The sequence below is a fragment of the Sphingobacterium sp. KH_072 genome, from assembly GCF_057837975.1.
The window spans coordinates 3169532-3227202 of record NZ_CM174457.1 but is presented as its reverse complement, the minus strand read 5'-3'; the positions used below and the strand labels follow the sequence as shown (position 1 = coordinate 3227202).

The 57671-nt window shown below is 41.9% G+C and carries 55 protein-coding genes and 1 tRNA gene (2 of these 56 running past the window's edge); 29 read left to right on the top strand and 27 right to left on the bottom strand.

The features are described 5' to 3' along the window. On the bottom strand, positions 1–3241 hold the 5' portion of the coding sequence (locus tag AC3IRT_RS14415; RefSeq protein ID WP_489393909.1) for a translocation/assembly module TamB domain-containing protein. Its footprint begins 1205 nt before the window's first position; only the first 3241 of its 4446 coding nucleotides appear in the window; it begins with the start codon at positions 3239–3241; its stop codon lies off the left edge, out of view. 8 nt (positions 3242–3249) lie between these two features. Between AC3IRT_RS14415 and tsaD the strand changes: the two genes are divergently transcribed. Continuing rightward, a complete protein-coding gene (gene tsaD / locus AC3IRT_RS14410) occupies positions 3250–4254 on the top strand; it encodes a tRNA (adenosine(37)-N6)-threonylcarbamoyltransferase complex transferase subunit TsaD (RefSeq protein ID WP_489393908.1) in 1005 nt (334 codons plus the stop codon). A gap of 3 nt (positions 4255–4257) precedes the next feature. Here tsaD and AC3IRT_RS14405 read toward each other — a convergent pair whose 3' ends face one another. Both AC3IRT_RS14405 and AC3IRT_RS14400 read right to left on the bottom strand, forming a co-directional pair. Continuing rightward, complete coding sequence (locus AC3IRT_RS14405; RefSeq protein ID WP_489393907.1) at positions 4258–5517, bottom strand: hypothetical protein; 1260 nt, start codon at positions 5515–5517, stop codon at positions 4258–4260. Beyond that, positions 5510–6085 carry an RNA polymerase sigma factor gene (locus tag AC3IRT_RS14400; RefSeq protein ID WP_489393906.1) on the bottom strand — a complete coding sequence of 192 codons (576 nt, stop codon included), beginning with the start codon at positions 6083–6085 and terminating at the stop codon, positions 5510–5512. The genes AC3IRT_RS14405 and AC3IRT_RS14400 overlap by 8 nt, the downstream gene beginning before the upstream one ends. Before the next feature lie 158 nt (positions 6086–6243). Between AC3IRT_RS14400 and AC3IRT_RS14395 the strand changes: the two genes are divergently transcribed. Continuing rightward, entirely contained in the window at positions 6244–8121 is a 1878-nt protein-coding gene (locus AC3IRT_RS14395) for a YfbK domain-containing protein (RefSeq protein ID WP_489393905.1), read from the top strand. A gap of 27 nt (positions 8122–8148) precedes the next feature. On the opposite strand, the gene AC3IRT_RS14390 is transcribed toward AC3IRT_RS14395, so the two are convergent. Next, the gene (locus tag AC3IRT_RS14390) at positions 8149–8613 is read right to left on the bottom strand and encodes a YnfA family protein (RefSeq protein ID WP_489393904.1); all 465 of its coding nucleotides are present in this window, start codon (positions 8611–8613) and stop codon (positions 8149–8151) included. A gap of 31 nt (positions 8614–8644) precedes the next feature. Here AC3IRT_RS14390 and thrS point away from each other — a divergent pair, with 31 nt between their 5' ends. The 6 genes from thrS (at position 8645) to AC3IRT_RS14360 (ending at position 14521) form a co-directional block, all read left to right on the top strand. After that, the gene (thrS, locus tag AC3IRT_RS14385) at positions 8645–10570 is read left to right on the top strand and encodes a threonine--tRNA ligase (RefSeq protein ID WP_489393903.1); all 1926 of its coding nucleotides are present in this window, start codon (positions 8645–8647) and stop codon (positions 10568–10570) included. Positions 10571–10583: 13 nt separating this feature from the next. Further along, positions 10584–11153, top strand: coding sequence for a translation initiation factor IF-3 (infC, locus tag AC3IRT_RS14380; protein WP_489393902.1), 570 nt, complete (start codon positions 10584–10586; stop codon positions 11151–11153). A gap of 34 nt (positions 11154–11187) precedes the next feature. Further along, the gene (gene rpmI, locus AC3IRT_RS14375; protein WP_489393901.1) at positions 11188–11388 is read left to right on the top strand and encodes a 50S ribosomal protein L35; all 201 of its coding nucleotides are present in this window, start codon (positions 11188–11190) and stop codon (positions 11386–11388) included. A 94-nt stretch (positions 11389–11482) separates the two neighbouring features. Next, entirely contained in the window at positions 11483–11827 is a 345-nt protein-coding gene (gene rplT / locus AC3IRT_RS14370) for a 50S ribosomal protein L20 (protein ID WP_489393900.1), read from the top strand. Between the two features lie 274 nt (positions 11828–12101). Further along, entirely contained in the window at positions 12102–12842 is a 741-nt protein-coding gene (locus tag AC3IRT_RS14365) for a BT1926 family outer membrane beta-barrel protein (RefSeq protein ID WP_489393899.1), read from the top strand. An 11-nt stretch (positions 12843–12853) separates the two neighbouring features. After that, positions 12854–14521 (top strand): IPT/TIG domain-containing protein, encoded by a 1668-nt coding sequence (locus AC3IRT_RS14360; protein WP_489393898.1) that lies wholly within the window; start codon positions 12854–12856, stop codon positions 14519–14521. Between the two features lie 152 nt (positions 14522–14673). On the opposite strand, the gene AC3IRT_RS14355 is transcribed toward AC3IRT_RS14360, so the two are convergent. The 4 genes from AC3IRT_RS14355 to AC3IRT_RS14340 form a co-directional block, all read right to left on the bottom strand. Continuing rightward, entirely contained in the window at positions 14674–15213 is a 540-nt protein-coding gene (locus AC3IRT_RS14355; RefSeq protein WP_489393897.1) for a GNAT family N-acetyltransferase, read from the bottom strand. 64 nt (positions 15214–15277) lie between these two features. Continuing rightward, on the bottom strand, positions 15278–16459 hold the full coding sequence (locus AC3IRT_RS14350; protein WP_489393896.1) for a metallophosphoesterase: 1182 nt from the start codon (positions 16457–16459) through the stop codon (positions 15278–15280). An 82-nt stretch (positions 16460–16541) separates the two neighbouring features. Further along, positions 16542–17414, bottom strand: coding sequence for a succinate--CoA ligase subunit alpha (gene sucD, locus AC3IRT_RS14345; protein WP_489393895.1), 873 nt, complete (start codon positions 17412–17414; stop codon positions 16542–16544). A gap of 75 nt (positions 17415–17489) precedes the next feature. Continuing rightward, positions 17490–18029 (bottom strand): RNA methyltransferase, encoded by a 540-nt coding sequence (locus AC3IRT_RS14340; protein WP_489393894.1) that lies wholly within the window; start codon positions 18027–18029, stop codon positions 17490–17492. A 114-nt stretch (positions 18030–18143) separates the two neighbouring features. On the opposite strand from AC3IRT_RS14340, the gene rpsT reads away from it, so the two are divergent. After that, complete coding sequence (gene rpsT / locus AC3IRT_RS14335) at positions 18144–18398, top strand: 30S ribosomal protein S20 (RefSeq protein ID WP_489393893.1); 255 nt, start codon at positions 18144–18146, stop codon at positions 18396–18398. A 68-nt stretch (positions 18399–18466) separates the two neighbouring features. Here the strand turns inward: rpsT and AC3IRT_RS14330 are convergent, their stop codons facing one another. Next, positions 18467–19339: a 3-keto-disaccharide hydrolase gene (locus tag AC3IRT_RS14330; protein ID WP_489393892.1), complete on the bottom strand. Its 873-nt coding sequence runs from the start codon at positions 19337–19339 to the stop codon at positions 18467–18469. Positions 19340–19361: 22 nt separating this feature from the next. Then, the gene (locus AC3IRT_RS14325) at positions 19362–20174 is read right to left on the bottom strand and encodes a helix-turn-helix domain-containing protein (RefSeq protein WP_489393891.1); all 813 of its coding nucleotides are present in this window, start codon (positions 20172–20174) and stop codon (positions 19362–19364) included. Positions 20175–20422: 248 nt separating this feature from the next. Here AC3IRT_RS14325 and scpC point away from each other — a divergent pair, with 248 nt between their 5' ends. After that, positions 20423–21916, top strand: coding sequence for a succinyl-CoA:acetate CoA-transferase ScpC (scpC, locus tag AC3IRT_RS14320; RefSeq protein ID WP_489393890.1), 1494 nt, complete (start codon positions 20423–20425; stop codon positions 21914–21916). 63 nt (positions 21917–21979) lie between these two features. Here scpC and AC3IRT_RS14315 read toward each other — a convergent pair whose 3' ends face one another. The 4 genes from AC3IRT_RS14315 to AC3IRT_RS14300 form a co-directional block, all read right to left on the bottom strand. Then, the gene (locus AC3IRT_RS14315; protein ID WP_489393889.1) at positions 21980–22561 is read right to left on the bottom strand and encodes a hypothetical protein; all 582 of its coding nucleotides are present in this window, start codon (positions 22559–22561) and stop codon (positions 21980–21982) included. A gap of 129 nt (positions 22562–22690) precedes the next feature. After that, the gene (locus AC3IRT_RS14310) at positions 22691–23203 is read right to left on the bottom strand and encodes a shikimate kinase (protein ID WP_489393888.1); all 513 of its coding nucleotides are present in this window, start codon (positions 23201–23203) and stop codon (positions 22691–22693) included. A 2-nt stretch (positions 23204–23205) separates the two neighbouring features. Continuing rightward, on the bottom strand, positions 23206–24432 hold the full coding sequence (locus tag AC3IRT_RS14305) for a BT_3928 family protein (RefSeq protein ID WP_489393887.1): 1227 nt from the start codon (positions 24430–24432) through the stop codon (positions 23206–23208). A 2-nt stretch (positions 24433–24434) separates the two neighbouring features. Next, positions 24435–24983 (bottom strand): DUF1599 domain-containing protein, encoded by a 549-nt coding sequence (locus tag AC3IRT_RS14300; RefSeq protein ID WP_489393886.1) that lies wholly within the window; start codon positions 24981–24983, stop codon positions 24435–24437. 234 nt (positions 24984–25217) lie between these two features. Between AC3IRT_RS14300 and AC3IRT_RS14295 the strand changes: the two genes are divergently transcribed. Genes AC3IRT_RS14295 through cysM form a run of 4 tightly spaced genes read left to right on the top strand, consistent with a single transcriptional unit; the run spans position 25218 to position 28109 of the window. Continuing rightward, positions 25218–26015, top strand: coding sequence for a HipA family kinase (locus tag AC3IRT_RS14295; RefSeq protein ID WP_489393885.1), 798 nt, complete (start codon positions 25218–25220; stop codon positions 26013–26015). Then, complete coding sequence (locus AC3IRT_RS14290; RefSeq protein WP_489393884.1) at positions 25999–26376, top strand: DUF3037 domain-containing protein; 378 nt, start codon at positions 25999–26001, stop codon at positions 26374–26376. Before AC3IRT_RS14295 ends, AC3IRT_RS14290 begins: the two co-directional genes overlap by 17 nt. Before the next feature lie 45 nt (positions 26377–26421). Then, the gene (locus AC3IRT_RS14285) at positions 26422–27234 is read left to right on the top strand and encodes a serine O-acetyltransferase (RefSeq protein WP_489393883.1); all 813 of its coding nucleotides are present in this window, start codon (positions 26422–26424) and stop codon (positions 27232–27234) included. Beyond that, positions 27234–28109 carry a cysteine synthase CysM gene (gene cysM / locus AC3IRT_RS14280; RefSeq protein ID WP_489393882.1) on the top strand — a complete coding sequence of 292 codons (876 nt, stop codon included), beginning with the start codon at positions 27234–27236 and terminating at the stop codon, positions 28107–28109. Before AC3IRT_RS14285 ends, cysM begins: the two co-directional genes overlap by 1 nt. A 21-nt stretch (positions 28110–28130) precedes the next feature. Here cysM and AC3IRT_RS14275 read toward each other — a convergent pair whose 3' ends face one another. Next, positions 28131–28781 (bottom strand): hypothetical protein, encoded by a 651-nt coding sequence (locus AC3IRT_RS14275; protein ID WP_489393881.1) that lies wholly within the window; start codon positions 28779–28781, stop codon positions 28131–28133. A 235-nt stretch (positions 28782–29016) separates the two neighbouring features. Between AC3IRT_RS14275 and AC3IRT_RS14270 the strand changes: the two genes are divergently transcribed. Continuing rightward, a complete protein-coding gene (locus AC3IRT_RS14270) occupies positions 29017–31611 on the top strand; it encodes a PEP/pyruvate-binding domain-containing protein (protein WP_489393880.1) in 2595 nt (864 codons plus the stop codon). A 55-nt stretch (positions 31612–31666) separates the two neighbouring features. Here the strand turns inward: AC3IRT_RS14270 and AC3IRT_RS14265 are convergent, their stop codons facing one another. Then, a complete protein-coding gene (locus tag AC3IRT_RS14265; RefSeq protein ID WP_489393879.1) occupies positions 31667–32632 on the bottom strand; it encodes a YihY/virulence factor BrkB family protein in 966 nt (321 codons plus the stop codon). A gap of 64 nt (positions 32633–32696) precedes the next feature. Then, positions 32697–34463, bottom strand: a complete 1767-nt coding sequence (locus AC3IRT_RS14260) for an AMP-dependent synthetase/ligase (protein WP_489393878.1) — start codon at positions 34461–34463, stop codon at positions 32697–32699. A 182-nt stretch (positions 34464–34645) separates the two neighbouring features. Here AC3IRT_RS14260 and AC3IRT_RS14255 point away from each other — a divergent pair, with 182 nt between their 5' ends. After that, positions 34646–35161: a hypothetical protein gene (locus AC3IRT_RS14255; protein ID WP_489393877.1), complete on the top strand. Its 516-nt coding sequence runs from the start codon at positions 34646–34648 to the stop codon at positions 35159–35161. A gap of 65 nt (positions 35162–35226) precedes the next feature. Then, a complete protein-coding gene (locus tag AC3IRT_RS14250; protein WP_489393876.1) occupies positions 35227–36315 on the top strand; it encodes a lactonase family protein in 1089 nt (362 codons plus the stop codon). Here the strand turns inward: AC3IRT_RS14250 and AC3IRT_RS14245 are convergent. From AC3IRT_RS14245 to AC3IRT_RS14230, 4 genes are all read right to left on the bottom strand, one after another. Continuing rightward, positions 36312–36890 (bottom strand): GNAT family N-acetyltransferase, encoded by a 579-nt coding sequence (locus AC3IRT_RS14245; protein WP_489393875.1) that lies wholly within the window; start codon positions 36888–36890, stop codon positions 36312–36314. The genes AC3IRT_RS14250 and AC3IRT_RS14245 overlap by 4 nt on opposite strands. Before the next feature lie 91 nt (positions 36891–36981). Continuing rightward, positions 36982–38316 carry a trigger factor gene (locus AC3IRT_RS14240; protein ID WP_489393874.1) on the bottom strand — a complete coding sequence of 445 codons (1335 nt, stop codon included), beginning with the start codon at positions 38314–38316 and terminating at the stop codon, positions 36982–36984. Between the two features lie 79 nt (positions 38317–38395). Then, positions 38396–38477 (bottom strand) — tRNA-Leu (locus AC3IRT_RS14235). A 128-nt stretch (positions 38478–38605) separates the two neighbouring features. Continuing rightward, positions 38606–39193: a thymidine kinase gene (locus tag AC3IRT_RS14230; RefSeq protein ID WP_489396139.1), complete on the bottom strand. Its 588-nt coding sequence runs from the start codon at positions 39191–39193 to the stop codon at positions 38606–38608. A 214-nt stretch (positions 39194–39407) separates the two neighbouring features. Here AC3IRT_RS14230 and AC3IRT_RS14225 point away from each other — a divergent pair, with 214 nt between their 5' ends. Next, positions 39408–40346, top strand: coding sequence for a DUF8457 domain-containing protein (locus AC3IRT_RS14225; protein WP_489393873.1), 939 nt, complete (start codon positions 39408–39410; stop codon positions 40344–40346). Positions 40347–40371: 25 nt separating this feature from the next. Here AC3IRT_RS14225 and AC3IRT_RS14220 read toward each other — a convergent pair whose 3' ends face one another. Then, entirely contained in the window at positions 40372–40875 is a 504-nt protein-coding gene (locus AC3IRT_RS14220; RefSeq protein WP_489393872.1) for an ABC transporter substrate-binding protein, read from the bottom strand. Positions 40876–40994: 119 nt separating this feature from the next. Here AC3IRT_RS14220 and AC3IRT_RS14215 point away from each other — a divergent pair, with 119 nt between their 5' ends. Both AC3IRT_RS14215 and AC3IRT_RS14210 read left to right on the top strand, forming a co-directional pair. Further along, positions 40995–41312 (top strand): YbaB/EbfC family nucleoid-associated protein, encoded by a 318-nt coding sequence (locus tag AC3IRT_RS14215; RefSeq protein ID WP_489393871.1) that lies wholly within the window; start codon positions 40995–40997, stop codon positions 41310–41312. Positions 41313–41375: 63 nt separating this feature from the next. Then, complete coding sequence (locus AC3IRT_RS14210) at positions 41376–42059, top strand: metal-dependent hydrolase (protein ID WP_489393870.1); 684 nt, start codon at positions 41376–41378, stop codon at positions 42057–42059. A gap of 83 nt (positions 42060–42142) precedes the next feature. Here AC3IRT_RS14210 and AC3IRT_RS14205 read toward each other — a convergent pair whose 3' ends face one another. Together AC3IRT_RS14205 and AC3IRT_RS14200 are read right to left on the bottom strand one after the other, a co-directional pair. After that, positions 42143–42991: an N-acetylglucosamine kinase gene (locus tag AC3IRT_RS14205; RefSeq protein ID WP_489393869.1), complete on the bottom strand. Its 849-nt coding sequence runs from the start codon at positions 42989–42991 to the stop codon at positions 42143–42145. 264 nt (positions 42992–43255) lie between these two features. Further along, the gene (locus tag AC3IRT_RS14200; RefSeq protein ID WP_489393868.1) at positions 43256–44983 is read right to left on the bottom strand and encodes an MFS transporter; all 1728 of its coding nucleotides are present in this window, start codon (positions 44981–44983) and stop codon (positions 43256–43258) included. Positions 44984–45307: 324 nt separating this feature from the next. Here AC3IRT_RS14200 and rho point away from each other — a divergent pair, with 324 nt between their 5' ends. Together rho and AC3IRT_RS14190 are read left to right on the top strand one after the other, a co-directional pair. Then, entirely contained in the window at positions 45308–46834 is a 1527-nt protein-coding gene (rho, locus tag AC3IRT_RS14195; RefSeq protein ID WP_489393867.1) for a transcription termination factor Rho, read from the top strand. A 72-nt stretch (positions 46835–46906) separates the two neighbouring features. Beyond that, entirely contained in the window at positions 46907–47596 is a 690-nt protein-coding gene (locus tag AC3IRT_RS14190) for a CDP-alcohol phosphatidyltransferase family protein (protein WP_489393866.1), read from the top strand. Here AC3IRT_RS14190 and AC3IRT_RS14185 read toward each other — a convergent pair. Next, positions 47593–47949: an Hpt domain-containing protein gene (locus AC3IRT_RS14185; protein ID WP_489393865.1), complete on the bottom strand. Its 357-nt coding sequence runs from the start codon at positions 47947–47949 to the stop codon at positions 47593–47595. The genes AC3IRT_RS14190 and AC3IRT_RS14185 overlap by 4 nt on opposite strands. Further along, entirely contained in the window at positions 47942–48433 is a 492-nt protein-coding gene (gene folK / locus AC3IRT_RS14180) for a 2-amino-4-hydroxy-6-hydroxymethyldihydropteridine diphosphokinase (RefSeq protein WP_489393864.1), read from the bottom strand. Before folK ends, AC3IRT_RS14185 begins: the two co-directional genes overlap by 8 nt. Before the next feature lie 137 nt (positions 48434–48570). On the opposite strand from folK, the gene sppA reads away from it, so the two are divergent. From sppA to AC3IRT_RS14165, 3 genes are read left to right on the top strand one after another with little or no spacing between them, the layout of a single operon-like run. Then, entirely contained in the window at positions 48571–50340 is a 1770-nt protein-coding gene (gene sppA / locus AC3IRT_RS14175; RefSeq protein WP_489393863.1) for a signal peptide peptidase SppA, read from the top strand. A gap of 3 nt (positions 50341–50343) precedes the next feature. Beyond that, positions 50344–50817: a 23S rRNA (pseudouridine(1915)-N(3))-methyltransferase RlmH gene (rlmH, locus tag AC3IRT_RS14170; protein WP_489393862.1), complete on the top strand. Its 474-nt coding sequence runs from the start codon at positions 50344–50346 to the stop codon at positions 50815–50817. A gap of 50 nt (positions 50818–50867) precedes the next feature. Beyond that, a complete protein-coding gene (locus AC3IRT_RS14165) occupies positions 50868–50999 on the top strand; it encodes a hypothetical protein (RefSeq protein ID WP_489393861.1) in 132 nt (43 codons plus the stop codon). 207 nt (positions 51000–51206) lie between these two features. Here the strand turns inward: AC3IRT_RS14165 and AC3IRT_RS14160 are convergent, their stop codons facing one another. Beyond that, positions 51207–53822, bottom strand: coding sequence for a valine--tRNA ligase (locus AC3IRT_RS14160; RefSeq protein WP_489393860.1), 2616 nt, complete (start codon positions 53820–53822; stop codon positions 51207–51209). A 130-nt stretch (positions 53823–53952) separates the two neighbouring features. On the opposite strand from AC3IRT_RS14160, the gene pheT reads away from it, so the two are divergent. The 4 genes from pheT to rny all read left to right on the top strand — a co-directional run. Continuing rightward, positions 53953–56349, top strand: coding sequence for a phenylalanine--tRNA ligase subunit beta (gene pheT, locus AC3IRT_RS14155; RefSeq protein WP_489393859.1), 2397 nt, complete (start codon positions 53953–53955; stop codon positions 56347–56349). Positions 56350–56378: 29 nt separating this feature from the next. Beyond that, positions 56379–56684, top strand: a complete 306-nt coding sequence (locus tag AC3IRT_RS14150; protein ID WP_489393858.1) for a hypothetical protein — start codon at positions 56379–56381, stop codon at positions 56682–56684. A 47-nt stretch (positions 56685–56731) separates the two neighbouring features. Further along, on the top strand, positions 56732–57022 hold the full coding sequence (locus AC3IRT_RS14145) for a cell division protein ZapA (RefSeq protein ID WP_489393857.1): 291 nt from the start codon (positions 56732–56734) through the stop codon (positions 57020–57022). Between the two features lie 243 nt (positions 57023–57265). After that, a protein-coding gene (rny, locus tag AC3IRT_RS14140; protein WP_489393856.1) for a ribonuclease Y crosses the window boundary here: on the top strand, positions 57266–57671 show its 5' end (the start). The gene runs 1154 nt beyond the window's last position; only the first 406 of its 1560 coding nucleotides appear in the window; it begins with the start codon at positions 57266–57268; its stop codon lies beyond the right edge, outside the window.

Sequence of the window (57671 nt, the reverse complement as noted above, 5' to 3'; positions counted from 1 at the left end):
CAAATTTGAAAATACCGGTAGCGTAGGCCGTACCATAATACATGTTGTTTTCCTTGTAGGTGGTATTTAAAACGTGGAAATTGTTGGCACGCGCTTCCACCTGAATATCAGGGTCGCTCAGTTGGTTGAGATCCAAATAGCCCGACGCTGCGGCTTCATGTTGTTGTGTGTCAAATAAGCGTAGATTATCAAATCGCACGACATTATTCTCCACCATTAGAGATTGTTGCGACAGGTGGTGCGGCGTGTTGAGGTACATAACCGTAAAGCTCGCTTGCTGAATCTCTGCTGTTCCCGAAATTTTCGGCGCAGCAAAAGTTCCACCAATGCGGATGTCGGCACTGCTTTTTCCATCCAATCCACTCACTAGTTCTTTCAAGAAAGGTTGAAACAATACTAATTCTATCTCGCGGATCTCACCGCGCAACTGTAAGGCATTCTCGGTATCGGCCAAATTATACGTTCCTTCCAACTGGAAACCACGGCGTAGCGCATCTAGTAGATTGATCTTGACGTCGACCAGTTTGGTGCTGGGATTGAAATTGGCATCAAAATTCAATTGTCCGATCGGGATGGTATTGTACACGATCGGTGTCGTCGTGATGCTCGCTCTGAAACGCGGCGACTGCAACACCGAAGTAATAATTACTTCACCATTTACCTCGCCACGAAGATGAATGCCTAGTGGATTGGTAATGGCTTCCAAGGATTTCAGCCCAAAACGGTTGAAACTGATGCGTAAATCTTCTTCTTCATTAGACAAAATACCATTGAATTCTATATTTTCGTTGTTTTGCGCAAAACGGAATTTTTCGAAGTACAACTTACCTTTTGATACCCGAATTTCTGTGTCGGACTGAATCTCCCAAGGTTCGTTGTTGAGTACAATGGTCGATTCATTGAAATGTATATAAGCAGGTTGGTTGTGCTCAAAATGTATATGTCCGTGCAGTCTTAGTCGATCCGACGCCTGATCTTCTGCTGCATGAATCGCGAAGGTCAGGCTATCATTGGTCAGAATATTCTCAATAGCCACTTTGTTGACGAAAATGCTATCAGAAATAGAGAAACGATCTGCTAATAGGCGAAGTGAGAAATTCTTCGCATCGGTATGTTCTTCTACGCGCAGATTGCTCAGTTTAATATTATTATACGATACGTGTGGACTAGCAAATACAAAGTTGCCGATATAATTATCCGAGGAAAAATTGGCTTCTAAGGTAGCTCCTTCATCAAATTCCAATGGTACATCCAAGAAAGCAGATACGGGTTCAAATGATTTTACCGCTACCTTTAAGTCGAAATTCTGATCATTGAAAGGCTTTTTTTCCAAACCTATTGCGGGAGCATATTGCACAGCTAATGATTGAAAATAGGCTTCAATCGTATTAAGATCGATCGTGCCGGTCATATCCGCATCCAACACGTTGGATTGCAAGCGAAGCTGTCGATTGAGCTGATCGCCAGATGATTCAAATCGGAAATCCTTTATTTCAAATACACCGGCTAAAGTGTGCAAGTTGATATCTTGCGAAGCAAGATATCCCGACAGATTATTGATGTCATTACCCACGAAGTCGGCTTCTACATCGGTGTTTTCTACGATCACACTGTCTTTTTGCAATAGATTTAGCGCAGAAAGATTTAAGCGATCGATGTGCGAAGTGAGTTGATAATTCGGTGTTTTTTGGGAGAAATCAATGGCCGCATCATAATCTAATGTAGCTTCCTCATCGTCTACTTTTCCATTTAATTGCAAGAGTTCATTTTTCAAGCTAGCTTGAAAATGCATTTCGCGTAGCGCGTATTTTTGCATTTCAAATTGTTGGAGGCTTCCATCTACCGTGATATCCAACTTTGCCAAATCGGTGTTTCGCCCCTTAAACTCTAGCTGCATCCCTGTTTTTCCTAACAGATTGCTATCGGTGAGCGCGCCAATGTCAAAAGACGACGAAGTTACGCGTCCGCTATAAACTAATTCAGGGCCAATGGTAATGGATGTGCGTGTCTGTACCTCACCAATATCAGTCTTAAACTTTCCATCTACTGCAAAATCATCGTACAAACCTTTAAAACTGCCATCGAAAGCAAGCGTGCCTAACTTGCTCAATTGATCTGGAAGGGCAAATTTCAGATCGTTGGATAATTCGCGTACTAATTCGGTAACATCTTCTGCCTGCGATTGTAAAGAAATTTGTGAGAAGTCAAAGATGGTGCGTTCGATGTCTGGTAGGCCAGTCACCCGAAACTCTCCTTTTAAAGAGGTGTTTCGTTTTGTGCTTAGAGAAACATTACGAGCTTGCATGGCAGCGATGGTACCGTCAAGCGATGCCGATTTTACAGATGTGCGAAATTGGACAAAGCGCATGTCTGGTGCGAAAAATTCAATATCTTTCGAATCTACGGTAGCATTCTCGATGCGAGCGGTTACCTTCACCTTATCCAAAAAATCTTCAAAATCGTCCAACTTCTCATAATCAAATCGCAAGAAATTCGTCAGTAACGAACGGTTGGTTTGCAGTAATAGGTCATCGAAAATGATTGCTTGTGGTTCTAATGTGGCAGAAGCGCTCAATTCTTGGAGATGAAAGCCGGATTTTTCTCGAAAGCTCAGTTGTTTAATGTCCGCATGTCTAGCCGCCGTATCGAGGGAGATATTATCGAAAACACCCGAAAATTCTGTGAGCTCCATATTGGAGAAATCAATGCCTTTCTCATGATGCTTTTTGGTCGCATCAGTGAATTGAAAGTGGCAATCGGTCAATTCAATGCGCCCCAATGTTAGCTCCATGCTCTTTTTAGGCTTCTTGCCTGTTTTTTTCTTCGGTGAGAAATAATCGATCAAGAAGTCGAAATTCGAGCTATCCTTATATAAGGTATAGTTTACATAAGCTTCGGTAAGCCGAATGTCTTGGATGTCTAATTTACTTTGAGCAAGGCCAGAAAGAGATAGGCCGACAAACAGTCGCTTGCTGGAACCGATGCGGTTGCCTGCCGGATCATCCAATGTAAAATCGTGTAGAATGAGCGCCGAAAAAGGTTTGACATAGATAGCCGATAAAGTGACGTTGGCATTCAATTCCTTAGAAAGATAACGTGCGGCTTTCTTCGCTACATAGGTTTGTACAGATGGAAATTGTAGCGATAACGCAAATATCCCAACACTCACCACAACGGTGACCAAGACATAGGCGATTATTTTAATTATTTTTTTGATAATTTTGTAAAATAATAAGTGCAACTCCTGCTATGACTGTCATCCTTGGTATAGAATCTTCCTGCGACGAGACCTCTGCATCTATCTGTATAGATGGCAAAATTAAGTCAAATATTATTGCGAACCAACTCGTGCATGCGAAGTATGGTGGCGTAGTGCCTGAAGCTGCTTCTAGAGCGCATCAGCAGAATATTATCCCGACGGTACACGATGCTATCAAGCAGGCTAACATCACCAAGGAAGATATTGATGCTGTTGCTTTTACACGTGGTCCAGGATTGTTAGGCTCTTTACTCGTTGGTACATCTTTTGCTAAATCCTTCGCTTTAGCGCGCAATATTCCGCTATTGGATATCAACCACATGCAAGCGCATATCCTAGCACATTTTATTGAAGATCCGCGACCGCAATTTCCCTTCTTATGCCTTACCGTTTCTGGTGGGCATACGCAAATTGTGTTGGTCAAGGATTATTTTGAGATGGAGCTGATCGGCGAAACCTTAGATGATGCCGCAGGCGAAGCTTTTGACAAAACAGCGAAGATCTTGGGATTACCTTATCCTGGAGGGCCATTAGTTGATAAATATGCAGCTACTGGTGATCCACGAGCATTCGCATTGCCAGAACCACAAATTGCTGGCCTAAATTTCAGCTTTTCAGGTTTAAAAACGGCTATTTTGTACTTAGTACAGCGTGAAATGCGTCAAGATCCTGAATTTTTAAATTCTCGCATGGCCGATCTTTGTGCTAGTGTGCAGGATCGCATTGTTTCCATCTTATTGAATAAGCTCAAAAAAGCGGTCAAACAGACTGGCGTTCGCCAAATCGCTATTGCGGGTGGCGTATCTGCCAACTCTGGATTGCGCACACAATTGATGGCACTAGGCGAGCAGCTGCGTGCAGCTGTTTTTATCCCTAAATTTGAGTACTGTACCGACAATGCTGCCATGATTGCCATTGCTGGCTATCATAAATTTCAGAAAGGGGAATTTGTCGGCCAAGATATCACGCCGATGGCGCGAATGGCAGTTGGATAAAGTTTAGAACTGAACTGTCCACTCGGCCAGCTCATCGTCAGTTCCCTTTATCCAGTTTGGTCCATTCTTGAGGATCTTGATGGCTTCTTTATCACGCTTTTTGCCACCACTCTTTTTTATGGTAATATCTGTCGGCCTGCCCTGCGTATTAATGGCGAATAGCAACGTCACTTCACCAGCACCAAGCGCGCTGGCTTTGGCCAAATTATTTGCATACAATTGGTAAGCTTGCGATCCTATTGCTGGACGACTTTTTAGGCGCTTTACTAAGACGCTACTCGTATTTCTAGGTTCTGTAGTTGCCTTGTTTGGCGCGCGTTTCAGTGCGATACGCATGGCGCCTTCTGCCACATGATCGGCCGTTTCAAAACCATCTGACTGAATCGTCAGTATGGGTTTTTCGTTAGTCGATCCTACAATAAACCGTCCAGTAGAATCAGTCTTGGCCAACGTATTCATTTCCCGATCTCGTATCATTGCTCCCGCAATAGGTTTTTGCGTTTGATTGTCAATGATTATCCCTGTTGTGATCGATTTTACATCTTGTAAGGATACGGATTGCAGATCGTTGGATTGCCTCATTGGTCGTCCTGAACGCGCCGACAGCATACTTATTCTATCTTGCGTTGGTGGCGAAGCGCTGTTGCGCGATGCTATTGTTGGCCTATCGTTACGCAAGCTCATCGATACCAATTCCTCCGCGTTAGATGGGATGATCTGAATTGGAATGGTATCCAGTGCTGCTTGCCGCGCCGCGTCTGAATTCTTTAGGCGATTGGAGGCGGACGCTTCTACGTTACTGTAAGCCAGTTTTTTTTCGTGATCTTCTTTCGGTTGTACTGTTTCTTCACGCTCCACCATGGTATTATCGTCCGATGAAGGGGAAGCCGTTTCGGGCATCGTGCTCGAAGGCTCGCTTATAGGAATATGTTGCGCGATTTGTTGCTCTACGCTTTCTGGTTGCAACACAACATAGATACCAATGCCAAGCACGACCAACAAAGAAGCGGCTAGTCCGATCCATCGATATGAAATTATTTGCGTATGACGCGGCGGCATCTTACTTCGTTGCTGGATGCGCTGTCGAAGTTCGGGCATCACGTCACCGTGTGCGCCTTGCGTATATTCGGCTTCCATCCCGATTAGCACATCCATCAGCGATTCATCTGCCTCCGCAGCCTTTTCTACTTCATACATCTGCTGGGGCGATAATTCACCTCGAACGTAACGACGTAATAACGCTATATCTGGCCTATTATACATCCTGCTCCCTTTCTATACACTGCTTCAAATTCCTTTTACCGTTTTGTATGTAGCTCTTCACGCCGTCTATACTATATCCGGTCAAGATCGTGATGTCTTTATAACACTTTTCTTCCAAGAAGAAGAGTTGTACCGCGATTTTCTGTTTTTCCGGTAACTTCTCTATGCAGCGTTCCATAGCTTGTAGACGATCTTCTTTTGTTGCATAATCTTCTTCCGGATGCGGAGCAACGGAAAATTCCACAAAATTTTCCACAAAATCTATATTTCTGGTTTTATCCGCACGTAGTGCCATCAAGCAATGGTTCTTCGCTACGACATAGATCCACTTCTGAAAATTTTTGACCTCCTGCCGATCTATTTTGTGAATCAACTCTTCAAAAATCTGCATCACCGCGTCCTTACTGCGTTCACTATCCTTAAAATACCGGAAACATACATAGTAAATCATCTCTGTATGGCGTTGGTATACATCGCCCAATAAGTCCAAATCTTTGCTTTCTTGGTATTGTGAAAGCAATAATTCGTCGGATGTCTCGTCGCGCTTTGATGATTTGAATAGCTTCATTCTGTTTCACAAAATAATTTTTTTTATCCAGTTATGGAAATGCAAGATGCTTTGCATCCCTTGTACAAATGCAATAAAAGCAGCTAGCATTAGGTCGATATGCAAATGATTATCAACTGAGTTTTAAACGAAATAGAACAAATCAAAAAATGAAGACTATGAAAGTAAATACATTAAAAAGCGTGTGGATGTTTATCATCCTCCTAAGTGCTCACGTAAGTATGGCGAAAAGTATTGTCGGTTATGTTCGGGAGAGCAGTTCTGGAACGCCGATTGGCGGGGTATCCGTCGAGGTGAAAGGGAAGGCGATGCAAACCAAGACAGATGAGCAAGGTTATTACCAGATTAATGCAGAATCAGGACAAGTATTGGTCTTTTCATTGGTCGGTTTTACGTCTGTAGAGCGCGTCGTCGGGCAAGAAGTACAGATTAATGTGGTCTTGCAAATGGAAGCAGAACTTGACTTCAATTCTGTGGTGGTTCGTCAAGACCAGCGCGTATCAAACGAAATACCTGTTGGTGAGTTTGCTCCAAAACGCGTGGAATCTACGATGGCGTATGTGGGCGGAATGCATGTGCGGCCAATGTATCGCTCCGCCACCATGAATTCCTCGGAAAGTTATAAAAAAATACAGGAAAATAAATTTGTGCGAACCAACGTAGAGCCGTTATCGACTTTTGCAGCCGATGTAGATGCCGCATCTTACAGCAACGTGCGTCGTTTTCTACATCAAGGTCAACTGCCGACTCCAGATGCCGTTCGGGTAGAAGAGATGATTAACTATTTTACTTATGACTTGGCGAGCCCAACTAATGGTGATCCCGTTCGTGTAGTGACAGAACTGACCCAAGCGCCATGGAATACGCAGCATCAACTGCTACGCGTATCGCTTAAGGCGAAGGATATACCGAGTGCAAAGCTGCCTGCTGCCAACTTTGTCTTTCTGATTGATGTATCAGGATCGATGAGCAGTACGAACAAGTTGCCGCTAGTAAAAAGTTCTTATAAGATGTTAGTTGATCAATTGCGTGATGAAGACCGCGTGGCGATTGTAACGTATGCAGGTTCGGCAGGAGTTGCTTTGGAAAGTACATCTGGAAAAGAAAAAAGAAAAATTAAAGATGCATTGGATGCTTTGCAAGCGTCGGGAGCTACTGCTGGAGGTGCTGGCATGACCAAAGCTTATCAGATGGCGCGTGCTCACTTTGTAAAAGCGGGCAACAATCGGATCATCATGGCGACAGATGGTGATTTTAATGTGGATGCATCTAGCGATGAAGATATGGAAACCTTGATCGTGAAAGAGCGTAATGATGGCATTTACATCTCTATCTTGGGCTATGGAATGGGCAATTATAAAGATAGTAAGTTAGAGCTGCTGGCCAATAAAGGTCACGGAAATTATGCGTATATCGATAATATTTCGGAAGCGCGAAAAGCGATCGTGACCGAATTTGGTGCTAGCTTATTTACCGTGGCCAAAGATGTGAAGATCCAAGTGGAGTTCAATCCGCATTTTGTACAGTCATACCGTTTGGTGGGGTATGAGCACAATTTGCTCGAAGCGGAAGATTTCAATAACGATGAAAAGCTGGGCGGCGATATGGGAGTTGGGCATACGGTCACGGCTTTATACGAGATTATTCCACAAGGTGTAAAAAGTAATTTTGATGGAGCTGTGGATGATTTGAAATATCAGGAAGACATTAAGCCGAAATCTACGGTTAATAAAAAAGAGTTGGCGACGGTGAAGTTTCGGTACAAAGAGCCGGATAGCGATGTCAGTAAGCTAACTACTCACGTGGTGAATCCCAAAGTGACGCCACTAGCACAAATGTCCCAAGATCTACGTTTTGCTACCGCAGTAGCGGAATTGGGTATGTTGATTCGAAACTCGGATTACAAACAACAGGCTAATTTCGATCAATTGATTGCGCGAGCAAAAGAATCTCGCGGCAAGGATGAAGAAGGATACCGAGCGGAGTTTGTACGATTAGCGCAAGATGCACAAGCTTTGTATAAAGCGGATCGCTAACATCCGATGCGTATTCAGCATCATCTATTATGACCGTGGGGCATAATAGATGATACAAACGCCGATTAGGGCTATTATTGCGCCAAGGATATCGTATCTATCGGGTGTAAAGTCATCAAAAATTATGGCCCAAATGATGGATAAAACGATAAATATGCCGCCGTATGTGGCGTACACGCGTGCGAAATCTGCCGATTGCCAAGTCGCGACGACACCATAAAAAGCAAGAATAATGACTCCGAATACCGCAAACCACCAAGGTTTGTCGGCTCGGAGCCATAACCATATTAAGTAACCGCCACCGATCTCACACAAGCCGGCCAACAGAAATATTGGTATTGATTTTAGATCCATATCACTCAAAGATAGTCGGTTTTTTGATTTTTTTTCGGACATTTGTGGCACTTTGGAATGGGATTTTCCAAAGAATGAATCACGCTTTTGAAGTATGCCAACGTGGTATGTTGTGCCTTCAAGAGTATTATCAAACATTTTTTTATAATCTAAAATCATAAGTTGTACTATGATTAACATTACACTTCCTGACGGCTCTGTCCGTGCGTATGAATCGGGCGTAACTGCGATGCAGATCGCCTTGTCTATTTCCGAAGGTCTGGCCAGAAATGTATTGGCTGCCGAAGTAGATGGCGAAGTATGGGATGCATCTCGCGCCATTGAGCAAGATGCGAAAGTAAAACTCCTTACTTGGAACGATGAGCAAGGCAAATCTACATTCTGGCACTCTTCTGCCCACTTGTTGGCCGAAGCGTTAGAGGCGCTTTATCCGGGGATTAAGTTTGGTATTGGCCCTGCCATCCAAACGGGATTCTACTACGACGTTGATTTTGGTGATCAGGAATTCTCGTCCGACGACTTCAAGAAAGTCGAAGACAAAATGTTGGAATTAGCGAAGCAAAAAGAAGTTTTTGAGCGTCGCGCGGTTTCCAAAGCAGAAGCAACGGCTTACTTCGAAGAAAAAGGAGATGAGTATAAATTAGATCTGATCAAGGATCTGGAAGATGGCAAGATCACTTTTTATTCGCAAGGGCAATTCACCGATCTATGTCGTGGTCCACATATCCCACAAACGGGTGTGATCAAGGCGATTAAGCTGACGAATGTGGCAGGTGCTTACTGGCGTGGCGATGAGTCGCGCAAGCAATTGACACGTATTTACGGCGTTACTTTTCCGAAAGCCTCGGAGCTGACCGATTACCTGAAAATGATCGAAGAGGCGAAGAAACGGGATCACCGTAAGTTGGGTAAAGAATTGGAGCTATTTGCCTTTTCTGAGAAGGTCGGAATGGGCTTACCATTGTGGTTGCCAAAAGGTGCTGCTCTGCGTCAAAAACTGATGGATTTCCTGCAAAAAGCGCAACTGAAGGCAGGTTATGAGCCGGTAGTAACACCACATATTGGACACAAACAATTGTATGTGACTTCTGGTCACTATGAGAAATATGGCGAAGATGCTTTCCAACCGATCAAAACGCCGGTGGAAGGAGAGGAGTTCTTCCTAAAACCAATGAACTGCCCGCATCACTGCGAGATCTACAAAACAAAACCGCGGTCATACAAAGATTTGCCAGTACGTTTTGCAGAATTCGGAACAGTATATCGCTATGAGCAATCGGGCGAATTACACGGCTTAACTCGTGTACGTGGGTTTACACAAGATGATGCGCACTTATTCTGTCGCCCAGATCAGGTAAAAGAAGAGTTCAAAAAAGTAATCGATTTGGTTTTATATGTCTTTGGGGCTTTAGGTTTCGAGGATTATACCGCGCAAATATCGCTGCGTGATCCAAATAATAAAACCAAGTACATCGGTACAGAAGAAAACTGGACTTTGGCAGAACAGGCGATCATTGAGGCCACTGCTGAAAAAGGACTGCCTTCGGTAATAGAATATGGTGAAGCAGCATTCTACGGCCCGAAATTGGATTTCATGGTGAAGGATGCATTGGGACGTAAATGGCAGTTGGGTACGATCCAAGTGGATTACAATTTGCCAGAGCGTTTTGAGTTGGAATATACAGGAAGTGACAACCAGAAACATCGTCCAGTGATGATTCACCGCGCGCCTTTTGGTTCGTTAGAACGTTTCGTGGCTGTGCTTATAGAGCACTGTGCCGGTCAATTCCCGTTATGGCTTGCTCCTGAGCAATTTATCATCTTGCCAGTATCCGAAAAATACGAGGAATACGCGCAAAATGTTTTAAATTCACTAAATAATTCCGATATTCGCGGACTGATTGACTTGCGTGATGAGAAGGTAGGTCGTAAAATCCGTGATGCAGAGATGAAAAAACTACCTTATATGTTGATTATAGGGGATAAAGAGATCGAAAGTGGCACGGTATCTGTTCGTAAGCATGGGTCAGTCGATCTGGGTTCAATGACCTCAGAAGCATTCAAAGAATTATTAATTAAAGAAATAACGGTTTAAATAATATAAGCATTTGGCAAAAAGTAGCAATTTTGGTAGTAGAGGTAGAGGGCCAATCCGTAAGAAGGAACCTGAACACCGCATCAATGAAAACATCCGCGTACCAGAGGTACGTTTAGTCGGTGATAATATCGAGCCTGGGATTTACCCAACTCGCAAAGCAGTAGAATTTGCTGATGAGTTGGAGTTGGATTTGGTGGAGATCTCTCCAAATGCGACGCCTCCGGTTTGTAAGATCATTGACTATAGTAAATTCGTTTACGAGCAAAAGAAAAAACAAAAGGAAATAAAGTCCAATGCCAAACAAACTGTGATCAAAGAGATCCGTTTTGGACCCAACACCAGCGACCATGATTTTGATTTTAAATTGAAACATGCGATGAAGTTCCTAGAAAGTGGCGAGAAAGTACGCGCTTATGTACACTTCAAAGGTCGTGCGATTGTGTTTAAGGAACAAGGTGAGATCTTATTGCTCCGCTTCGCACAAGCATTAGAAGACTATGGTAAAGTAGAATTGCTGCCTAAATTGGAAGGTAAGCGTATGTTCTTGACCTTGGCGCCTAAGGTAGTGGCTAAAAAATAAACATCTAACAGATTGATATATAATTTATAATATTATGCCAAAAGTAAAAACCAATTCCAGCGCAAAGAAACGCTTCAAGCTAACTGGAACAGGTAAAATTGCAAGAAAAAGTGCTTACAAAAGCCACATCTTGACCAAGAAAACGACTAAACAAAAACGTAACTTGACACAAACTAGTTATGTTAGTGATGCTGATATGGGCAATGTGAAACGCATGCTTGCTATCGGTAAATAAGTCCAATTCATTTAATACATTTTTTTAACCAGGTAACAGGTTGTAAGATTGCTGAAAAACGCAACGCCTTATACCAAATTAAATTTTCAACATTATGCCACGTTCGGTTAACGCAGTAGCTTCCAGAAGAAGAAGAAAAAGAATCATGAAAATGGCCAAAGGCTATTTCGGTTCACGTAGCAAGGTTTATACTATTGCTAAAAATACAATTGAAAAAGGTTTACAGTACGCTTACCGTGACCGTAAAACCAAAAAACGCGAGTTCAGAGCTTTATGGATCCAGCGTATCAATGCGGGTGCCCGTCAACACGGTATCTCGTATTCTCAACTAATCGGTAAATTAAGTGTTAAGAACATTGCCTTGAACCGTAAGGTATTGGCTGACTTAGCATTGAACCATCCGGAAGCTTTCAAAGCCGTTGTAGACGCAGTAAAATAGAGTTTTAAACCCGATATCAATTTGTTAGAGATATGAAAAAGGAACCTTCGGGTTCCTTTTTTTGCTTCATACTGTGTAGTTAGATGTAATGCGCATGAGAATCCGTAAAATAGTAATAGAACATCTTATTATGCTCTAGTGATAACTAAAAATATCTCTTCTCCACATGAAAAGATGAATGTTAGCGGTCAAGCTACAAGGACAGATATATTTTCCGTAATTATAGAAAAATAGCGGAACAAAATCTATATTTGCGCACCAAATCAATTTAACTATGAAAACAAAAATCGCGATTTTATTCGCGGGATTATTTGTGCAATGGGGTTTTGCACAGAATCACGATGAAGGTGGTTTAAAGTCGAGAAAGGGAAATTTTTCTACGGAGCTCAACATTAATCCCTTCAAAGCTCACCTGAGTTTGAACAATGCGTTGAACCAAGTAAAAGTTCGATACTTTATCCAAGATGATCTAGCACTTCGATTAGGTGTTGGGATCAGTGTAATCGATTCTACTTGGAGCAGTGGAGCACCATATTCTGCTGAAAGTTATTTCATTTCTACTGCAAATAAGCAAAGTACGGCTGATTTTACGATCGGTATTGAGAAGCATTTCCGAGGTACGGAAAGGCTATCACCTTATATTGGCGCAGATTTGAGCTGGGGCATGCAGAGCTCTAACCAAAAAGTAACCACCAATGCGACAACGTTTGAAGTTGATAATGGCTTGCTTGATATGTCCTTTAATCCCAACTTTCCAATTGGAAGAGGACAATTGATTCCAAATGGTTATACCCGATTCGGCGCAGTAGCTATTGCTGGTTTCGACTTCTATATGGCCAAAAACTTTTTTGTCGGCTATGAATTTAACGTTGGATATAATCGACTTAAATACAAAACACCTACTGTGGAAAGTATAGGAGAGAATGGTGGTATTGTGGACTTGGTGAGCAATAGTTCGGTTACCACTTTTAAAACCTCCCTAATGAATGGAATTAGGATCGGTTATACCTTTTAAAAACTTCTATTATGAAAAACAGCATATTAATAATTTTATCGGCCTTCGCCTTTTTACTAAGTAGTTGTGAAAAAGACATTACCTCTGCGCCGGAAATTCAAACGATATCTATCACCGCTCCTTCAACAACCGGAGCTACTTTTAAAGGGAATATTAGCGGCTTTGGGTCAAACAAAATTGTAGATCATGGGTTTGTCTACGGTTATACACAAAATTTGGATGAGACAACTGGTACTAAAATTTCGTTAGGAGAAGCAGTCAACTTAGGTGAATTTTCAACTACAGTGGATGATCTAGTGCAAAAGAGTGCGAGCAATTATCAAAATACGCTTTTTGTACGTAGTTACATTGCAGATGAGCGCGGTACTGTATATGGTGCAACAATGAATGCAGCACTTCCTGTTCCAACTGCTGGAAAGATTTTCCCTTCTCAAGCTAGTGCTGGTGATACGATTCGTATTAATGGCAAATTCTTTTCTCCCAATATTTTGCGGACAGTAGTACTGATCGGCCAACGCCCGGCTGAGGTTTTAGGAGCATCAGACACGGTTATTACAGCGATTATCCCGTCGGGTATTACGGGTAGTCATGGTACTATTTTGCCAGTTACCGTAAATTTGGGAGCTACGACTGCAAATTATTTTCAAGGCCTAACGCTACAAGCGAAATACACAGGCTTCTCACCGGAAAGCGGTCCAGTCGGCACCATAGTCACGTTGACTGGTGATAACTTACCTGATTACTACAATAGTATGACGGTGCTAAATGTTTGGATGAGTGGCGTGAATATACCGCTCAATTATAATAGTTATAATCGATTTGCCGTTCCGTTTAATGTGGACGAAAAGTCGTCCATTACCGTGATGTTAAACGGAAAGAACTTTGATCTTCCAGGTCAATTTGTGGTGACTCCACCGCAAATCGTGTCATTTACTAACAATTCAGTCTTTGCTGGAAGACAGGTGACCATGCAGCTAAATAGTTCAGCTATTGTAAATAATAATGGTCAAGTTGGAAGACCACAAGTGAAAATTGGATCGGGATCTTATGCAGATGTATCTTGGTATAATCGCGAGGTGTCTTTTACCGTTCCTGCGAATACTGCATTGGGCGAGTATGACGTTTACTTTAAAGTTGGTCCACACGAAATTCAGTCTCCAACAAAATTGAAGGTAATTGGATATAATGTCAGTAGTTTTCAACCGGCTATCGCTGCTGTTGGCAACAATGTAGAGATCTCGGGCAATTTTATTGCAGGAGAATACTACACGGTCTATTTCGGTAGTAGAAGTACTTCTGGTATTGCCAATTCAGCTACCAAATTGATTGTTCCAGTACCTTCAGGTGTTGATTTGGGCAAGTTGAAAATATCAGTGGAAACACCTTCAGGTCGATTGAGTGTACCGGGAGAGATGGAAATTATTGGTCCATCGGTTACCTCTGTATCTCCTTTATCTGGCGTTCCGGGTACAAAGGTCACTATTCGCGGTAATGGTTTCGGTGCAAATGCTTGGAACAATAATGTCGCATTCGGATGGAACTATGTTAATCCTCAAATAGTTGACAGCAAAACGATGGAGGTATACGTGCCATCTAATATCGGGCGCGGTAAAATGAGTTTATCGATTATCGTTGAGGGACAAACGATAAATTTTTCGGAAGAATTTACCATTTTGTAATTCGGTAAAAAGTTTAAAATGAAATCCTTGCTTTGGTCCTGTTTTTCGGACGAGCAAGGATTTTTTTTGTGCATCGTATCAATATTAGTGGCGTGGTACTAGAGAATGAAATAGCTCAGCAGCCTCATCAATGCATCTGATCTGGATTTTAACTATTTTGTATCTTGCAGCTTTTTATAAAAATATGTAGTACCGCATAGCTCACCATTAGGAAACATGGCATAATCGGGAATGTTTCCTGCCTCAACCCAGCCGCATTTTTGATACAATCTTTGAGCAGCGCTGCCTGTTACCGTATCCAAGACTAGAATGTTTTTATGGCGCGCTAAAGCTATTTTTTCGATGTCTGCTAAGAGTTGCTCTGCGATTCCTTTTCGCCTATGTTTTGAATGCACCTGCATTTTCGCAACGTCCGCTCTGTGTGTTTGATTTTTGGGTAAATCGATCCGTAGTTGCACCGTTCCAACTACCTGATGACTGCTGGTTTCACGGGCGATCAACAACAACACCTTTTCTTGAGATACTATATCCAAGACTTGCATCCAGAATTGCATGGAATCTTCCGCTGTAATATCGTTCATAAAGCCAATGGATGCACCATGCCGCACGCTATCCAACGTTAGATCAGCTAAGCCTTGAATAATTGCCTTATCGGTCTGGAGAACTTGTTCAATGTGATAAGATTGATGCATAGTGCGAAGTTTTTTCTATTTGCTTAAATGTACAAAAAGTTTTCATTCAGTTTATAAATCTACACTACGAGCTTCGCTTCAACGTCAAAACCGTAATTTCTGGCCACACGCCAATGCGGCCTTTCATGCCATGATAACCAAAGCCGCGATTCACGTACAAGTATTTTCCTTCACTTTGATACAATCCAGCCCATCGTTTATAGAAATATTGGATCGGACTCCACTTGAACCCAAATAATTCAATGCCAAATTGCATGCCATGCGTGTGTCCAGCTAGCGTGAGGTGTATGTGCTGTTCTTGATCTACACTGACTACGTCCCAATGTGATGGATCGTGCGACATGAGCACCTTAAAGACCTTAGTTGGGAGTGAGGCTGTTGCTTTGCGCAAGTCACCATATTGTTGAAAGCCCTTCTTGCCCCAGTTTTCTACGCCTATCATAGCAATAGATTCCCCATCTTTTTCAACCAGATCCGATTGATTTAGCAGCAGCCGAAATCCCATCTCTTGGTGTACCACTTTTAGCCTTTCAAGATTTGCTATTTTTGCTGTTTGGCTTTCCCATTGTATATAATCCCCGTAATCGTGGTTGCCCAACACGGAGTACTTGCCATACGGAGCCTGCAACTGTGCAAATGCCGAAATCCAAGGATCCATCTCCGAAGCGGCATGATTTACCAGATCTCCTGTAAATAGTAAAAGATCACTTTGCTGTGCATTGGCTAGATCAATTCCTTTTTGTACCTCTTTTTTATTCGTAAAGCTGCCGACGTGGATGTCGGAGATCTGCGTAATCGTAAATCCGTCGAATGCAGCAGGCAAATCCGGAAAATAGAGGGTTTCTTTACGCACCCGATAAAAGTGCCTTCCGCGCGTTAAGCCGAAAATGACGATTAATAATACAACCAGGGCCACAAACAAGACCAATTCACTTACATAGATGCTACGAGCTGGAAATCCGCGAAATAGGCGGGTTATGTCTTCGATGATTAATAGTGGTGTAGTTAGTAGTTTTGGGATCGCCAATGACAAGAGTATCGTGAACATTCCGGTTAACAAACGCTGCGAATGGCGTAGTTGCCGTCCGGCCATAAATAAGGTAATTATGCCTGCGACAAGCAATACATCAACCACCCAATACGCTGTAAGGATATACTTATTTTCCGTAATTGTAAGAATAGCTTGGTAATAATAAATATCTACTACCAAGAAGAGAAGCAAAAATAGTATGAGTCGTTTGGCCATAACAATAAATAATTTTCTAGATCAAAAAAAGCCGAACATCAAATGCTCGGCTTCCTACTATATTTTAAAATCCGGTTGCGGATTACTTTGCTAATTCTTCCGCAATTGCGATGCCGATTTCAGCAGGAGATTCTACTACGCGAATTCCACACTCTGCCATGATTTTCATCTTAGCAGCAGCCGTATCATCAGCTCCACCTACGATCGCTCCAGCATGACCCATACGACGTCCCGGAGGCGCAGTTTGTCCGGCGATAAAGCCAACAACAGGTTTAGTACCGTGCTCTTTAATCCAAAGCGCAGCTTCTGCTTCCATGCCACCACCGATTTCACCAATCATGATGATACCTTCAGTTTCTGGATCGTTCATCAACAATTCTACCGCTTCTTTAGTAGTTGTACCAATGATTGGATCGCCACCGATACCGATAGCCGTTGAGATACCTAATCCCGCTTTCACGGTTTGATCTACCGCTTCGTAAGTTAATGTACCTGATTTAGAAACCACACCTACTTTCCCTTTTTTGAAGATAAAACCAGGCATGATGCCTATTTTTGCTTCTTCTGCCGTAATAATACCCGGACAGTTTGGTCCGATTAGACGAGAATTCTTATCACTTAGGTATGATTTTACTTCAATCATATCTTTCGTTGGGATACCTTCCGTAATACATACAATAACGCCAACACCAGCAGCTGCAGCTTCCATGATTGCATCTGCTGCGAACGCAGGAGGTACGAAGATGATAGATACATTTGCTCCAGTCTCATCTACGGCATCTTGCACAGTGTTGAATACGGGACGATCAAGGTGTTTTTGTCCGCCTTTTCCTGGAGTGACACCGCCTACCAAATTGGTTCCGTACTCGATCATTTGAGTAGCGTGGTACGTACCTTCGTTACCAGTGAACCCCTGTACAATAACTTTAGAATCTTTATTGACTAATACGCTCATTTTTCAGTTTTGATTTTGCCTAGCAAAGCTACTGTTTTGTCGTGACTTCTGAAAACATTGCTTTGGGCATTTTTATTATTTCTTTGTGAATTTTATCTTAGAGATAAAGTCCCACAATACGATTCCCATCGTCACCGAAACGTTGAACGAGTGTTTGGTGCCAAATTGTGGAATCTCTAGGCAGGCATCAGATGCGGTGATCACTTCTTCTTCCACGCCATGCACCTCATTGCCAAATACAAAAGCATATTTCTTCATGTCGGCGGGTGCAAAATCTTGCAGCTGTACACTGCCAGATGCCTGTTCGACAGAAAGAATGGTGTAGCCAGCATCCCGTAATTTGGTGACGGCGGCTAAGGTTGTTGATTCATGCGTCCAGGCAACAGATTTTGTGGCGCCAAGGGCAGTTTTCTCAATTTCGCGGTGCGGCGGAGTGCCTGTAATACCACATAATACGATCTGCTCAATATTTAAAGCATCTGCCGTGCGAAAGGCCGAACCTACATTATGCATACTGCGTACATTGTCTAGAACGAGCACTACCGGCAACTTATCTTGTTGTTTAAAGGTGTCAATATCTACACGGTTTAACTGGTCAAGCGATAATTTTTGCATGAGTCAAAAGTAAGGAGTATTATGAAAAGATAAAAAGATTTTGAATAATGGATTATCTATGCTATTTTTGCATTCCAAATTGAGTACAGAAATAATAAAAATACTATAGCTAAGATGGCAAATCATAAATCATCGATCAAAAGAATTAGATCAAACGCTGCGAAGCGCCTGAGAAACCGTTACCAAGCAAAAACTACGCGTAACGCAATCAAGAAACTACGTACTACAACTTCTCAGGAAGAAGCACAGGCTTTGTTGCCTCGTGTAATTTCTATGTTGGATCGTTTGGCAAAGAAAAACGTTATTCACAAGAAGAAAGCGTCTAACAACAAGTCTAAATTGACTAAGTTCGTTAACAAGTTAGCGTAACTTTTAGCTTTTTTAACATACAAAAAAGGGTGTATTTTCATACACCCTTTTCTTGTTTTTCGCAAGCTTTATGGCTTCTTTTGCTGGATCTGTTTTACGATTCTATCAATATCTGCTGGACGATCTTTGTATTCGCTAAGATCATACAAATCGACTTTTCGGAAATCTACAGGATGGCTCTCGCTCTGTAGATAGATATAGCCCCCAGTGAGTGCTTTTCCATCTTGTTTTTGTTTTGCATCATACGATAACACATTGTCTCCACCAATTTGAGGTTTCGAATACGATAAGACCACTTTGTCTTCTAAAATATGCTGAATCAGTGAATCGCCCAGCACTAAGAAGTCTGCCGTTACCCATTGGTCGCCATGGTAAGTTTTAGAAGTAGAATTAATGCAGTGCGGTGTGAAAAGTTTTTGATCGATAACCACATTGGTTCCTGGCGTACACAGGTTTGAGGTGGTACGTTCGGTCGTGCCATCTCCACCCAACAATTGGCCTTCGATAGAAATAGGGAAATCCTGATCTTTTAACATGGTTGCTGGATCTTGCCCGTGTAGCATTGCCCCCGAATTTCTCCAAGCCCAGCCTTCTCCACCTTTGGTTTGTTCTTCTACAAAGCGGTATTCGATGCGTAGATAATAATAACTATAGGGAGTATTATAAGCAAGATGGCCGTATTGCTGATTGAATTCCTCGTAACCGCCGTCATATCTTACTTTCAAAAGTCCGTCTTCCACGCGGAAGGTGTTAGCATAATTGTCACCCGGTTCGTAATGACGAATTTTGGGTGTCCAGTCGTTCATGTCTTTTCCATTAAAAAGACTAATCGCAGTTGGGATAGAATCTTGTTCGGTAGTGGTTGTGCTAGAGTTGCCCGGCGTATTGCACGATAGTAATACCGAAATTCCAGCGAGCATTGCGCCCATTTTAAGCTTCATAGAGGTAGTTTTATATAATAGATTAAATAATAGATTCTTTGCTTTTTACATACTCACTTGGTCGCACTCCCACAATCTTATAAAAGGTATTGCTAAATGTAGGTAAGCTGCTGTAGCCTACGCGCGCAGCGACTTGCTGTACACTCATCTTTTCATTTAATAAATATTTGAGCGCGGTCAGCATGCGCAGGATCGTATAGTACTGAATAAAGGACATGCCCAGATCTTTTTGAAACAAACGTGCCAAGGTGCGTTCGCTAAAGTGAAAGGCATTCGCCAGCTCCTTAAAGCTGACTAATTCGGCAATGTGCTCTTCCAAATAAGCCACCATTTCCCGTAGTTTTGTGTTTTTGGGATACGGTAATGATAACGATAAATTGGAATTGGAAAGCTCTGGTAATAGCAGTTTGAATGATTTGGCGATGGTGTAGTTTTTTGTATCTGTCGGCAGTATATTTCCATTCCAACGATTCGTATACATAATCAGCTCCATCAACAAATCGCTAACCGGATAGATACCTACTCGGTTAAAAAAATCATCATCTGTATCGAAGGTCGGAAAGTAAAGATTGCGCATAATCACTTCCGGGCTGCTTGGGTGAATACTATGTTTCACGCCTGCTGGAATCCAGATATAATGTCTAGCAGGAAGGAAATACGATTTTTCTGCCGTTTTCAGGAAGACCATACCGCCTTCTGTGTACAGAAACTGTCCCTTTCGGTGATCATGTTCACCAATAAATTCTTCTCCCATTACGGCGTGATGACAATAAATACTATCTGATGTGACATCTACTTCTGTCATATAGTACTTATTTACATAGCTGTTTGTCATACGGTGGGCTTTTTGTAGCCTTAAATATCCCGTTTTTAGTTGAATTTATCAAATGAAGCTGAAGTACGTAGCATGTCAGCAGATTCGTGTCCTTGTTGTGTATTCGATAAAGTCAAAGTGTTATCGCAAGATGTTAATCACACATTCACAAACGGTAATTAAATACTAATTGTGTAAATTTATAAGTCCAGCACTGATTTAGGGATCAGAAGTAAGAGGATATTATAAACGTAATAATACTATACACGATGATAGAGCGCATAAGACTAGAAAGTCTTCGAGACAAAGTAATGAGTGCTGAAGCGGCGGCTGAATTTATCCGAGATGGCATGATTGTAGGTGCCAGCGGATTTACCAAAGCAGGTGACAGCAAAGCCGTGCTGCCAGCCTTGGCAGAGAAAGCAAAACGAGAGCCTTTTAAAATCACCTTAATTACGGGCGCATCACTTGGGCATGATACCGATGGGAAATTGGCAGAAGCGGGTGTGTTGAGCAAAAGAATGCCGTTTCAAGTGGATCGTACTTTGCGCAACAAGATCAATTCGGGTGAAGTACTATTTATAGATCAGCATCTGAGCGAGAGTGCGGAGCTGTTGCATCAGCAGCTAAGACCAGATATAGCCGTGATCGAAGTAGCTTATATTGATCGGGATGGAAGCATTGTGCCGACCACATCGGTCGGTAATTCGGTCGCTTTTGCATCTCTGGCTTCCAAAGTTATTTTAGAAATCAATACGTCGGTGCCAGAAAGTGTGTATGGCATTCACGATATTTATCAAGCAGAAAACTATCCGCATCGGAATGTCATTCCGATTGTAGCACCATGGAATAAGATTGGTAGAAAAACCATCGCATTGGATCCTGCTAAGGTAGTAGGAATTGTATTCACCAACATACAAGATAGTCCGGCCGATATCTCCGATCCCGATGAGAAGACATCGGCTATTGCAAAGCATATTCTAGAGTTCTTTGAGAATGAAGTGCGTGTCGGTAATTTGACCGATCGCTTATTACCTATTCAAGCAGGTATTGGTAAGGTGGCTAATGCCGTGTTGATGGGGTTTAAGGATAGCAATTTCTATGATTTGACGATGTTCTCCGAAGTATTGCAAGATAGTACGTTTGATCTCATCGATAGCGGTACGTTGAGTTTTGCGTCCGCATCTTCGGTGACTGTGTCGAAAGCATGTTATGATCGCGTTTTTGGCAATTTGCAACGCTATCGAGATAAATTTGTATTGCGTCCACAAAATATTTCCAATACACCAGGTTTGATTCGTCGCTTAGGAATTATTGCTATTAATACGGCGATCGAATTTGATATTTATGGTAACGTGAATTCCACGCATTTGGGCGGTACAAAGATTATGAATGGAATCGGCGGATCGGGAGATTTTGCTCGCAATGCCTATCTCAGTATTTTCGTTACGCAAGCCGCTTCGAAGGGAAATTTGATCTCTCATGTGCTTCCGATGGTGTCACATACCGATCATACCGAGCATGATGTGGATATTCTAGTGACTGATGTCGGTTTGGCGGATTTACGCGGGTTGGCACCGAGAGAACGCGCGCAAAAAATTATTGATCATTGTGCACATCCAGATTATCGCCCAGAATTACAATCTTATTTTGATCGCGCTTGCGAGCGGGGAGGGCATACGCCACATCTGTTGGAAGAGGCTTTTAGCTGGCATTTACGCTTTCAGGAATCTGGAAGTATGAAGAAGAAGGAAGCTGAATAAATAAAAAATGGCTGCTGAATATCGAATTCAGCAGCCATTTTAATCTTGTCGTGTGTTCTCGCATTAGCGAGCACGTCCTGGAAGGTAAATTTGGAAACCAACAGAAACACCTAATCCACTAGCACCACCGCTAGAGTTTAAGTTTGCTTTACTGTAGTTGTAACCCAAAGTAGCTTCTAACGCCACATTTCTCGTGATAAAGTGCGCATAACCACCAGCAATACCTGCTTCAAATGAAGCGCCATTTCCGCGTGATGATCCGCCAATACCTACGTTACCGTGTCCGAAGAAACGACCTGTAGAACTAGCTCCTTCAGGGAAATAGTAACGTACGAATGGAGCAATACCGTAGTTCCACTCGTTGTCTTCACCGCTAACAGCATTAAGTCCTAATGATGTTTGTGCACCAATCGCAATACCGTCTGTAATGAAATAACCAGCACGTGGGTTCAATTGGATATTGAAAGCTTCGCCTTCAAAGCTATATCCTAAGCTCCCTACTGATCCACCTACCATCCAGTTACCTTGACGGATAGGCTCCATGCCCACATTTTCAGAAGTCTGAGGTATAGTTTCAATACGCTGTGCGAAAGACCCTAATACTACAGCAACAGCAAATAATCCAGATAATAAAACTTTTTTCATAATATACAAATTTAGTTACGATTCACAACTGTGCAACTATTATGCCACAGTGTGTGCGCTTCTTTCTAAAGGGAATAAATAATCTCTTAATGGAATAAGATGATACGTATTTTTAGAAATATTTGGCGGTTAATACGCGTATTTTAATCTTTCTGTTAACTCTGAAATAGTGGTATGTAGCTGGTCTACTACAATTTGCGCTTTCTGATAAAATGGGCGACGTTCTTCCAATTTATTTGTAATAAATTGAAGTAATTCATCGCCCGTCAAACCTTTTAAAGCTGGTCTTTTTGTAACGTCAGTGGCATTTAAGCGTGCCCATAATGATTTTGGAGTATGTTCGAAATACACCGCCGTACCATGTTGTACAATCCAATCCATGTTATCATAAAAACAGGGCGTGCCTCCTCCAGTCGAGATGACGGTATTAGGAAGATTATTCTCTTTAAGAACCTCATTTTCAATTTTTCGGAACTCATCTTCTCCATAAAGAGAAAAATAAGCAGGTATCGTCATGCCAACACGATGTACGAGCACCTCATCCAAATCGATAAATGGTCGGTCAAGTGCCTTCGCCAGTTTCTTTCCCCAAGTGGTTTTGCCACTACCCATGAAGCCTACGATGAAAATTGGTTTCGACATGCTTAATCTGCTGAAGGCTTCAATTGATTATTGATAAATTTAGATTCTAGCTCTTCTTTGTTTGGGAAAGTATGCTTGGACCATTTTTTTATAACCGTACCATTTTGCATCAACATCACGCCCGGATTAGAACGTACCATGCTTTTTAAAGGCACCAAATCGGCGTTGAAAGTCTCTAATACCAAGTTAAGCTGGTCATTTACGAAAACTACATTCTGTGCCGAACTCGCAGTTACGAGCACTGCCCGTATTGGGTAATCTTCCGATATTTCGCGGATCGTGGTATTGATGCGGTCTAGCGCCAAGAGATCTACCGAAGATAGCTTCGTAACATCCGTGCTCACGACGATAAAGTTAAAATATGGATTGGTCAGAATTTCTTGTGTGACATCATTTCCTTCGCTATCGCTGATGATCAAATCGGCAATAGCCGGTTCGAATCCTTTTTTGATGAGCGTAGATTTTGGATCTCCGATGATTTCCCAATTCTCATCTTCCCAGATCTTCTCACTCATGTACACCTTGTCGTTCACCGTTTTAGATTCGCCCGTTGTTTTGTTTTTCAAGGTGTAAATATGCTCGTATACATCGGGTTCGGCATCATCCGGAATGATCATCTGTTGCGGTAGATTGTTGCCCTCACGGTACGGCAAGAAATCAATTATCGGCAAAAAGTTCATGGTATAAATCCCTGCACCAAAAGATAACATAATGATCAATATGGTCAGCAAATTGTTGCTGAATCTGCTTTTTATCAGCGGCTTGATCTGATGCCTGAATCGGACGATGATCAGAATCAATCCCAGCAATACAAGATCTTTGATAAATGACTGCCAGGGTGTAAGTGGAATAGCATCGCCAAAACAACCGCAGGAACTCACAACCTCGAAAAATGCCGAATAGAACGTAAGGAAGGTGAAGAAGATGGTCAATACCAGTAATCCCCAACTTACTTTATTACGCGCCAGTCCTAGTAATAACAACGCGCCCAATATGATCTCAAAGGCACAAATAACCACTGCAATCCACGTGCTGTATTCATCTAACATGGATAGATTGAATACCTTGAAATATTCCTCCAGCTTATAACCAAAACCTTTAGGGTCGTTGGCTTTTATTAATCCAGAAAATATAAAAAGACATCCTACCAAGATCCGTGATATAATCAACGCGATATTTGGACGCTTTTTTAGCGGTTTAGTAGGTGTATACATAGCAGATGTGCTCATGATCAGTGTGTTTTAGCAGGGAATCCTAATTTTATTAATGCAAATACGGCATAGTTAAGCATATCTTGATAATTTGCCTGCAATCCTTCAGATACCAATGTTTGCCCATTGTTATCTTCGATTTGCTTGACACGATGTAGCTTCGTCAGAATCAGGTCAGTCAAGGAAGAGATCCGCATGTCGCGCCAAGCCTCCCCATAGTCATGGTTTTTGGCTAACATGAGTTCTCGGGTTTCCCGAATCTTTTCGTCGTAGCGATTTTCCGTTTCTCGGGTTTCGAGGTCGAGGTTACCTTCTACGCCAAGATCCAGTTGAATCATCGCAATCACGCAATAGTTCACAATGCCTACATATTCGTCCATCACACCTTCGCCAACTTTGGATACTTTTTTCTCCTCCAGCGTTCGGATACGTTGCGCTTTGATAAAAATCTGATCGGTGATAGAAGTGGGACGCATGACTCGCCACGAGGTGCCGTAGTCAATTGTTTTTTTAATAAATAAGGTGCGGCAATGATCTATTATCTGATTGTATTCGGTGCTTGTATCCATATAATATTTTCGCTACTGATTAGCGTGTTACAAAAGTAGGAAACAATATACGAATAGTATTTATTCTCCCGAAATGGATTTTATCGCCGAGTTTAGAATGCTTTGTTCGAATACAGCTTAATCTTCTGAAAATAATTATCTTCGTAAGAAGCAGGGACATTATTTTGCAATTTCAATTCCTAATTAGATTTTGTTCTTGTATAGATTTGTTACACAAATACAGACTTCAAATTCATGAATATACAAAAGCCGGAGATACGTGAAGTAGAAATCATCCGCTATGTGATGCCATTTAGAGAGGGCGGATCACTACCCGCCTTGGTAGACGCCGATGACGACTTTAGTTACGTGATTAAATTTCGGGGAGCCGGACAAGGCAAACGCGTTTTGGTGGCAGAGCTTATCGTGGGTGAGATTGCGCGGTGGCTGGAATTGCGCATGCCCGAGATGGTATTTGCAGAATTGCACGAAGCATTTGGTAGAACGGAGCCCGACGAAGAAATTCAAGATCTCTTGAAATTCAGTGTCGGTAAAAATTTAGGCGTTCATTATCTGAATGGCGCCATCACTTTCGATCCAAATGTAGAGGAAATATCGGAGAAGGAAGCTTCGAAAATCGTGTGGCTAGATGCCTTGACCATGAATGTAGACCGGACAGTGCGTAATACCAATATGCTGATCTGGAATCATGAACTCTGGCTGATAGATCACGGAGCCTCGCTCTACTTTCATCACAATTGGGATCATTGGGAAGATCAAGTAGCCAAACCCTTTGTGCAAATCAAAGATCATGTTCTGCTAAAACAAGCAAGCCAAGTGCGTGCTGTAGATCAAGAATTCCGTGATCTATTTACCGAAGAGAATTTGTGGCAGGTATTATCTGCTGTGCCAGACGAATGGTTAGAAGAAGCTGGGCGCACGGCTACCGCAGATGAGGTAAGGCAGGTGTATGTCACTTTTCTGGTGCAACGCATACAACAATCGGCAGTATTTTTAAATCAAATCGAAAAAGCGCGTGAGGGTAGAATATGAGTATTCGGTGATTCGTTATGTACCGAGGGTAGAGCGCGAAGAATTTATAAATGTCGGCGTATTGCTTTATTGCAAACGTACGCGATACGCGGCAATGCAATGGGCTGTGGATGAAGCAAAGTGTCAATGTCTTTATACTCATGCTGATGTGGTGCAACTAAAAGCGCACCTCTCTTCGTTAGAAAAGATTTGCGCAGGCGATCGGGATGCTGGGCAATTAGCGGCATTGGAACAGGCCGAGCGCGTACGTTGGATCACCGCCAACCGCAGTACTTGGATTCAGTGTGCGCCAGTACATGTAGGTTTGTGCACTGATCCAGAGGATACTTTAGAGCAGTTATTTAATCGATTAGTCCTATAAGTATGATGGATTAAAAAGTATATTTGTGTAGTTAAGATCAGGGAAATGGAAGAGGAATTTTACCAGCACTTGTTTATAAAACAACAAGAAGCGCAGAATATGCCGAGTAATGTGCGGATCTGGGAATGGGCGCGCGATATCTTTCGGTTGCTCTTTCCGGAGCGAAATCCAAAGAAAATGCACTCCGTCGATGTGCTGAAAGCTCACTTCAAACAGTTGGAAAACGAGTTTTACGATCTGTTACAAGGTAGTAAAGAGTGCGGGAATTGCGATCGTAAAAATATTGTCAACGAATTCTTCAGTGTATTACCAAGCCTTTATGAGCTAATGCTTACCGATGCCCACGCCATTCTTGATGGCGACCCAGCTGCGCAAAGCTTACATGAAGTAGTGCGCACCTATCCCGGTTTTTTGGCGATGTGTATGTACCGGATGGCGCATCAATTGTGGTCATATGATTTGCCGCTGATTCCCCGAATCCTAACCGAATATGCGCATGAACGCACAGGGATTGATATTCATCCTGGCGCTACTATCGGTGAGTATCTGCATATTGACCACGGTACAGGTGTTGTGATTGGAGAAACGACCATCATCGGTAACCATGTTAAATTATATCAAGGAGTTACATTGGGAGCCCTAAGTGTAGAGAAAGTGCTTGCTGGTAAACAGCGCCATCCGATAATCGAAGATTACGTGATCATCTATGCAGGAGCTACCATTTTAGGTGGAGATACTCGGGTTGGTCATCATTCGATTGTTGGGGGAAACGTTTGGCTTACGAGTAGTATAGAACCCTATACAACTGTTTACCATCAACCCAATACCAAGTTTTTTGATTCTAAACCAACCATATAATGGGCTCTATAATAGAAACTATCGGCAACACGCCCCTTGTCGAAATCACGTCATTTCACACGAATCCAAATGTACACATCTACGCGAAAATGGAGGGTAACAATCCTGCAGGATCGGTGAAAGATCGAGCTGCGTTGAATATGATTCGTTCTGCCCTAGAACGTGGAGATATTACCGAAGATACTACTTTAATAGAAGCGACCAGTGGCAATACAGGAATTGCCCTAGCCATGATCGCCAGTATGTACAAAGTGCCTATCGAACTGGTCATGCCTTCTACATCCACGCGCGAACGTGTCCTAACGATGGAAGCTTTCGGAGCGAAAGTGACGTTATTAGATTCGATGGAAGCTAGTCGCGATTATGCGGAAGAAAAATCGGAGCAGGAAGGCTATTTTTTGTTAAATCAGTTTGCGAATTCAGACAATTATAAAGCGCATTATCAAACCACAGGGCCTGAGATTTGGAAAGATACTTATGGACAGATTACGCACTTCGTAAGTGCGATGGGTACTACAGGTACTATTATGGGTTGTTCGCGATTCTTCAAAGAAAAAGATCCTGCCATTCAAATTGTGGGTTGCCAACCCACGGATGGCTCATCTATTCCCGGAATTCGCCGTTGGCCAAAGGAATATTTACCCAAGATATTCGAGGCCTCACGTGTGGATCGTGTAATTGACATTGATCAATCGGATGCGACGTTGCGTACGCGTGAACTGGTGGCAAAAGAAGGAATCTTTGTGGGTATGAGCACGGGTGGTGCATTTCATGCCGCTTTACAAGTTGCACAAGAAATAGAGCAGGGCACCATCGTATTTATTGCTTGCGATCGAGGTGATCGTTACCTCAGTTCAGATCTTTTTACGTCATAAAAAAGAGCTTAAAGCTCTTTTTTATTCGGTTTCCTTAGACCACACTTCATGGATATCATCTCCTTTGGAGCTCATTCCTGTATGATGCCATTTGCCATCTTTTATTTCTCCTGCAAACTGTAGCGAAGAGCCAACGCGTGTATTGTCACGCGAGAAGAAAAGGAGATGTTCAATGTACTTATTGTCTTTGAAAGAATAGTGGCCACCACCGGTACCATAAAATCCGCGTTGAGCAGGATTGATCGCAATCCATTGAAAATGGCCATCCACCAGTAGTTTTATCGTTTTTCGATCACCTCGTGGCATATTGCCCATTTCACCATCCTGCTGTCTTCCAGTTATGCGCCATAGACCATCTAGTGCATTCGATTCTTGAGGTTGCTTAACCCATATGTTGCCCGACTTATCTTTCAGATTTTCGCCTTCCCAATTCAACGGATAGCTTATCGTCTTCCCAACGGAAGCGGAGTCGATATCGTTGTATTCGGTTTGTACGCTGACCGTTTTGCCGTCAAACGTGAAAGATCCGCCTGTAGTAGATAGGTATTGTTTATCCGTGTAATGAATCATCGAGCTATACCCATCTACGAATAACCAAAGTGTGTGCGTATTGCCTGTGTCCATCTTATAAACACCATGCAGTTTTTTATTTTGTGCCTGAGAGCTTATCATACAGATAAGAATTAGGCAGAAGCTAAGTAAAGATCGTTTCATCTGAATGAGTATTTAGGTGAGATATAAATGTAACAAATCACTTATTTAAATGTTTGACTGATACCGATGCGAAGTATTCTATCACAATCGTGACTGGTAAACGATAGGTATTTTCTAGTTTTGGCTTACTATTTGGTAATGCAGTTAAGCGTCATGATGGCGAAATAAGAAGAATACAATTTAGTTAACCCGAATGATCTTCATACAAGATAGTCAAACACAATATATAACGCATCCTGCTATTGGTGAAAAGGCAAAAGAACTCTTTCAACTCAGAAAATTTGATGTGAATACACCCCGGTGGGTCGTTCTTCCTGCCGATTTTATGGCCGAAGCATTTAAGGATCTCACATCTCTTTCTAACACGGGAGATCTACTACGCGCTATAGACCAGTACATATTTCCGGCATCTGTAGAAGCAGATCTTGCACTTCTATTTCCAGATGATGTTCATCTTGCCGTGCGACCTTCGCCTTGGATAGATCAGGGACACGAAGATGCTTTTGATGATCAGTATGCACATTTTATGATCGTACCTCGCAAGCAAGTCTTGCATAAAATAAAAGCAGTTTGGCGATCGATATTTTCAGATGAGGTATTAGCGTATCGTGCAACGCATCGCTTAAGTCCAAACCTGGGAATCGCAGTGATTATTCAAGAGGTGGTGAATGCAAAATCTTCGGGTGTAGCATATGCAATACATCCTACACGAGGTAGTCGTAAAGAAAAATTTATCTCGGGAATATTTGGACTAGGAGGCGCTTCTGGAAATGTTGAAGCAGATACCTATACGGTTACGGCGGGAGGAATAGACCGGCAAATTGCACGTAAAAGAGAGCAGTTAATTCTTCACCATGACAGTGAAGTCGTCACGGAGGAAGTTTTACGGATACATCAGCGTGATCAGGCCGTGCCAGACGAGCATTTACGTACTATATCCAAGTTGTTAGACGATTTGCGTACAAAAAACCAGCAGTTCTATCAGTTGGAGTTTGCTTTATACGATGATAAAATACATATTTTACAGGCACAACCAATTTGGCGATTAAATCAATTGCCCGATACATCGGGGGCATACAATCTTTGGGACAACTCCAATTTTGCGGAAGACTATTCGGGTGTGATTACCCCGTTGACTTACTCCTCCATAAAAACCTATTCAGAAGCAGATCAAAAGATTCGAGCGGCATTTTTTGGCGCTTCTAAGGCGGTGATGAAGCGCTACAAAGACTTTTTTTCGAACACGCTTGGCCTTATCCATGGTAGGTTGTACAGCAATTTACGCGTGCAACAGACATTGGATGCGATGTTACCAGAGAATCGAGTCGATATCCATTTTCTGCCACAGGAGAACCTCACAACATATCAATTTGATACTGCGGACGTATATCGTGGATCAACTAATGAAGCTTGGCGGAGTATGGTGTTTCTGACAGGAAAAATGTATAATCGATACCGAGTGCTTAGCCAGAAAGGTGATGAGTTTAGAAAATACAGCGAAAAGGTACTTCGCAAATTCCACAATCTAGATTGGCAAACAAAAAACCCGCAAGAACTGATACATATGTATCTCCAACTGGAGCGAACATTGCTAGCTAACTGGGATATACCGTTTCAGGCTGATTTCTTTTTTAAAGTGCATTTAGGATGGTTAAAAAAGCAAACATCGATCTTTAGCAACAGCGATAAAAGAGATCTAGCGACAGACTTGTTGCTGGACACGACTTCTTTGGATGCTATTCATCCACTACAACGTCGGATAGAAATTGTGCAAAAAATTAAAGCCTCCCCATTGTTAAAAGAACTATTCGAATCCGAGGGGGAGAAGCAGATTCGGCACTTTATGCAGCACGATAATCGTGAGGAAACGATGGTTTTACGCCATGTGATAGACGATTACTTAGTCGAGAATGATGCTTATTGTGAAATTTCGCGACAGGCATCCGAAAATCGAATCGAACATGATTCCCTTGAGCTTATCGGAGTACTAAAAAGTTACTTACATCGTCACATTAGTGATCTTGATCATGCTAGGCAATTAGAGTCGGAGATCAGAACCTCTGCTGAAGATAAGATGAATCAAAACCTGAAGCGGAGTCCACTTAAACGATGGTGGTATCACAAAATATTGCGTAATAGTCGAGAAATGCTTCGTATGAAAGAAAATTTTCAATACGATTACAAACGCTTGTGGGGTGTAGTCAACCGTTTGTTCACTGCAATGGGACGTAGGTTAGTAGAAGAAGGGGTTTTGGAGTTTGAAGGCGACATTCATTTTTTAAGTAAAGAAGAAATTTTTGCATTTGTTGAAGGGAGAAGCATAACAGCCGACCTCAATGCGCTCGTTGGGTTGCGAAAAGAGGAATATGAGAGATTCCAAGCGATGCCACAATTGGCAACACAGATCGCTACATATGGTATTCCGTATAGAAGCAACGATCTCTTTGCCGTCGCAAATAAATCAGTGCCGCAAGTAACATGGAAAGGTCTGGCTTGTTGTCCGGGTAAGACAAGAGGTGTAGCGCGTATCTGGAGTGGTCAACAATCCTTTGCATTAGCAGATGGGGAGATCATCGTAGCCCGGTGTGCAGATTTAAGGTTAGAATCAGAAATTGCTGTCACATCGGCCTTGTTATTGGAACGAGGTTCTGTCTGGAATCCAATTTGCGTTTTGGCGCGGCAGATGAATGTGCCCACCATCGTAAATATTGACGGTTTGTTAGACAATTTGCAAGATGGTGACCTGATAGAAGTAGATGCAATACTAGGAGAGATCCGAAAGATATAAAAGTAATGTACATCTAATTAAGAAGGCCTATTTTATTAAAATAGGCCTTCTTAATTTACTCGTTATCCTGCTTATCAATTTTTTCCCTTTTTCCAGTATCAGGATCGTATTCATATTCTGTCTGCTCAATAACCACGGCGAAGGAGGATGGTTGAATACCATGACCATAACGGATCGCATATCTTTTGGTGAACTCCGCTCCAAAGAAGATAATAGCTGAGGTATAATACACCCAGCTCAGTAAGATGATAATCGATCCAGCCGCCCCGAAAGCACTAGCAGTCGCGTTATTTGATAGATACATAGATATGCCCCATTTTCCGAGCATAAATAGCAACGCAGTAAATATAGCGCCTCCTAAAATATCTTTAAAACGGACCTTGGCATCAGGCAACACCGAAAATATAAAGCCGAATAATGTTCCGATAACGACGAAGGTGACTGCGGTATTTACCCAATCTAACAAGTCAATATTTATCCAAGAGAACGTATTTCCAATTTCTGTTGATAATAATCCGATTATACTACTGAGTATTAAGGAAGCCATTAACAGAAATGCTAATCCTAAAATCATCGAAAAGGAAAGCAAACGATTAATAATCATTTTTAACCAACCTTTTTTAGGCTTCGGTTTTACATTCCAAATCGTATTGATCGATTGCTGTATATTTACGAATATCGTAGTGGACGTAAAGATCAACGTTCCGATACCGATAATAAATCCGATATTGGATTTAGAATCAGAAGATATCTTTTGGATAGCCGATTCGAGCATCACCGCAATATCAGCACCAAACAACGAGGTGAGTTCTTCCATCACTTCGTTCTGCGCTCCATCATTGCCACCAATCTGATTTCCATAAAAGAAACCCAGTGTCCAAATGAGGATCATAACCAATGGGCCGATTGAAAATACCGTGTAATACGATAAGGCGGCACTCATTTTAAGGCAATCATGCTCCATGAAGCCCATTCCGGCATCATAAACTAACCTAAAATACTCTTTAATCTTTTGCAGCATAAACCTGAAAAATAAATTTATATTATATATTATTCAAGGTATCAGCTATTGAGGTATGCAGGGACTATTCTTCTTCCGCGTAGATCTCGTCTACTGCTTTCTCAAATTTCTCCAAGATCACTTTACGTCGTAAGCTCAATTTTGGTGTAAGTTCGCCATTATCGATAGTCCACTCTTCTGGGAGTAATACGAATTTCTTCACTTTTTCCCATTTACCAAATTTAGTCATAGCGTTATCTACGATTTGATCGTATTTTTCAAGAACTTCTTTTTGACCGATAAGTTCTTCTCTTGAAGAGAAGGAGATGCTCTTGTGTTCTGCCCATTTTTCGAGGTCTTCAAAATTTGGAATTATTAATGCACTTGGAAAGCGTCTGTTTTCCCCAATAACCATTACCTGACCAATAAACGGAGATTCCATTAATTTGTTTTCCAAAACTTGAGGAGCCACATATTTTCCGCCAGCCGTCTTAAACATTTCCTTCTTACGATCTGTAATTCGCAAGAAGCCATCAGCAGTCAGTTCTCCAATATCGCCGGTGTGAAAATAACCTTGTTCGTCAAAAACTTCGGCGGTAGCTTTTTCATTTTTGTAGTATCCTTTCGAAATACTCGGTCCTTTTACTAAGATCTCGCCATCTTCAGCGATCTTAACATCTAGATTTCCTAAGACCTTACCGACGGAGCCAAATTTTACACCGGTGTCTTCCATCGAGTTGACGGATATTACCGGAGAAGTTTCTGTTAATCCGTATCCTTCAAGCACGCGTATGTCTGCCGCCCAAAACACGCGAGCCAACCTTTCTTGCAGTGCCGCCCCGCCCGATATGATGAAGCGTACTTCGCCACCCAGAGCATCTCTCCATTTAGAAAAAATCAATTTACGGGCAATACCGAGCTTGAAATTATACCACGCCGAATTTTTGGTCGGCTCTTGATATTTATGTCCTAAATCGAGCGCCCAGAAGAAAAGTGCTTTTTTGATGCCACTAAGGCTTTTGCCTTTCGCTACGATCTTATCATATACTTTCTCTAGTACGCGCGGTACTGTCGTGAAAAATTGCGGTTTAACTTCATTGATATCTACGACGATATTGTCCAGACTTTCTGCATACCAGATTTGGATACCACGTGCGAAATATAAATAAACAACCATGCGCTCGAAGATGTGCGACAATGGCAAGAAACTAATCGATTTTTCACATCCATCAGGCACGAGGTGCTGACAGCCATGCACATTACTTAGAATGTTTTTGTGAGAAAGGTATACGCCCTTTGGTGTACCCGTGGTACCAGAGGTGTAGATCAGTGTCAATAAATCCTCTTCGTTAACAGCGTCATTATAGGGCTTTAAATCTGTATCTTGTTCTTTGCCAATTTCGATCAAATCCTTTAGGGTATTTTGTCCCTCTACATCATCTATGGTATATATCTCAACATCTAAGCCATTTTTGCTAATGGCTTCATTGATTTTGCTAAAAAGCTCATTGTTACTGACGAATAATAGCTTGACCTCTGAATCTTGAATGATATACGCCAAGTCCTTAGCAGATAGGGTTGGGTAAAATGGCACAATAGCCGCACCAATCTGATTGATCGCAAAGTCAATCATATTCCATTCAGGTCTGTTGCCAGACATGAGACCAATGCGATCGCCTTTTTTTATACCTTTCGCTATTAATCCTTTGCTAGTGTAATCCATATTTTCTACGAACTCAGCCGTAGAGACAGTCTTCCAAGAATTGCCTTTTCTTCCGCCCACCATGATTGGCTTTGCATAGTGATCGCGGTAATTATGTATGATGTCAAATATTCTCTTAAAGTCGCTCATCGTTTATTGGGGATAAAATTGTGGTTTATAACAATTTGTGGCTTGAGTATGTTTACTAAGTTAGGGTTTTTTGCTTAAAAAAATATATTTTAATATCAGTTAAAAGTGAAATAACGTTAAATTTGCTTTCTCGTATCATAAACATTCGTATAATCGCAAAACAAATACAATAGTAATATACTATGAAAGTAAGTACAAAATTTTATCTCCTTCTCACGTTTACATTTTTGTTCTCCGCTGGCGCTCACGCGCAACTAAGTTCGCAGCATGCCGCAGGTTTGCGGTTTGGTAGTGCCACCGGTTTTAATTACCGTTATGCATTGAATGATGTGAATGCTATCGAAGGAATTTTGAGTGTACAAAGTAATTCCACATCGAGTCGTTTTCGATTGGTGGGATTGTATCAATATCACCAGCCTATTAACGAAGATTTTAGCTGGTATTGGGGTTATGGTGGTAGTATTGGTTCTTACACCATGAAAGCATTTCAGTCGCAACAATCAGATGGTACGATCAATATGCATCCGCGTACTTCAGAATTAGCGTTAAGTGTAGACGGTGTTGCTGGTGTCGAATATAATATCCCGACGACACCCATTGCGGTTTCACTCGATGTGAAGCCCTATTTTGATTTCTTACAATCATCTAGCTTTCGTGTTATCGATACGTTCGGATTCTCGGTGCGTTATCAGTTTTAGTCTACGACCTTATTCATTGATTTATCACTATATTTAATAGTATGAATAAATTTGCATTTTTATGTATGCTCCTATTATCTATTACGCACAGTTCACTACCAAGTAGCGCACAATCGTACGATATGTTTGTGGGTACGTACACGAACGGGACGGGTAGTAAAGGAATTTATCGTTTTAATTTTGACGCCAATACAGGCGATGTTAGGCCGATCTCGGTGATAGAATCGCCGAATCCATCATTCTTAGCAAAATACGAAAATCGACTTCTAGCGGTTAACGAAGGTGACGGTGAGCAAGCTACGCTATCGCTTTTTGATATCGCAACAGCGAATGTCAAACTTATCGACAAATCTACCACTTTGGGCGATCATCCTTGTCATGTGGCCTTTGATGCGGCGGGTAATATTGCGTTGGTTTCTAATTATTCTGGCGGATCGCTTGCACTATTTAGTCTCACTGATAATCGTACTAAGTTAATTCTACACGATTTGCTGGAATATGAAGGAAGCGGTCTCAATCCAGATCGGCAGCAACAATCACACATTCATTCTACATTTTTTAATGAGGGCTTGGCCTACGTGTCTGATTTAGGTAATGATCAAATCCATGTGTATAGCTTGAGCCATGATGGTACAGACTTGCGAAATGGTGCATTGACATTGAATGAGCAGACTATTATTCATACCATCAAAGGTGGCGGCGCTCGGCATTTGACGTTCAGTGCCGATGGGCAGACCTTGTATAGCTTGCAAGAGTTGACGGGCCAAATTGCTGTTTTTCGTAAAGAAAATGACGAATGGGTATTGAAACAGATTGTCGCGTTGTATGGTGACGGCTTCGAAGGAAAACAAGGTGGAGCCGACATAAAGATATCGCCCGATGGCGGCAGTTTGTATGCTACGAATAGAGGCGATGCAAACCTGATTGTACATTATGCCGTACTACCTAATGGATTGCTAGAATGGCAAAACAAATACAGTGTGCAAGGAGCTGGTCCGCGAAATTTTGCCATTACACCAGATGGTGGCTATGTGTTGGTCGCTAATCAAGATACGAACCGAATTGTAGTGTTTAAGCGGGATAAATTTACCGGAGATTTAGAAGATACGGGCAAGCGCATTGAGGTGCCTGCACCAGTTTGTATTTTATTTTAAGATCTTGTCGCAGTAGGTTTGATCTGCAAATGATCTAATTTTTTGCCAAAAATAGATTTTTCAGATACTTTAGAGAAGCCTGTGCGTAAGTACAGGCTTTTTGCTTTAGGATTTTCCTGATCTACCAATAGGCCGACAGTAGCTTTCTGCTCATGTACGTAAAAATCAATAATGTGGCGAAGTAAAAGCTGACCTATACCCATACCTTGTGCTTGCGGCGCAACGGCGATCGTGTCGAGATACATCTCTCCAGCCGCAGTTTCGTCAAATACCACTGGATTATGTTGGTATTCTTCGGTGATAAACTTCAAGACAGGTTTTCTTAACTTTTCTAAATCTGCTCCATCATATAGAGAAGCTTGTCCCAGAATAGTTCCATCAGCTTCTGCTACCCAGATATATTGGTGAGAGTATTGGTTATCTGGTTGAGCGATTAAATATGCCAAAAAATCGATGGCTTTTGCATGCTCATTTTGTCCAATCAAATAACAAACAATGTCCTCCATTGCAAGAAGTAGGATGGGAGCCAATTGATTTGCATCCTTGGGTGTTGCTTTACGGATTTGTACGGTCATAATGGAGATTAATCTAGATTTTATAGCACAAAAAAATGCCGACATGTAATTAATGTCGGCACTCTATGACTGATAGACAAAAGTTATCTGCTTATTTATCTAATTTTTCGAATTTATCGTAGTCAATTTTTTTCGACTTTATTTTGATTACACCTTTCAAGTAATCGAATACTTTCAATGCTTTAGCCTCTTCAAACAAGCGGTTAGCTTGCTCTCTGTCTTGTAGCAACTGCATTGCGAATTGGTTCAATTGCTCGTCTGTAGGCTCCTCATTGATGTTGTACATCTTGATTTGAGAATAGATACGCTCTTTGGCCAAGCTTACTACCTCATCATATTTTACTTCTAAGTTATTAGCAGTTACGATGCGGTTCTCAATCAATGTCCATTTCAAGTTTTTCAAGAAATCGGCGAATCCTTCTTCCAACTCTTCGTCAGAGATTTCTGGGTTAGTAGCTTTCAACCAACGTTTCAAGAAAGGCTCAGGGAAAGAAGCTTCTACTTTGTCCATACCGAAAGTATAGATATCGTTGCGCAATCTTTGGTCAGAGTTCTGTTTGAATAAGTTCTCCACTTCCTCTTTTACTTTCGCTATGAATTGCTCTTCTGTAGTCACTTCACCAGCAGGGAAAAGCTTGTTGAAGAATTCTTCGTTCAATTCTGCTTCTTCGAGGCGGTTGATGTTTTTTACCGTCAACTCAAACTCTGTTACATCTAAAGCAGTAGCTTCATCTTCAGTAATACCTAGCAAGCGAGCGATATCAGCCACTTTAAATGCTTTTTTGATGTCAAATTTAACAGCGTCATCTTTCTTCAATCCGATAAAAGTTTTTTTGATAGCTGCATTTTCAACCAAATCAGTACGTACAGAGGTTGTTTTCTCGATACCTTCTTCTTTGTTTTGCTTCAAGTCAGCGTACAATACGTCGCTTTCTTCAGAAACTTCTGGATTAATCATTTTTCCGTAGCTTCTGCGTAGGTTCTTAACGCGTTCGTCCAAAGTAGCTGTATCCGCTTCGATATCATAAGCTACAAATTCAGTATCTGCTGAGAATGGTACATCGAATGCTGGTGCTAAACCAATTTCGTACTCAAAAGAGAATGCATCATTGAAATCCCAGTTGTATTGTGTAGAGTCGTCCTCAGCTTTTGGTAGAGGCTGTCCTAATACTTCCAGTTTTTGCTCTGTGATGTAGTTAGAAATTTGATCACTTACCAAACGATTAACTTCGTCGAACAAAATAGATTTACCATAAGTACGTTTGATGTGACCTACAGGAACCATTCCAGGACGAAATCCAGGTAATTTTGCTTTTTTTGCCTGATCTTTTATGGCTTTATCTACTTGAGGATTATAATCTTCAGGTGCCAAGTCAACCGTAATGCTGGCGTTGATGTCGTCTATTTTCTGGTGTGAAATATTCATACTCTTTTTTGTAGCGTAGTTTTAAAATCGCATTAATAAAAAAATCCTCCCGATATCTATTGGTCGGGAGGATTTTGAGTGCGGAAGAAGGGACTCGAACCCCCACGCCTTGCGGCGCCAGATCCTAAGTCTGGTGCGGCTACCAATTACGCCACTTCCGCAGTTAGGATTTTTTTATTGTGCCACAAAGATAGGTTGCGGATTGATATTTGTCAAGTCTTTTTGTGTATTTTTTTGATAAAAATATAAAGATTGTCTGTAAATGGGTGGTAATGATGTGCTTAATTTTCTATAGAGATTGTCCGGCGAAATAGCAAGAGCGACATCTTGGTTCATAACTTTCCTTTTCGCCCAGCATCACGCGTTCTTCGCGGTCGTTCAGCCGATACGAATAAGCTGCTGGCGCACCACATCGTACACATACGGCGTGCACCTTGGTCACGTGTTCTGCAATGGCCATCAAAGCTGGGATTGGTCCAAAGGGTTGCGCTTTAAAATCCATATCTAAGCCAGCCACCACCACACGTATACCTTTGTTTGCAAGCTGCACGCAGACATGCGGCAGTTCATCATCAAAAAACTGTGCTTCATCAATACCAACTACTTTCGTGTCTGCGCTTAATAATAGTATAGCCGAGGAGTGCGCTACCGGCGTAGAAGGAATGCTATTACTATTATGGGAGACGATGAATTGCTCATCGTAGCGTACATCTACCTCTGGCTTGAAGATTTCTACCGGCAACTTGGCAAATTGTGCTCTTCGCAGTCTGCGAATCAGTTCTTCGGTCTTGCCCGAAAACATGGAGCCCGTAATCACCTCAATACTTCCGATCGGAGAAGAACGATGTTGCGTGAAATTATGTTCAGAGAAAAGCATCATCTATGGAGCGTGTTTTATTTGTGTATAAGTGTTATTTGCGCGCGCAAATCCCTGTGCTAATATCGAAATTAAATGTTATTTTTGACGAACAGGAATCGGCTTAAAAGGGCAAGCATGTCAGTGTCAGTTTTTTAAATTTTGCCTAAACTTTTGGCATTTCTACCTGTTACCAAATGGGTATATATTTTCATTTACTATAATTATTTCATATATGTCGTATTCAGAGAACGATGTGCTAGCAAAAGTGGGAGATTTACTCGTTGAGATCAACGAAGAATATGCAGCAGTGCAGGATCAAGAAGGGCAGTTTGCTGTGATAAAATTCGGAATGTTGGCTGCAAAAGCTAAATACCTAGCAGCGCACTTTGATCTCTTGAGTCAGTTAGATGCCCAGCAATCTGCGGAGATAGCCGTTGGAACCCCATCAGCTTCGGCCGAAATAACTTTTACGCCGGCTACTACCAAGGTGGAAGAAAAGGCAGATTCGAAGGAAACAATTGAAGAAATCGCTGCAGATCAAGAAGAGACTAAAGCAGAAAATACACCCGAAACGCAGCCCGAACCAGAACCTGTAGAGGAGGAATCTTTTGAAGAAGAAATAGAAGAACCACAGCCAGAGGAAGAAGAACCGGAAGTAGAAGAAGAGCCTGCTAAAGAAGATCAACGTGCAGCTGCTGAACCACAAGCAGAAGCGCCAAAAGCTCCAGCTACAGATAAGCCAGTAAAAGAGGAAGCAGTGGTGAAATCTGTCGTCGAAGAAAGTCGTACGGTAGAATTAAATCAACCTCAGAACCGCGAAGAAGCTCCAGCAGCTAGTAGTCGTCCGCTTACGTTGAACGAGATGATTCAACAGCAAAGACGTGCGGGCCTGACGAATGCAAACCAGTTTAAGACACCTGCTACCAAAACGGAGCAGATTGTAGATCTTAAAACTGCGGTAAGTCTGAATGATAAATTGTTGTTTATCAAGGATTTGTTTAATGGCTACAGCTTGGCTTACACTGAAGCTATTGAGCTATTGAATCGTTTTGATAATATGGCCGAAGCTGATGCCTTTCTGCAAGCCAACTACTCCCTAAAAAATAATTGGGCATCTAAGCCACAAACGGTAGAAAAGCTCTACAATATCCTACAAAAGAAATTTGCTTAAGCCTCGTGCTTAATGCTTTTTGGTGTTAGCGGAGGTCAAATTGAACCCAGTCTTGGCCATGGTGGCCATAGACAAAGTACTTCGATTGTATGATCTCCGCAAATATTTCTACTTGTCTCTGAAAACCTTCTGGAGATGTATTTTCTACAACATCCTGCTGCATAATATAAAGCTCATTGTTAGCAATAGCGGGCGATTGCGCGATGGCATCTTCCTGCAATACTACGGGCAGATCTGCGTACAATAAATCGTCTTGTTGTATCACAATGATTTTTTCGGCTTCCTGAATGTCTGTAGTCGGCAGCCAGGTTCCACCTCCGATTTCTACGGCTTCCTGCGTTAGGGCGCTGAAATCTTGCGAAAGATTCCGAATATTACTGATCAAGGCTACGCGTGGACGCGATTCGGCCGAGATGAATTTGAGCTTGTGATACACAATGTCCACTTCTTCCTCCAGGCGCTCATATGCTGCCATGTCCGTAACTTTTAATGTTTGCAGTAATTTTTGGTATTCGCTCTCTCTCTCCATAGTGGCTTGTGTTCCGAATTTTGCCAAAGGTACATAAGCCAAGTTAAAAAGCGATAAAACTGCACATCATTGGTGCGATTTTTGATGATTTTCTGGCAGAATATTTAATAAGGAAAGCTATGTTTGACAAATTATTTCAGGCGCAACAAAAGGCCCAAGAGATCAAAGCCCGTTTAGATAATATCTCGGTATATGGAGAGGCAGAGGGTGGTAAGATCAAGGTGATGGCCACGGCCAATAAAGAAGTTAAAGAAGTTTCCATCGATCCGATATACATGGAAAATGCGGATCGCGAACAATTAGAGGAATTACTCGTGGTCGCTATCAACAAAGCTTTGGCACAAGCCGAGCAAATCAGTCAAGGAGAGATGCAGGCTGCCACGCAAGATGTATTGGGCAATCTAGGTGGTTTGGGAGATTTATTCGGTAAGGGGTAATCGTAAACGACAACATTCGCTAAGTACCAATATAGAAAAACAGTACACATATACTATTTATAAATGAAAGTAACCTATTACGGGCAATCCTGTGTAGAATTTGATTTTGACGGCACCAAGGTGCTGTTAGATCCTTTTATATCACATAACCCACTGGCCGAAGGAATCGATATTGACCGTATCAAGCCAGATTATATTTTTTTAAGTCATGCGCATGGTGATCATGTAGCCGACATGGCGCATATTCAAAAACAAAGTAATGCTACTGTAGCAGCGATCGTAGAAACAGCTGCTTGGGTGAAATCACAAGGCGTACCAGAAGATAAGGTGATGGACTTTAACTTCGGCGGAACGCTGGATTTGCCATTTGGAAAAGTGAAGATGGTGTACGCATTGCATACCAATAGCACTCCAGACGGACAATATGCTGGCGTAGCGGCCGGATTTGTGTTCTTCGTTGGCGACAAGAAAATATACTTTGCTGGCGATACCGCGTTGACAATGGAAATGAAGTTATTGGCTGATCTGAATTTGGATTGGGCATTTTTGCCAATTGGTGGGCATTATACCATGGATGTAGATGATGCACTACGTGCTGCTAGTTTTATTCAATGTAAGAATGTGATTGGTATCCATTATAATACATTTCCGCCGATATCTATTGATCCAGAGCAAGCAGCGGCAACATTCAGTGCTGACGGGAAGAAACTCTATCTACCCTTGATTGGCGGAGAAATACTTTTGTAACCGAATGGTAAAATAAGCGGCAAAAAAAACGGGAAGAATAAATTTATGCTTCCCGTTTTTTTCTGTTTGTATCCGGACGTGTATTATCCTTGGTTGATATGATAGTCTACCAAATCATCAATAGGAGAGCGAAGGATTTTTCCAACGGACATACCGTATTGTTTCGCCTTGTCCGAAAGCACATTTCTAAAATTGTAACCTACCGATCCAATACAGTTAAATGAGTAGGATTGATAATCTGGATATTTGCTTACTAGATTTGAAAAGAAAGCTTCAAAAGCATCATCTACGATAGATCTAGTGTATTGGATATTGACATTATTATCATAAACAAACTTACTAAAGCTGGCACAAAAACGATTAGCCAAAGGCTTTGTGTAGACATTATCCATGATCTCATCAGGTGTCAATTTGTACGTGTTGAAGAAAACCTCAGCTACGTCTTTTGGCATCAAGCCACGGATGAAATCCGTCAATAGCTTCTTGCCGATATAACTTCCACTACCTTCATCGCCTAAGATATAAGCTGCCGAATCGATATTATGGGTGATTTTTGATCCATCATAGATACAGCTATTCGTACCTGTGCCCAAGATCGCCGCAAAGCCCGTTTCGGATCCTAATAACGCGCGTGCAGCTGCTAGTAAATCATGGCCTACCTCTACCTGAGATTGCGGAAATACCACTTGTATAGCATCTTTTACGATGTTTGCTTTCTCCTCATTATGCACACCAGCGCCATAGTAGTATACTTCTTTGATCTCTTGAAATGGAATATCGTTGGGTAATCCTTTTTTTAGAGAAGACACAATGTAAGCACTGTCTACGAAATAGGGATTGTATCCCTCCGTGTTAAAGTAAATTTTCTTTTTTGAATCGTCCAACAAACACCAGTTTGTCTTGGTAGAACCACCATCAGCAATAACAATCATTATATAGATGTTTTGATTTTTTATATTTGTGTTAGTAACCTTATACTTAATAAATTCACCGCGATAGATTTTCGCTCTGCGAATGTTTTGCAAAATACATTATTAATCTTTAAATCAATAACGGTTACGGTAAATAAATAGCTGCAGAAAGGTGTATTACAGATTTCGTATTCACAAAAAAGGCCTTCAGGTTTATCTGAAGGCCTTTTTTGTGATAAAAAAGAAATTGATTACTTAGTGTATAAGTTACAATTTGAAGAGAACTTAGTGACTCGCTTCAACTTCAATTTTTTCCATGTCGATACCCTGTTTCTTCAAAAATCCTTTGACCATGATCGCAAAAATTATGATGTATAGGAATCCGAATACTGGTACGATGTAAGAATTGTGAATACCAATAATGTCCGCTAATTTTCCTTGAATCGGAGGCAAGATACCACCACCTAAGATCATCATTACTAAGAAGGCAGATCCCTGCTCCGTGTATTTGCCCAATCCTACAATAGAAAGACTAAAGATAGATCCCCACATAATCGAACAAGCTAATCCACCTGCCAAGAACGCGTAAATAGCAACTGTACCTGCAGTAAGTAAACCAACCACCATCGCGATCAATCCGAATGATCCAAAGATAACCAGCGTGCGGATAGGACGATCTTTACTAAAGAAGAATGCCGCAATTTGAATGAATACACAAATCACATAATAATACAACACCGACATATCAAAACCAGCTAAGCTATTGACTCCAATAATGAGTGTAAATGCGATTAATGGTACTACGACGATCAAAATCTTTTTGGTGTTTGTCATTAAGTTAAATGCACTTAGAGCACCTGCCCAACGCCCGATCATCATACTACCCCAGTACATGGAGATGTATGGCGTGATTTCAGACGATTGCAAGTTTCCGAATTCATCGAGTGTCAACAATTCGCCTAAATTACTACCAATCGCCACCTCGATACCCACGTAAAGAAACAAGGCCAACATGCCTAATACCAATTGTGGATATTGCATAGCACCCCAGCCTTCTGGTTTCTTTTTTGCACGATTGTAAGCAAACACCAATCCGCCGACCATCACCACTAGCGCGGCAGATAACCAAGCCATACGCTTTAATTCTAGAGGATGTCTCAACGCTTCTATCTGTGCAGAGATCGAAGTTTGCGTTGCTGCATCGATCGTTGCTTTTAATTGTGCTTGCAAAGCCTCAATCTGTAGTGCGGCTTCGCTTTTGTAACTCATAAATACAGGAGCAAATGCGCAAAACAATAAAACCGTCATAACGATCAATGTCGTTCGGGCTTTATTAGCCGGCTCCATTGGCTCCAAATTGTATCCGTCTGGTACTTTCTTCGAGAAATAAAATAAGGCCGATGCCAATAAGAATAAGAAGCCGACACCAGTATAAAGAATCACGACTTTGCTTAAGGGTAAATTAGCAATGTCCGCGTCAGATACTGTTTCAAATGTACCAAATAAAGCAAATCCGATAACCAGTGGGCCAATAGTAGTTCCTAACGAGTTGACACCGCCACCAAGATTAACGCGCGATGCGCCGGTCTTCGGATCGCCTAAGATCACGGCAAAAGAATTAGCAGCCGTTTGCTGCAAGGAGAATCCTAAAGCTACAATGAATAGACCAATCAGCATGGCTGTGTACACGTTAATTTCTACCGCACCAATCATTGCCGCGGCTCCCACCGCAGAAAATAATAAGCCGTATACAATACTGCGTTTGTAGCCCCATTTTCCAACCAAATCTTTTCCGGTTAGTGTGCCAAAAATAAAAAGTAATAATGCGCCTGTATAATAAGCGGAGTAATAAGCAAAGTCAATTAATTGTGACTGAAACTGATCTAAACTGAAGTAATTCTTACAAAAGGGGATGAAAATACTATTACCGGCGGCAATAAATCCCCAGAAAAAAAACACTGTTATCAAAGTATACAGCGCAGGGTAGTTCGTTTGTATAGGTTTGTTGTTCATAATATTTTTTTGACGGTGATAAACATACGCATTAATTTGAGTTAATGCCAGATATTATTCAGAACATTCGATTTAGCAGTGTCATAAAACCACTTTTACAAGCGTATAGATAAAGACTGGTAGAAAAAACGCTATTTTAATTTTGAAATAACGTTACGAATGATTTTCTTTGTAGCAGTTCTAAGTTTATCCTTACTGGAAAAAGAAGCCTCAAACAGTTTCGTCCTTTCCAACGTTCTAGCAAAAAGAAAGAATTTAAAAGTGTTGTTGACGAATGAGGATAAAATTCGATAATATAATCCTGTATTTTGTACATATAAATTAATGGAGATCAAAGAATTGAATACTAAGCTCGTGTCTGAATTGCGCGAGATAGCTAAAGTATTGGGGATCCCTGATACAGAAAAACTAAGAAAACAAGAGTTGATTGATCGCATTTCCAATATTGCTGCAGATTCTAAAGAGGCTGCTCCAGAGCAAGAAGAAGAGTTGGAAGATGCTGTAGAAACGGATGCTGTAGAAACGGATGCCGCAGAAACGGATGCTGCACCACGTGCGCGCAAAAGGACTCGTACCGCTGGTGGCGTAGAACCTGTATCTGTTGGTCGTCGATCCGCAGATGACACTTTAGTAGCCGAGCGCGAAAGACCTGTCGTTACTGAAAGACCTACTGAAGCTCCAGCAGTGAGTGTAGAGCAACCTGCTGCTAAAGCTGCAGCAGCAACAGCAACTGATTTTGATAATGTTATTGTAAACGAAGGTGTATTAGAAATCATGCCAGATGGTTATGGCTTCCTACGCTCTTCAGATTATAATTATTTAACTTCTCCAGACGATATTTACGTATCACAGTCGCAAATCAAGCTTTTCGGCTTGAAGACAGGCGATAATATCCGTGGATCTATCCGCCCACCAAAAGAAGGAGAAAAATATTTCCCATTAGTACGTGTAGAATCTATCAACGGACAAAATCCGGCAGAGATTCGTGACCGTGTTCCTTTCGATTATTTGACACCTTTGTTTCCGGATGAAAAATTGAACCTTGATCTAGGCGTAGGCAACTACTCCACACGGATCATGGATCTTTTTACACCGATTGGTAAAGGTCAACGTGGCTTGATCGTAGCGCAACCTAAAACGGGTAAAACCAACCTATTGAAAGAAGTAGCGAATGCGATTGCTAAAAATCACCCAGAAGTTTATTTGATTATTTTATTGATCGATGAGCGTCCGGAAGAGGTGACCGATATGGCTAGAAGCGTACGTGCAGAGGTTATTTCCTCCACGTTTGACGAGCCTGCCGATCGCCATGTGAAGATTGCTAATATTGTTTTAGAGAAAGCAAAACGCATGGTAGAATGTGGGCATGATGTCGTGATTTTATTAGATTCTATCACTCGCTTAGCTCGTGCTTATAATACGGTTGCTCCAGCATCTGGTAAGATTTTATCTGGTGGTGTGGATGCTAACGCATTGCACAAACCAAAAAGATTCTTTGGTGCGGCACGTAATATCGAAGATGGTGGTTCATTGACTATCTTGGCTACTGCATTGACCGATACGGGATCGAAAATGGATGAAGTAATTTTCGAAGAGTTTAAAGGTACTGGAAATATGGAGTTGCAGCTTGATCGTAAGCTTTCCAACAAACGTATCTTCCCAGCTATCGATTTGACAGCATCTAGTACGCGTCGTGATGATCTATTGGTAGATCGTGAGCAATTGCAAAGACTATGGGTGTTGCGTAACCACTTAGCAGATATGAACCCTCAAGAATCAATGGAATTCTTGTTAAGTCAGATGCGCGGTACTAAATCTAACGAAGAGTTTTTGATTAGCATGAATAGCTAATCCCATTAGAAATTTATAATTTTAGGCCACCTTCCTTCAAGAAGGTGGCTTTTTTATTTTTCACCACAAAGCATGAAACGACATATTCCCAATACCATTACCATATTCAACTTGCTGTCCGGATGTGTCGGCATATCCTTTGCCTTTCAAGGACGATTTGATTGGGTATTATATTGCTTGATAGCCTGCGGAATCTTTGATTTCTTGGATGGTACAGCGGCGCGTTTGTTGCAGGTTCGCTCTGATATTGGCAAAGAGTTAGATTCACTGGCCGATGTGATTAGCTTTGGTTTCTTGCCCGGCACGATTCTCTTTATGATGTTACAGGAAACGACATCTTCAGTGTATTTACCATATGCAGGTTACATCGTGACGGCTTTTTCAGCACTGCGATTGGCCAAGTTCAATGTGGATATCAGACAATCCACCGATTTTATCGGTGTCAATACACCGATGAATAGTTTTGTTATTATTTCCTTGCCTTTTATTGCCCAGCGCTTTCCGGCTATTTTTGCTAATAGCTATTTTTTGGTTGCCATCATTGTACTTAGTTCTTATCTGCTGGTTTCAGAGATCAAACTATTTTCGATGAAATTGAGCAATTTATCTTGGGCGTGCAATCGATACAAATACTTGTTTCTGTTGTCTAGCGTGTTGCTTATTGTACTATTCCACTACCTAGCTTTACCGCTTATACTATTAGCTTATATTTTATTTTCCAGTCTTCATTTTTCAAGCGAAGAGCAAAAAACAGCGCATTAAGATAAGCTGCTGTAAAAGTGATCAAGCTCTAGCATCATTTGATGGAATTGCTTTTTTAGATCATGAAATAACGGTAGAATCAGTGTTAAATCTGTTCCACGACGTGCAGAGCTTTCTAATACTTGAAATTGTACATGCAGCTCCTTGGCTCCAATGTAAGCCATAGTGGGTTTCATGTGATGTGCCTTTGAACTGATCTCAGCCAGATCTTGCTTTTCGATAGCTTGGCTAAGATTGCTGAAGTCTGCACGGCAATGTGTTAAATACATTCCTATGAAGGTCTTGATCATTTGCTCGTCGCCAAACATATTGGTTTTGATCAGGTCGGGTTGTATAAAAGTATAATTACTCATATAGTTGGTAAACAGATGATTGATCAGAGCATTTTTCAAGCAGTTCGCTGTTTGTCTGCTTCAAGATCGGATGTGTGTAATTTGGGGCGATTTCCGCGAGAGGGATTAACGTAAAATTGCGTTCGCTGATATAGGGGTGGGGAATATTCAGATCGGCCTCATCTACCACGTCATGATTAAAATACAAGATGTCTATATCAATGATTCGCGCTCCCCATTTTATTTTGCGAACACGGCCAAGTTTATCTTCAATTTGTTGGCAGGTTCGCAGTAATTCCATGGCTGATAGCGCAGTATCCACTCTTAAAACCTGATTGAGAAAAGCATGCTGATCTACCAAGCCCCAAGCTGCAGACTCGTACACGCTTGATAGTTCTTGTACTTCACCAATTTGTGTTTTTATCTCCGATAGGGCATTGTGTAGTTGCTGAGCGGGATTGCCCAGATTTGCTCCTAACAATAAATATGCGCTATTTAATTTCACCTATACAAGGTACTAAAAGTAAGTTAGATAACCGGAAAGGGATTTGATATTTTCTTAATAGGATAGTTCGAAGCACAAATTTACTTTTATTATTTGCGGTTTTCTATTAGATTTACAAGACATTCACGCCAATACATATGAAGCAATTTTTTAAATATGTACTCGCCACGGTAGTTGGCGTTTTTATTTCGTCCATTCTAGTGGTTTTAATTTTTGTCGGTATCATCACCGCGATGGTTTCCTCGCTTGGTTCGAGCAGCGAACCTACGGTATCGGCCAATTCGGTTTTACATATTACTCTAGATCATGTGATTACTGAAAAGACCGTTCCTTCACCCTTTGAAGATATTAACATCCCAGGTGCTCCAGATTCTCGCTCTTTGGGCTTGAATGATATTGTAGCACGAATCAAAACGGCCAAAACCGATAGTAATATCAAAGGTATCTATCTTAATGTCACCACCGTAAATGCAGGTTTTGCAACTATACGAGCCATTCGCAATGCGTTATTAGATTTCAAGGAGTCGGGCAAATTTATTGTCTCATACAGTGATGTGATGACTCAAAAAGCATATTACTTATCTTCCGTAGCTAATGAAGTATATATTAGCCCCGTTGGTTCTGTGGATTTTCGCGGTTTATCGAGTTCGGTTATGTTCATGAAAGACGCGTTGGACAAATTGGGCGTAGAGATGCAAGTGGTGAAAGTGGGCACGTATAAAAGTGCGGTAGAGCCGTTCATCCTCAACGAGATGAGTGCGGCCAATCGCTTGCAAGTGGATGCGTATCTTAATAGCTTATATGATGGCTTTGTTAGTGATATCGCGAGTGCACGTGCTTTGGATGAACATGCGGTGCGCCGAGTAGCGAACGAGTACCTCATCCAATTCCCAGAGGATGCCGTCAAGCAAAAATTTGTAGATAGTTTAATTTATAAGGATGAATTATTGCTAAAGCTGAAAGAGAAGGTAGGAATCGATCAGAAGAAAGATCTGTCATCCATTTCATTGCTAGATTATCGTAAATCATCCGATGCAAGTGGTACTTCTGGCGCGGGTCGTATTGCGGTATTGTATGCTTTTGGTGATATCGTCGATGGCAATACGTCTGGCGATGAGCAAATCGGTGGTGAGTCGCTTTCCCGTGAATTGCGCAAGCTACGCGAAGATGATAAAGTAAAAGCGATTGTTTTACGGGTAAATTCTCCGGGAGGATCAGCTTTAGCGTCTGACCTGATCTGGCGTGAGGTGAGCTTGGCAAAGAAAGCCAAACCAGTAATCGTGTCTATGGGAGATTATGCAGCATCTGGTGGCTACTATATCTCTGCCGCTGCCGATTCTATTTTTGCAGATGCAGGAACGCTGACGGGTTCGATCGGGGTTTTTGGCTTGATTCCCAACTTACAGAACTTATTCAATAATAAATTAGGTCTACATTTTGACGTTGTCAAAACTGGCCCATATGCAGATGTAAGTGTGGATCGACCATTGACGGCCGAAGAAAGAACGATTGTGCAAGGTGGTGTAAACCGTATTTACCAACAATTTATGCAACGCGTAGCTGATGGTCGCGGATTGACTATAGCACAGGTAGATAGTATTGGCCAGGGGCGTGTATGGACAGGCAGCCAAGCAATCAAATTGGGCTTGGTGGATCGCTTAGGAACATTGGATGATGCAGTGAAAAGTGCTGCAAAAATGGCTAAACTAGATTCTTACAAGATCTCTGAATATCCACGAACGAAAGATCCATTCGAATCGATATTCAGTAGCTCGAAGGAAAAGGTTAAGATGTGGTTTTTGAAGGATGAGCTAGGGGAACACGTGCGTTACGTAAAAGATCTTAAACGCGTGATGCAAAACACGGGTATACAAGCACGTGTGCCATACGAAATAGAAATATATTAAGACATGAAGGTGACGCTGGTATGCGTAGGGAAAACGGACGAGAAATATATTGAGGAAGGTATAGCAAAATATACCAAGCGGTTGATTCATTACGTTAAGTTTAATATCACCGTGATTCCTGATATTAAAAACAGTAAAAACCTGAGTCAGGATCAGCAAAAGGAAAAAGAGGCCGATTTGATCTTGAAGCAGGTAGAAAATTCTGATATGTTGATGCTGCTCGACGAAAAGGGACAGCAATACCGATCGGTCGATTTTTCAAAACTTCTGGACAAAAACATGGTTAGTAATGTACAGCACATGGTGGTCGTGATCGGTGGGCCGTATGGGTTTAGTGATCGGGTGTATCAGCGAGCTAACGGATTGTTGTCATTATCAAAGATGACTTTCTCACATCAGATGATCCGTCTGTTCTTTGTGGAGCAGCTGTATCGTGCTTTTTCTATTATGCGCGGTGAACCATACCACCATGAATAATTTTTGTGGAATTATACTATTTATTGCATCATATAATAAAGGAGGTAAATATGGATTTAGATAAATATAAAAGAGACTATAAGTATCGAAGCCAAGAAGGGGCGCATGGAGGTGGTGTGAATAAGTGGATCATCATTATTGGTGGTGCTGTTATTGCACTTTTGGCCTACTTTACGTCTTAGTCGCGCTCAAGATGCCCACACGCGAGTGTGGTGCATGTGTTGCAAAAAGCCTCGCTGATTTTATCAGCGAGGCTTTTCTTATTGGTGGTCGTCCTTGCGAACGGGAAGTACGAAGGTGCGGCAATCTTTACTAGAGCTATAACTTAATGAGATTGCTTCGACGTACCGTCTCGCCATGACGAGATAAGCAAACTCTATGAACGCTGCTTATCCCAAACTAGCCAAACTGTCTTCCAAAATCTGCAATTTGGTAATGGCATCCGATTTTTTGTTTTGCTCGTTTTCCACTACATCTGGCTTGGCATTCTGCATAAACCGTTCGTTTCCTAGCTTTTTATCTACCGATATCAGGAAGCCCTGTAAGTAGGCGATCTCTCTGGTAATACGTTCGCGTTCTGCATCTACATCGATATTGTTTTCCAGCGCAACATAGCATTCATCTTTACCTGCCAAAAAGCTCACGGCACCGCTGATCTTCTCTTTCACGAAAGTCAATTCAGAGATGTTTGCTAGTTTGACAATGCTTTCGCTATAGCGTTCGAAGTTGATGTTTGTGGCATTGATAGCCAAAGGCAAACCAATTTTTGGAGAGATTCCCTTCGAATTGCGAATGTTGCGTACTTCCGAAATAATCTGCTGCACCGTAGCAAATTCTTTGATAAGCGTTTCATCGATTGCACCCACTTCTGGGTAGGAAGCTACGATAATGCAATTTTCGGCAGCGCACTCGCCAAAAAGCTCATCGTGCCATAGTTCCTCTGTAAGGAATGGCATAAAAGGATGTGCTAACGTCAATACACGTTCAAACAAATGCTTCACCGTATCTAATGTTTCGCGTTCTATTGGTGCTTGATAAGCTGGTTTTACCAATTCTAAGTACCAAGCACAGAAATCATCCCAGATCAATTTGTAGGTCGCCATCAGCGCATCAGATAAACGATAATGTGCGAAATGATCTTCGATCTCGACTAATTCCTGATTGAAACGGTTTTCAAACCAGTTGGCGGCTAGTTTTTGCGCATCAGTCGCCGGGCTATCGGTAGTTTCCCATCCTTTTACCAATCGGAACGCATTCCATACTTTATTAGCAAAGTTCCGTCCTTGCTCACAATAAGATACATCAAACATTAAGTCATTGCCCGCTGGCGAAGACAGTAACATACCGACGCGAACGCCGTCCGTACCATATTGTTCCATCAATTCGATCGGATCTGGCGAATTCCCTAGGGATTTTGACATCTTGCGCCCTTGCTTATCTCGTACAATTCCGGTCAAGTAAACATTGCGGAACGGAGGTTTTTGCGTGTAATCGTGGCCTGCGATGATCATACGCGCTACCCAGAAGAATAAGATCTCGGGCGCAGTCACCAAATCATTCGTAGGATAATAATACTGGAATTCTGCATTGTCAGGATTACGAACGCCATCAAATACCGACATCGGCCACAAGGCAGATGAAAACCAAGTATCTAAAACATCATCTTCTTGACGAAGTCCTTCTGTTGATTTTCCTTCTTTTTCAAAGGCTTCTTTGGCGCCTTCCTCTGTTTTAGAAATTACCCATTCGTTACGGTCGTTGTACCAAGCTGGAATACGCTGCCCCCACCAAAGCTGGCGCGAGATACACCAATCTTTTACATTCTCCATCCAATGCTTGTAGGAGGCGAAAAACTTGTCTGGGATTAGGTTAATCGTACCGTCTTGCACATAATCCAAAGCTGGCTTAGATAGTTTTTCCATCTTCAGCCACCACTGCATCGACAATTTTGGCTCGATAGCCGCGTCGGTACGTTCTGAAAAACCTACTTGCGAGACGTAATCTTCTACTTTCTCTAATTGGCCAATCTCTTCGAGTTGTTTTGCAACCTTTTTACGGGCGATAAAACGATCCTCACCGATGAAGATTTCCGCTTTTTCGTTCAGCGTACCATCATCATTCAAGATGTCGATGACCGGTAGGTTGTGTTTTTGTCCCAGTTCATAATCGTTGAGATCATGTGCTGGCGTCACTTTCAGGCAGCCCGTTCCGAAATCCATCTCCACGTATTCGTCTAAGATGACGGGGATTTCGCGGTTGATGATCGGCACAAGCACTGTTTTTCCTTTCAAATGTGCATAACGCTCATCATTCGGGTTGATACAGATCGCCGAATCCGCCATGATGGTTTCTGGGCGCGTCGTCGCGATGACGATATATTCCGAACTATCTTTGATCTGATAGCGGATATAATATAGTTTTTGGTTGACTTCCTTTCGAATGACTTCTTCGTCCGAAAGCGCTGTTTTTCCTTGCGGATCCCAGTTTACCATCCGTACGCCACGGTAGATATAACCCTCTTCGTGCCATTTGATAAACGTGTCCAGCACGGCATCAGAAAGATCAGGATCCATCGTGAACTTGGTGCGTTCCCAGTCACAGGACGCACCCAATTTTTCTAATTGTTTGAGGATAATGCCTCCGTATTTCTCTTTCCACTCCCAGGCGTAGTTCAAAAATTCTTCACGAGAGATGTCTTTTTTATTGATGCCTTTTTCTTTCAGCATCGCGACTACTTTGGCTTCTGTAGCGATAGAAGCATGATCCGTACCGGGTACCCAACAGGCATTTTTGCCTTGCATACGTGCTTTACGAATCAATACATCTTGGATGGTTGCGTTCAACATGTGTCCCATATGAAGCACGCCAGTCACATTCGGTGGTGGCATCACGATTGTGTACGGCTCTCTATCATCGGGCACGGAACGGAAAAATCCATTCTCTTTCCAATAGGAATACCATTTGTTTTCGGCTTCTTTAGGACTGTATGTTTTCGCTATACTCATCTTTGATTATGCATAAAAAATAAAGGAACAAAAATACGGATTAATCTTGATTTATGCGATGCGCAATGCAGGAGTAGGCGCTATATTTTAGCGTAAAATTCTATATTTGTACCACGAAAAAAGAATCAGCATGAAGATTTCCTATAATTGGCTTAAGAATTTTATCGATATCGCGTCTTACACGCCCGACGAGCTATCTCTTATTTTGACCGATATTGGTCTGGAGGTAGAAGCGGTAGATAAGGTGCAAAGTATTCCGGGCGGATTGGAAGGTTTGTTCGTCGGCGAAGTATTGACGTGTGAACGCCATCCTAATGCGGATAAATTGCAAATCACGACCGTAAATGTAGGAGCCGCTGAGCCACTTCAAATTGTATGTGGCGCGCCCAATTGTCGCGCCGGCTTGAAAGTGATCGTGGCGCCTCCAGGAGCAGTTTGCCACCCAAGTAGTGGCGAGCCCTTTAAGATAACGAAATCTAAAATTCGTGGCGAAGTATCCGAAGGGATGCTTTGTGGAGAAGATGAAGTTGGTTTAGGTACATCTCACGCTGGTATTGTCGAATTGCCAGAAGGAACCGTGCCCGGTTTGTTAGTGAAAGATTTCTACCAAATGGAAGACGATTTCTGCTTTGAAATCGGCTTGACGCCAAATCGTGCCGATGCAGCTTCACATCTAGGTGTTGCGCGTGATTTAGCGGCTTATTTCCGCAAAGATTTGCAGCCGATCAACACGGAATCGGTAGCAGAGTCACAAGCGGCAGGTACTGTGGTAGAAGTGCTTTCGCCAGAAGACGCTCCACGCTATGCCGGGGTAAATATCAGCGGAATTACCGTAGGGGAATCTCCAGCATGGCTCAAAGAAAAATTACAAACTATTGGTGTACGTCCGATCAACAATGTGGTCGACGTCACGAACTATATATTACACGATCTTGGGCAGCCTTTGCATGCATTTGATCAAGCCAAGATTGCGGGCAACAAAATCGTGGTGCGCAAAGCAAAGGCAGATGAATTATTCGTCACCTTAGATGACGTAGAACGCAAGTTGTCTTCGGAAGATCTTGTGATCGCCGATGCAGAAAAGCCGATGTGTATCGCTGGTGTATTTGGTGGTAGCGAATCGGGCGTTTCTGAAACAACCACCGATATTTTTCTAGAATCAGCGTATTTCCATCCGGTTACCGTGCGCAAAACAGCTAAACGCCATGGCTTAAAAACAGACTCATCTTTCCGTTTTGAGCGTGGTACAGATCCCAACATGCCGGTGATTGCCTTGAAGAAAGCCGCTGCTTTGATTCAAGAAGTGGCTGGCGGCCAAGTTTCTTCGGTTATTACCGATTTATACCCAGCTCCGGTAGAAGCTTTCCGTTTTGAAGTGGATTACAGCCGGGTGCAACGGCTGATAGGAAAAGAAATTCCTAAAGCGGATATCCGAGAAATTATACAGTCCTTAGGGATCGGTATCGAGCGGGAGACAGAAGAGGTGTTGGAAGTGGCTGTTCCGCCATTTAAAGTGGATGTAACACGTGAAGTGGATGTGATCGAGGAAGTCTTGCGCATTTACGGATACAACAATATTGAGTTAGGAACTCAGATCAAAGCATCGCTAAATACGGTGCAAAAACCAGATCGAGAAGTAATCTTGAATCAGGTGGCTGATCTGTTGATCGGCAATGGTTATCGGGAGATTTTGTCTAACTCCTTAAGCAAAGAAGCGTATGCTGAGAATGTGGATACGGCGGTGAAGTTATTGAATCCGCTCAGTACGGATCTAGATACTATGCGCCAAAACTTGTTGTTTTCCGCTTTGACGGCAGTATCTTACAATCAGAAGCGCAAAAGTGCAGATTTGAAAATATTCGAGTTCGGCAAATCTTACCATCTGATAGAAGACAAGTATCAGGAAAAACATCACTTAGCAATCACAATCGCAGGTCGGCAGGCTCCTGAGCAATGGAATCATGCAGTAGCTCCCGTAAATTTCTACGGAATCAAAGCGGTTGTAGATGGTATTCTCAAACGGTTGCGTATTGATGGAATCCGCGTAGAGGAAACCAGTTCATCGTACTTCAATTACGGCCTGACCTATAAAAAGGGGGAAAAGACCTTGGTAGAGTTGGGAGAGGTCTCCAAAGAGAATCTCAAAAAAGCAGATGTCGACAAAGCAGTTTTCTTTGCGCAGTTTGATTGGGATGCGGTGCTGAAAATGATTAAGAAACAAACGATCAAGTTTCAGGAAATTTCTAAATTTCCAGCGGTACGTCGGGATTTAGCCTTGCTATTAGATGAGAAAGTGTCCTTTGAGCAACTTCGCCTATTGGCACAAAAAACCGAAAGAAAATTGCTGAAAGATGTGGCGATTTTTGATGTATACAAAGGTGATAAATTGCCTGCCGGAAAGAAGTCTTATGCGCTTAGTTTCACCCTTCAGGATGAAAATCAGACGCTAACGGATAAACAAATTGATGGCGTAATTCAAAAATTAATTGTTAACTTTGAGAAGGAAGTTGGCGCTGAGGTGCGCTAAGTGAAAAACATTTGATATAATCGCAAAATATGGCTTCTTTATCTGCGCAAATGGATCTTATCGTCGAGAAGGCGACAAATTTAATTCAATTGTGTGAAGCATACCAAGAGGAAAATGACTTGTTGAAATTGGAGGTTCAATCTCTGCAAGTAGCACTTGGTACAAGCTCAGAAAAAGTAAAACAATTGGAGGAAAGAGTGAAAGCATTAGCGGTCGCTAAATCCTTTGAAAATTCTGAGGCAAATGCGGCAGTAAGTGAAAAAGTACTTGACACGAAACAAAAAATTAACGATTTTGTCCGTGAAATAGATAAATGTATCAATCTGTTGAAGTAGCCTAAGGCACACCAACATGGATAGTATACATTTTTAAGCTCAACGTAATGGGAGACATTTCCATAAAAATAAATATCGCAGACCGAGTGTATCCATTGCGGGTAGAGACGGATGAAGAAGAGGTGATACGGTACGCTGCGAAATTGATAAACGAAAAAATAAAAGAATTGCAAGACAATTATGCAGTTCGTGATAAACAGGATTTGTTATCCATGTGTGTGTTGCAATATGCCACTGGGATGATCAAAGCAGAACGCAATGCACAGGATCAAGGTCAGGGTATTGAGCAATCTGTTCACGAATTAGATAAATTGCTTTCCGATTTTTTTAATAAATAAAATACGTTCTTTATTTACGGGCTTAAAACAACGAATTTGCCGCAGTTAAATTCGGGTTGTCACTATTTTAAACTTAACGCTTCAATATCACGAGCAAAACAAGATGTAGGCCATTTTGCGAAAGCCATCTGGGTCATGATCATACGCTCAAATCATGTGAATTCGAAGTTTAATAATACATGAGACCTGGTTTTTAATTGCGGTTTTTTTTTGACTGAATTTTAATTATTTACTCTATATAAAATGGATATATCTATCACTATATCAATAATCATATCGCTGGTAATAGGCATCGTGATCGGACGATACCTGTTGCAAATGCTGCTCAAGAAGCAGGAACAAACGGCCAATGAAAAGGCAGAAAATATCGTCAAAGAAGCCGAAAAGCAAGCGGAGCACGTCAAAAAACAACGTCATTTGGAAGCAAAGGAGAAATTCTTGCAACTGAAAGCGGAGCACGAGAAAGAAGTGAACCAACGTAATAGTACCGTCGCTCAAAAAGAGAACTCCATCAAACAAAAGGAACAGTCACTCAACCAAAAGCTAGAAAATGCGAATCGCGATAAGCAAGAGCTGGAAGCACGTGGCAAGAAGTTGGAGCAGATGGTGGAAATCAATGACAAGAAGCGCGAAGAAGTAGAGGCGTTGA

What these genes read in the sequence shown, in the direction of transcription:
- AC3IRT_RS14340 (WP_489393894.1), bottom strand. Translation starts at nt 18,029, where the DNA reads ATGCAAAAATTATCGCTTGACCAGTTAAACCGTGTAGATATTGACACC.
- sppA (WP_489393863.1), top strand. Translation starts at nt 48,571, where the DNA reads ATGAAGCAATTTTTTAAATATGTACTCGCCACGGTAGTTGGCGTTTTT.
- AC3IRT_RS14400 (WP_489393906.1), bottom strand. Translation starts at nt 6,085, where the DNA reads ATGAAGCTATTCAAATCATCAAAGCGCGACGAGACATCCGACGAATTA.
- AC3IRT_RS14185 (WP_489393865.1), bottom strand. Translation starts at nt 47,949, where the DNA reads ATGAGTAATTATACTTTTATACAACCCGACCTGATCAAAACCAATATG.
- AC3IRT_RS14395 (WP_489393905.1), top strand. Translation starts at nt 6,244, where the DNA reads ATGAAAGTAAATACATTAAAAAGCGTGTGGATGTTTATCATCCTCCTA.
- AC3IRT_RS14300 (WP_489393886.1), bottom strand. Translation starts at nt 24,983, where the DNA reads ATGGATACAAGCACCGAATACAATCAGATAATAGATCATTGCCGCACC.
- AC3IRT_RS14220 (WP_489393872.1), bottom strand. Translation starts at nt 40,875, where the DNA reads ATGGAGAGAGAGAGCGAATACCAAAAATTACTGCAAACATTAAAAGTT.
- AC3IRT_RS14210 (WP_489393870.1), top strand. Translation starts at nt 41,376, where the DNA reads ATGAAAGTAACCTATTACGGGCAATCCTGTGTAGAATTTGATTTTGAC.
- rho (WP_489393867.1), top strand. Translation starts at nt 45,308, where the DNA reads ATGGAGATCAAAGAATTGAATACTAAGCTCGTGTCTGAATTGCGCGAG.
- AC3IRT_RS14310 (WP_489393888.1), bottom strand. Translation starts at nt 23,203, where the DNA reads ATGTCGAAACCAATTTTCATCGTAGGCTTCATGGGTAGTGGCAAAACC.
- AC3IRT_RS14270 (WP_489393880.1), top strand. Translation starts at nt 29,017, where the DNA reads ATGATCTTCATACAAGATAGTCAAACACAATATATAACGCATCCTGCT.
- AC3IRT_RS14260 (WP_489393878.1), bottom strand. Translation starts at nt 34,463, where the DNA reads ATGAGCGACTTTAAGAGAATATTTGACATCATACATAATTACCGCGAT.
- rplT (WP_489393900.1), top strand. Translation starts at nt 11,483, where the DNA reads ATGCCACGTTCGGTTAACGCAGTAGCTTCCAGAAGAAGAAGAAAAAGA.
- rlmH (WP_489393862.1), top strand. Translation starts at nt 50,344, where the DNA reads ATGAAGGTGACGCTGGTATGCGTAGGGAAAACGGACGAGAAATATATT.
- AC3IRT_RS14360 (WP_489393898.1), top strand. Translation starts at nt 12,854, where the DNA reads ATGAAAAACAGCATATTAATAATTTTATCGGCCTTCGCCTTTTTACTA.
- AC3IRT_RS14325 (WP_489393891.1), bottom strand. Translation starts at nt 20,174, where the DNA reads ATGACAAACAGCTATGTAAATAAGTACTATATGACAGAAGTAGATGTC.
- AC3IRT_RS14390 (WP_489393904.1), bottom strand. Translation starts at nt 8,613, where the DNA reads ATGTTTGATAATACTCTTGAAGGCACAACATACCACGTTGGCATACTT.
- AC3IRT_RS14145 (WP_489393857.1), top strand. Translation starts at nt 56,732, where the DNA reads ATGGGAGACATTTCCATAAAAATAAATATCGCAGACCGAGTGTATCCA.
- scpC (WP_489393890.1), top strand. Translation starts at nt 20,423, where the DNA reads ATGATAGAGCGCATAAGACTAGAAAGTCTTCGAGACAAAGTAATGAGT.
- AC3IRT_RS14285 (WP_489393883.1), top strand. Translation starts at nt 26,422, where the DNA reads ATGGAAGAGGAATTTTACCAGCACTTGTTTATAAAACAACAAGAAGCG.
- AC3IRT_RS14350 (WP_489393896.1), bottom strand. Translation starts at nt 16,459, where the DNA reads ATGGCCAAACGACTCATACTATTTTTGCTTCTCTTCTTGGTAGTAGAT.
- rpmI (WP_489393901.1), top strand. Translation starts at nt 11,188, where the DNA reads ATGCCAAAAGTAAAAACCAATTCCAGCGCAAAGAAACGCTTCAAGCTA.
- AC3IRT_RS14305 (WP_489393887.1), bottom strand. Translation starts at nt 24,432, where the DNA reads ATGAGCACATCTGCTATGTATACACCTACTAAACCGCTAAAAAAGCGT.
- AC3IRT_RS14165 (WP_489393861.1), top strand. Translation starts at nt 50,868, where the DNA reads ATGGATTTAGATAAATATAAAAGAGACTATAAGTATCGAAGCCAAGAA.
- AC3IRT_RS14405 (WP_489393907.1), bottom strand. Translation starts at nt 5,517, where the DNA reads ATGTATAATAGGCCAGATATAGCGTTATTACGTCGTTACGTTCGAGGT.
- AC3IRT_RS14255 (WP_489393877.1), top strand. Translation starts at nt 34,646, where the DNA reads ATGAAAGTAAGTACAAAATTTTATCTCCTTCTCACGTTTACATTTTTG.
- AC3IRT_RS14225 (WP_489393873.1), top strand. Translation starts at nt 39,408, where the DNA reads ATGTCGTATTCAGAGAACGATGTGCTAGCAAAAGTGGGAGATTTACTC.
- AC3IRT_RS14265 (WP_489393879.1), bottom strand. Translation starts at nt 32,632, where the DNA reads ATGCTGCAAAAGATTAAAGAGTATTTTAGGTTAGTTTATGATGCCGGA.
- AC3IRT_RS14250 (WP_489393876.1), top strand. Translation starts at nt 35,227, where the DNA reads ATGCTCCTATTATCTATTACGCACAGTTCACTACCAAGTAGCGCACAA.
- cysM (WP_489393882.1), top strand. Translation starts at nt 27,234, where the DNA reads ATGGGCTCTATAATAGAAACTATCGGCAACACGCCCCTTGTCGAAATC.
- AC3IRT_RS14190 (WP_489393866.1), top strand. Translation starts at nt 46,907, where the DNA reads ATGAAACGACATATTCCCAATACCATTACCATATTCAACTTGCTGTCC.
- AC3IRT_RS14365 (WP_489393899.1), top strand. Translation starts at nt 12,102, where the DNA reads ATGAAAACAAAAATCGCGATTTTATTCGCGGGATTATTTGTGCAATGG.
- AC3IRT_RS14240 (WP_489393874.1), bottom strand. Translation starts at nt 38,316, where the DNA reads ATGAATATTTCACACCAGAAAATAGACGACATCAACGCCAGCATTACG.
- AC3IRT_RS14200 (WP_489393868.1), bottom strand. Translation starts at nt 44,983, where the DNA reads ATGAACAACAAACCTATACAAACGAACTACCCTGCGCTGTATACTTTG.
- AC3IRT_RS14275 (WP_489393881.1), bottom strand. Translation starts at nt 28,781, where the DNA reads ATGATAAGCTCTCAGGCACAAAATAAAAAACTGCATGGTGTTTATAAG.
- AC3IRT_RS14295 (WP_489393885.1), top strand. Translation starts at nt 25,218, where the DNA reads ATGAATATACAAAAGCCGGAGATACGTGAAGTAGAAATCATCCGCTAT.
- AC3IRT_RS14355 (WP_489393897.1), bottom strand. Translation starts at nt 15,213, where the DNA reads ATGCATCAATCTTATCACATTGAACAAGTTCTCCAGACCGATAAGGCA.
- AC3IRT_RS14315 (WP_489393889.1), bottom strand. Translation starts at nt 22,561, where the DNA reads ATGAAAAAAGTTTTATTATCTGGATTATTTGCTGTTGCTGTAGTATTA.
- AC3IRT_RS14230 (WP_489396139.1), bottom strand. Translation starts at nt 39,193, where the DNA reads ATGCTTTTCTCTGAACATAATTTCACGCAACATCGTTCTTCTCCGATC.
- AC3IRT_RS14215 (WP_489393871.1), top strand. Translation starts at nt 40,995, where the DNA reads ATGTTTGACAAATTATTTCAGGCGCAACAAAAGGCCCAAGAGATCAAA.
- sucD (WP_489393895.1), bottom strand. Translation starts at nt 17,414, where the DNA reads ATGAGCGTATTAGTCAATAAAGATTCTAAAGTTATTGTACAGGGGTTC.
- AC3IRT_RS14160 (WP_489393860.1), bottom strand. Translation starts at nt 53,822, where the DNA reads ATGAGTATAGCGAAAACATACAGTCCTAAAGAAGCCGAAAACAAATGG.
- AC3IRT_RS14330 (WP_489393892.1), bottom strand. Translation starts at nt 19,339, where the DNA reads ATGAAGCTTAAAATGGGCGCAATGCTCGCTGGAATTTCGGTATTACTA.
- AC3IRT_RS14150 (WP_489393858.1), top strand. Translation starts at nt 56,379, where the DNA reads ATGGCTTCTTTATCTGCGCAAATGGATCTTATCGTCGAGAAGGCGACA.
- pheT (WP_489393859.1), top strand. Translation starts at nt 53,953, where the DNA reads ATGAAGATTTCCTATAATTGGCTTAAGAATTTTATCGATATCGCGTCT.
- AC3IRT_RS14205 (WP_489393869.1), bottom strand. Translation starts at nt 42,991, where the DNA reads ATGATTGTTATTGCTGATGGTGGTTCTACCAAGACAAACTGGTGTTTG.
- rpsT (WP_489393893.1), top strand. Translation starts at nt 18,144, where the DNA reads ATGGCAAATCATAAATCATCGATCAAAAGAATTAGATCAAACGCTGCG.
- tsaD (WP_489393908.1), top strand. Translation starts at nt 3,250, where the DNA reads ATGACTGTCATCCTTGGTATAGAATCTTCCTGCGACGAGACCTCTGCA.
- AC3IRT_RS14245 (WP_489393875.1), bottom strand. Translation starts at nt 36,890, where the DNA reads ATGACCGTACAAATCCGTAAAGCAACACCCAAGGATGCAAATCAATTG.
- thrS (WP_489393903.1), top strand. Translation starts at nt 8,645, where the DNA reads ATGATTAACATTACACTTCCTGACGGCTCTGTCCGTGCGTATGAATCG.